This is a genomic window from Alistipes senegalensis JC50 (genome assembly GCF_025145645.1).
Classification (GTDB): domain Bacteria; phylum Bacteroidota; class Bacteroidia; order Bacteroidales; family Rikenellaceae; genus Alistipes; species Alistipes senegalensis.
In genome coordinates, this window is the sequence record NZ_CP102252.1 from 1210674 (window position 1) to 1268176 (window position 57503).

The 57503-nt window shown below is 57.3% G+C and carries 58 protein-coding genes and 1 pseudogene (2 of these 59 cut by a window edge); 52 read left to right on the forward strand and 7 right to left on the reverse strand.

The features are described from left to right. Positions 1-38, reverse strand: the 5' portion of a protein-coding gene (locus NQ519_RS04700; protein WP_019152318.1) for a site-specific integrase. The gene continues 1366 nt to the left of window position 1, outside the view; 38 of the gene's 1404 nt are visible here — the first part of the coding sequence; its start codon is at positions 36-38; the stop codon falls past the left edge of the window. A 269-nt stretch (positions 39-307) separates the two neighbouring features. Here NQ519_RS04700 and NQ519_RS04705 point away from each other — a divergent pair, with 269 nt between their 5' ends. From NQ519_RS04705 to NQ519_RS04740, 8 genes are all read left to right on the forward strand, one after another. Beyond that, positions 308-1099: an SDR family NAD(P)-dependent oxidoreductase gene (locus NQ519_RS04705; RefSeq protein WP_019152317.1), complete on the forward strand. Its 792-nt coding sequence runs from the start codon at positions 308-310 to the stop codon at positions 1097-1099. A 117-nt stretch (positions 1100-1216) separates the two neighbouring features. Continuing rightward, positions 1217-1804 (forward strand): RNA polymerase sigma-70 factor, encoded by a 588-nt coding sequence (locus NQ519_RS04710; protein WP_019152316.1) that lies wholly within the window; start codon positions 1217-1219, stop codon positions 1802-1804. Positions 1805-1873: 69 nt separating this feature from the next. Further along, complete coding sequence (locus tag NQ519_RS04715) at positions 1874-2818, forward strand: FecR family protein (RefSeq protein ID WP_019152315.1); 945 nt, start codon at positions 1874-1876, stop codon at positions 2816-2818. A gap of 161 nt (positions 2819-2979) precedes the next feature. Next, on the forward strand, positions 2980-6546 hold the full coding sequence (locus tag NQ519_RS04720; RefSeq protein WP_019152314.1) for a SusC/RagA family TonB-linked outer membrane protein: 3567 nt from the start codon (positions 2980-2982) through the stop codon (positions 6544-6546). A 16-nt stretch (positions 6547-6562) separates the two neighbouring features. Beyond that, positions 6563-8038 (forward strand): SusD/RagB family nutrient-binding outer membrane lipoprotein, encoded by a 1476-nt coding sequence (locus tag NQ519_RS04725; protein WP_019152313.1) that lies wholly within the window; start codon positions 6563-6565, stop codon positions 8036-8038. A gap of 19 nt (positions 8039-8057) precedes the next feature. Then, positions 8058-10193, forward strand: coding sequence for a DUF5689 domain-containing protein (locus tag NQ519_RS04730; protein ID WP_019152312.1), 2136 nt, complete (start codon positions 8058-8060; stop codon positions 10191-10193). 25 nt (positions 10194-10218) lie between these two features. Next, positions 10219-12183 (forward strand): calcineurin-like phosphoesterase C-terminal domain-containing protein, encoded by a 1965-nt coding sequence (locus NQ519_RS04735; protein WP_019152311.1) that lies wholly within the window; start codon positions 10219-10221, stop codon positions 12181-12183. 13 nt (positions 12184-12196) lie between these two features. Further along, the gene (locus NQ519_RS04740; protein ID WP_019152310.1) at positions 12197-15454 is read left to right on the forward strand and encodes a BACON domain-containing protein; all 3258 of its coding nucleotides are present in this window, start codon (positions 12197-12199) and stop codon (positions 15452-15454) included. Positions 15455-15525: 71 nt separating this feature from the next. On the opposite strand, the gene NQ519_RS04745 is transcribed toward NQ519_RS04740, so the two are convergent. Both NQ519_RS04745 and NQ519_RS04750 read right to left on the reverse strand, forming a co-directional pair. Beyond that, positions 15526-17298, reverse strand: coding sequence for a RagB/SusD family nutrient uptake outer membrane protein (locus NQ519_RS04745; RefSeq protein ID WP_019152309.1), 1773 nt, complete (start codon positions 17296-17298; stop codon positions 15526-15528). A gap of 13 nt (positions 17299-17311) precedes the next feature. Further along, positions 17312-20608, reverse strand: a complete 3297-nt coding sequence (locus NQ519_RS04750) for a SusC/RagA family TonB-linked outer membrane protein (protein ID WP_019152308.1) — start codon at positions 20606-20608, stop codon at positions 17312-17314. Between the two features lie 419 nt (positions 20609-21027). Between NQ519_RS04750 and NQ519_RS04755 the strand changes: the two genes are divergently transcribed. Further along, on the forward strand, positions 21028-23583 hold the full coding sequence (locus tag NQ519_RS04755) for a fibronectin type III domain-containing protein (RefSeq protein ID WP_019152307.1): 2556 nt from the start codon (positions 21028-21030) through the stop codon (positions 23581-23583). Positions 23584-23593: 10 nt separating this feature from the next. After that, positions 23594-24967 (forward strand): Ig-like domain-containing protein, encoded by a 1374-nt coding sequence (locus tag NQ519_RS04760; protein ID WP_019152306.1) that lies wholly within the window; start codon positions 23594-23596, stop codon positions 24965-24967. A 121-nt stretch (positions 24968-25088) separates the two neighbouring features. Here NQ519_RS04760 and NQ519_RS04765 read toward each other — a convergent pair whose 3' ends face one another. Together NQ519_RS04765 and NQ519_RS04770 are read right to left on the reverse strand one after the other, a co-directional pair. Further along, a complete protein-coding gene (locus NQ519_RS04765) occupies positions 25089-26282 on the reverse strand; it encodes an FN3 domain-containing metallophosphoesterase family protein (protein ID WP_019152305.1) in 1194 nt (397 codons plus the stop codon). 246 nt (positions 26283-26528) lie between these two features. Further along, positions 26529-27113: a flavin reductase family protein gene (locus NQ519_RS04770; RefSeq protein ID WP_010262688.1), complete on the reverse strand. Its 585-nt coding sequence runs from the start codon at positions 27111-27113 to the stop codon at positions 26529-26531. Between the two features lie 114 nt (positions 27114-27227). On the opposite strand from NQ519_RS04770, the gene NQ519_RS04775 reads away from it, so the two are divergent. Together NQ519_RS04775 and hpf are read left to right on the forward strand one after the other, a co-directional pair. Beyond that, positions 27228-28130, forward strand: coding sequence for a tyrosine-type recombinase/integrase (locus NQ519_RS04775; RefSeq protein ID WP_019152304.1), 903 nt, complete (start codon positions 27228-27230; stop codon positions 28128-28130). Positions 28131-28152: 22 nt separating this feature from the next. After that, complete coding sequence (gene hpf, locus NQ519_RS04780) at positions 28153-28449, forward strand: ribosome hibernation-promoting factor, HPF/YfiA family (protein ID WP_010262683.1); 297 nt, start codon at positions 28153-28155, stop codon at positions 28447-28449. A 194-nt stretch (positions 28450-28643) separates the two neighbouring features. Here the strand turns inward: hpf and NQ519_RS04785 are convergent, their stop codons facing one another. Together NQ519_RS04785 and NQ519_RS04790 are read right to left on the reverse strand one after the other, a co-directional pair. Beyond that, positions 28644-29159 (reverse strand): hypothetical protein, encoded by a 516-nt coding sequence (locus tag NQ519_RS04785; RefSeq protein ID WP_227901017.1) that lies wholly within the window; start codon positions 29157-29159, stop codon positions 28644-28646. A 433-nt stretch (positions 29160-29592) separates the two neighbouring features. Beyond that, positions 29593-30039: a helix-turn-helix domain-containing protein gene (locus tag NQ519_RS04790; protein ID WP_019152302.1), complete on the reverse strand. Its 447-nt coding sequence runs from the start codon at positions 30037-30039 to the stop codon at positions 29593-29595. Positions 30040-30181: 142 nt separating this feature from the next. Here NQ519_RS04790 and NQ519_RS04795 point away from each other — a divergent pair, with 142 nt between their 5' ends. The 40 genes and pseudogenes from NQ519_RS04795 to NQ519_RS04990 all read left to right on the forward strand — a co-directional run. Further along, complete coding sequence (locus NQ519_RS04795; protein ID WP_019152301.1) at positions 30182-30484, forward strand: hypothetical protein; 303 nt, start codon at positions 30182-30184, stop codon at positions 30482-30484. A 135-nt stretch (positions 30485-30619) separates the two neighbouring features. Next, positions 30620-30829, forward strand: coding sequence for a hypothetical protein (locus NQ519_RS04800; RefSeq protein WP_019152300.1), 210 nt, complete (start codon positions 30620-30622; stop codon positions 30827-30829). A 2-nt stretch (positions 30830-30831) separates the two neighbouring features. Then, positions 30832-31023: a hypothetical protein gene (locus tag NQ519_RS04805; RefSeq protein WP_019152299.1), complete on the forward strand. Its 192-nt coding sequence runs from the start codon at positions 30832-30834 to the stop codon at positions 31021-31023. Beyond that, entirely contained in the window at positions 31014-31217 is a 204-nt protein-coding gene (locus NQ519_RS04810; RefSeq protein ID WP_019152298.1) for a hypothetical protein, read from the forward strand. The genes NQ519_RS04805 and NQ519_RS04810 overlap by 10 nt, the downstream gene beginning before the upstream one ends. A 38-nt stretch (positions 31218-31255) precedes the next feature. Further along, positions 31256-34192 carry a hypothetical protein gene (locus tag NQ519_RS04815; RefSeq protein ID WP_019152297.1) on the forward strand — a complete coding sequence of 979 codons (2937 nt, stop codon included), beginning with the start codon at positions 31256-31258 and terminating at the stop codon, positions 34190-34192. A gap of 382 nt (positions 34193-34574) precedes the next feature. Further along, positions 34575-35108 (forward strand): hypothetical protein, encoded by a 534-nt coding sequence (locus NQ519_RS04820; RefSeq protein ID WP_019152295.1) that lies wholly within the window; start codon positions 34575-34577, stop codon positions 35106-35108. Then, a complete protein-coding gene (locus NQ519_RS04825; protein WP_019152294.1) occupies positions 35105-35767 on the forward strand; it encodes a hypothetical protein in 663 nt (220 codons plus the stop codon). The genes NQ519_RS04820 and NQ519_RS04825 overlap by 4 nt, the downstream gene beginning before the upstream one ends. Positions 35768-35792: 25 nt before the next feature. Beyond that, entirely contained in the window at positions 35793-37727 is a 1935-nt protein-coding gene (locus tag NQ519_RS04830) for a DNA cytosine methyltransferase (protein ID WP_019152293.1), read from the forward strand. Next, a complete protein-coding gene (locus NQ519_RS04835) occupies positions 37724-38308 on the forward strand; it encodes a hypothetical protein (protein WP_019152292.1) in 585 nt (194 codons plus the stop codon). The genes NQ519_RS04830 and NQ519_RS04835 overlap by 4 nt, the downstream gene beginning before the upstream one ends. Further along, entirely contained in the window at positions 38295-38606 is a 312-nt protein-coding gene (locus NQ519_RS04840) for a hypothetical protein (protein WP_019152291.1), read from the forward strand. Before NQ519_RS04835 ends, NQ519_RS04840 begins: the two co-directional genes overlap by 14 nt. Next, positions 38566-39090 carry a hypothetical protein gene (locus NQ519_RS04845; protein ID WP_218915862.1) on the forward strand — a complete coding sequence of 175 codons (525 nt, stop codon included), beginning with the start codon at positions 38566-38568 and terminating at the stop codon, positions 39088-39090. The genes NQ519_RS04840 and NQ519_RS04845 overlap by 41 nt, the downstream gene beginning before the upstream one ends. 57 nt (positions 39091-39147) lie before the next feature. Then, the gene (locus NQ519_RS04850) at positions 39148-39513 is read left to right on the forward strand and encodes a hypothetical protein (RefSeq protein ID WP_019152289.1); all 366 of its coding nucleotides are present in this window, start codon (positions 39148-39150) and stop codon (positions 39511-39513) included. Positions 39514-39541: 28 nt separating this feature from the next. Continuing rightward, the gene (locus tag NQ519_RS04855; RefSeq protein WP_083871185.1) at positions 39542-40411 is read left to right on the forward strand and encodes a S49 family peptidase; all 870 of its coding nucleotides are present in this window, start codon (positions 39542-39544) and stop codon (positions 40409-40411) included. 4 nt (positions 40412-40415) lie between these two features. Next, positions 40416-41978 carry a hypothetical protein gene (locus NQ519_RS04860; protein WP_019152287.1) on the forward strand — a complete coding sequence of 521 codons (1563 nt, stop codon included), beginning with the start codon at positions 40416-40418 and terminating at the stop codon, positions 41976-41978. A gap of 13 nt (positions 41979-41991) precedes the next feature. Beyond that, on the forward strand, positions 41992-42549 hold the full coding sequence (locus NQ519_RS04865; protein ID WP_019152286.1) for a hypothetical protein: 558 nt from the start codon (positions 41992-41994) through the stop codon (positions 42547-42549). Positions 42550-42560: 11 nt separating this feature from the next. After that, positions 42561-43310: a hypothetical protein gene (locus NQ519_RS04870; protein WP_019152285.1), complete on the forward strand. Its 750-nt coding sequence runs from the start codon at positions 42561-42563 to the stop codon at positions 43308-43310. Then, complete coding sequence (locus NQ519_RS04875) at positions 43297-43998, forward strand: hypothetical protein (protein WP_147513248.1); 702 nt, start codon at positions 43297-43299, stop codon at positions 43996-43998. The genes NQ519_RS04870 and NQ519_RS04875 overlap by 14 nt, the downstream gene beginning before the upstream one ends. Continuing rightward, on the forward strand, positions 43982-44932 hold the full coding sequence (locus NQ519_RS04880) for a hypothetical protein (RefSeq protein ID WP_019152283.1): 951 nt from the start codon (positions 43982-43984) through the stop codon (positions 44930-44932). The genes NQ519_RS04875 and NQ519_RS04880 overlap by 17 nt, the downstream gene beginning before the upstream one ends. Then, positions 44910-46670: a hypothetical protein gene (locus NQ519_RS04885; RefSeq protein ID WP_019152282.1), complete on the forward strand. Its 1761-nt coding sequence runs from the start codon at positions 44910-44912 to the stop codon at positions 46668-46670. The genes NQ519_RS04880 and NQ519_RS04885 overlap by 23 nt, the downstream gene beginning before the upstream one ends. 355 nt (positions 46671-47025) lie before the next feature. Continuing rightward, a pseudogene (locus tag NQ519_RS04890) lies at positions 47026-47255 on the forward strand (DUF4160 domain-containing protein). A gap of 5 nt (positions 47256-47260) precedes the next feature. Beyond that, entirely contained in the window at positions 47261-47668 is a 408-nt protein-coding gene (locus tag NQ519_RS04895; protein WP_019152280.1) for a DUF2442 domain-containing protein, read from the forward strand. Then, positions 47668-48078 (forward strand): hypothetical protein, encoded by a 411-nt coding sequence (locus tag NQ519_RS04900; protein WP_019152279.1) that lies wholly within the window; start codon positions 47668-47670, stop codon positions 48076-48078. Before NQ519_RS04895 ends, NQ519_RS04900 begins: the two co-directional genes overlap by 1 nt. Further along, a complete protein-coding gene (locus NQ519_RS04905; protein WP_019152278.1) occupies positions 48075-48221 on the forward strand; it encodes a DUF5053 domain-containing protein in 147 nt (48 codons plus the stop codon). The genes NQ519_RS04900 and NQ519_RS04905 overlap by 4 nt, the downstream gene beginning before the upstream one ends. Positions 48222-48417: 196 nt before the next feature. Continuing rightward, positions 48418-48573, forward strand: coding sequence for a hypothetical protein (locus NQ519_RS04910; protein WP_154651044.1), 156 nt, complete (start codon positions 48418-48420; stop codon positions 48571-48573). Positions 48574-48620: 47 nt separating this feature from the next. Next, entirely contained in the window at positions 48621-48836 is a 216-nt protein-coding gene (locus NQ519_RS04915) for a DUF5053 domain-containing protein (protein ID WP_019152276.1), read from the forward strand. Positions 48837-48986: 150 nt separating this feature from the next. Beyond that, the gene (locus NQ519_RS04920; protein ID WP_019152275.1) at positions 48987-49337 is read left to right on the forward strand and encodes a type II toxin-antitoxin system RelE/ParE family toxin; all 351 of its coding nucleotides are present in this window, start codon (positions 48987-48989) and stop codon (positions 49335-49337) included. Then, entirely contained in the window at positions 49334-49639 is a 306-nt protein-coding gene (locus NQ519_RS04925) for a helix-turn-helix domain-containing protein (RefSeq protein ID WP_019152274.1), read from the forward strand. The genes NQ519_RS04920 and NQ519_RS04925 overlap by 4 nt, the downstream gene beginning before the upstream one ends. A gap of 264 nt (positions 49640-49903) precedes the next feature. Beyond that, positions 49904-50179: a hypothetical protein gene (locus NQ519_RS04930; RefSeq protein ID WP_147513247.1), complete on the forward strand. Its 276-nt coding sequence runs from the start codon at positions 49904-49906 to the stop codon at positions 50177-50179. A 507-nt stretch (positions 50180-50686) separates the two neighbouring features. Continuing rightward, complete coding sequence (locus NQ519_RS04935; RefSeq protein ID WP_019152272.1) at positions 50687-51268, forward strand: ORF6N domain-containing protein; 582 nt, start codon at positions 50687-50689, stop codon at positions 51266-51268. Between the two features lie 111 nt (positions 51269-51379). Continuing rightward, positions 51380-51652, forward strand: coding sequence for a hypothetical protein (locus tag NQ519_RS04940; RefSeq protein WP_019152271.1), 273 nt, complete (start codon positions 51380-51382; stop codon positions 51650-51652). Continuing rightward, on the forward strand, positions 51649-53037 hold the full coding sequence (locus NQ519_RS04945; protein ID WP_019152270.1) for a hypothetical protein: 1389 nt from the start codon (positions 51649-51651) through the stop codon (positions 53035-53037). The genes NQ519_RS04940 and NQ519_RS04945 overlap by 4 nt, the downstream gene beginning before the upstream one ends. Positions 53038-53041: 4 nt before the next feature. After that, on the forward strand, positions 53042-54004 hold the full coding sequence (locus NQ519_RS04950; RefSeq protein WP_019152269.1) for a DUF6712 family protein: 963 nt from the start codon (positions 53042-53044) through the stop codon (positions 54002-54004). Further along, positions 54001-54885, forward strand: coding sequence for a hypothetical protein (locus NQ519_RS04955; RefSeq protein WP_019152268.1), 885 nt, complete (start codon positions 54001-54003; stop codon positions 54883-54885). The genes NQ519_RS04950 and NQ519_RS04955 overlap by 4 nt, the downstream gene beginning before the upstream one ends. Further along, positions 54860-55318: a hypothetical protein gene (locus tag NQ519_RS04960; protein ID WP_019152267.1), complete on the forward strand. Its 459-nt coding sequence runs from the start codon at positions 54860-54862 to the stop codon at positions 55316-55318. The genes NQ519_RS04955 and NQ519_RS04960 overlap by 26 nt, the downstream gene beginning before the upstream one ends. 100 nt (positions 55319-55418) lie before the next feature. After that, the gene (locus NQ519_RS04965) at positions 55419-55775 is read left to right on the forward strand and encodes a type II toxin-antitoxin system RelE/ParE family toxin (RefSeq protein ID WP_019152266.1); all 357 of its coding nucleotides are present in this window, start codon (positions 55419-55421) and stop codon (positions 55773-55775) included. Further along, positions 55772-56062, forward strand: coding sequence for a helix-turn-helix domain-containing protein (locus NQ519_RS04970; protein WP_019152265.1), 291 nt, complete (start codon positions 55772-55774; stop codon positions 56060-56062). Before NQ519_RS04965 ends, NQ519_RS04970 begins: the two co-directional genes overlap by 4 nt. Before the next feature lie 291 nt (positions 56063-56353). Then, on the forward strand, positions 56354-56638 hold the full coding sequence (locus NQ519_RS04975; protein WP_019152264.1) for a hypothetical protein: 285 nt from the start codon (positions 56354-56356) through the stop codon (positions 56636-56638). Then, entirely contained in the window at positions 56635-56847 is a 213-nt protein-coding gene (locus NQ519_RS04980) for a hypothetical protein (protein WP_019152263.1), read from the forward strand. Before NQ519_RS04975 ends, NQ519_RS04980 begins: the two co-directional genes overlap by 4 nt. 120 nt (positions 56848-56967) lie before the next feature. Next, positions 56968-57345, forward strand: a complete 378-nt coding sequence (locus NQ519_RS04985) for a hypothetical protein (protein WP_019152262.1) — start codon at positions 56968-56970, stop codon at positions 57343-57345. Continuing rightward, positions 57345-57503 carry the 5' end (the start) of a phage tail tape measure protein gene (locus tag NQ519_RS04990; RefSeq protein ID WP_019152261.1) on the forward strand. 3714 nt of this gene lie beyond the right edge of the window, so 159 of the gene's 3873 nt are visible here — the first part of the coding sequence; the start codon lies at positions 57345-57347; the stop codon falls past the right edge of the window. The genes NQ519_RS04985 and NQ519_RS04990 overlap by 1 nt, the downstream gene beginning before the upstream one ends.

The window sequence follows — 57503 nt, forward strand, 5'->3', positions numbered from 1 at the left end:
TTCTCCCCTTGCGCCAAAACATATGTAACTTTTGCCATACATCCTCATTTTATACTCACAAAGATATGATTTATATTCGAATATAGCAATACTTTCGCGTCCGCACTGTGTCCGCATTTTTGCAAAACAGCTAAAAACAGACAAAATACATTTCACAGCATATAATTTTAATATACTATATTTCAATACATTATAAATATATTCAAACTTTAGTTGTTTGTATATGTTTTCATAAATCAATCCTTGTCCTGGGCACTGGTTAATCCTCGTGATCGGTTGATTACGGGGATTTTTTTCTTTTTCAGACATGGAACGCATGTGGGCATTGATTACCGGAGCCAGTTCCGGCATCGGATACTGCTACGCCGAAGAACTGGCTTCGCGCGGCTATCCGCTGGTCATCGTCAGCAACGAAGAGGCGGCGCTGTGCAAAGCCGCCGACAGACTGACCCGGCAATACGGCGTGGAAATATGTCCGATCCCGATGGATCTGGCGACGGCAGATGCCGCCGACAGGCTTTATGAGGCATGCCGCGAACGGAACATCCGGATCGACGTGCTGGTCAACAACGCCGGCATGTATCGTTTCGGCGAAACGCTCGACATCGACAGCGGCTTCACGACGAAGATGCTCGCCCTGCACGTCCTCACTCCGACGCGTCTCTGCCTCCTTTTCGGGCAGGATATGCGCCGGCAGCGGCACGGATATATCCTGAACATGTCCTCCGTGACGGCATGGCTGGCCTATCCGGGAATCAATGTCTACGGGGCGACGAAACGCTATCTGAAAAATTTCTCGCGGGGCCTGCACACGGAACTGCGCGACTACGGCGTGTACGTGACGGCGGTCTGTCCGGGTGCGGTGGATACCGACCTCTACAATCTGAACGAAAAACTGCGGCGGCGCCTGGTGCGGTCGGGCATTATGCTGCCGCCCGGGAAACTCGCCCGCAAGGCGGTGCGTGCGTTGTTCCGCGGCAAAGCCGTGCTGGTTCCCGGTCTGCTGAACCGCCTGGCATTGCCGCTCATCGGGCTGATCCCGCACGGCCTGATCCGCCGTGCGGCACGCCGGTCGGGCATCCTGCCGTTGCAATCGTAACATCCGGATTCATCGTTCCGTAAAGGTTCCGTAACAGAGGGTTTTTATCTTCGCACTTTGCAAAATGATTTTTTTCATGCGGATAAAAATTATATCTTTGGATAATCATACCTCTCCATGAACCGCCCGAACGGACATATCTCCCGCGAATCTTTCGACGCCTTGTACGCCGATTACAAGCCGCGTTTCGTCCGGATCGCACAGTCGTACGTCCGCAACGGCATGGTCGCCGAGGACATCGTGACCGACAGTTTCCTCTACCTCTGGGAGCACCGCGCGGAGCTGACGATCACCGCGAGCCTCCCCGCCTACGTGCTGGGCGCCGTGAAACACGGCTGTCTGGAATGGCTGCGCAACGAGAAGAATCGGCTGAATATCCGGCAGCAAATCCACACCACGGCCTATCACAGCATTCAGGCCCGCATCACGGCGTTGGAAGCCTGCGACCCCGGCCAGCTCTTCGCCTCGGAGGTCGCCGCGATCGTGCAGGAGGAGATCGCCCGCATGCCCGAGCCGATGCGGAGCATATTCGTCGCCAGCCGCTTCGACGGCAAGACCTATCAGGAGATCGCCGACACAACGGGCATCAGCGTCCGCAATGTGAAAGCCGCCATCCAGCGGGCGCTGGGCATCATGCGCGAAGCGCTGAAAGACTATCTTCCGGCCTGGATGATTTCGCTGCTGCTCAGCGAGATGCGTTTTTAATAAAATTTATTTAGCCCGATCCGCCCTTTTTCCGTGTCCATCCGCCGCGCCCACGCACCTTATGGATGTATGGAAAAAGAATTGTTGTACAAATACATCGACGGCCGGACCTCGGAAGCGGAGGAGCAGGCCGTCGTGGATTGGCTGCGGGCCGATCCCGAACACCAGCAGGAGCTGAACGCCCTGTGGTTCGTCCACAATACCACCCTCGTCAACGCACCCCGTCCCGCCGGCCGGCCGATGCCCGCCGCACGTCCGCAATGGCTCCGCCTGCCGGCCGTGCGCCGCTGCATGCAGGCCGCTGCCGCCCTGCTGCTGCTCGCGGGAACGTGGTACGCCTCCCGGAGCGTCGTCATCGAGAAGACGGCCAACCAGTATCTCTCGATCGCCGCCCCCGCGGGACAGCGCGTGGACATCACGTTGCAGGACGGCACGACCGTCTGCCTGAACGCCGGGGCACGGCTGGAATACCCGCTGCGGTTCGGCAAGACCCGGCGGGTGAAACTCTCCGGCGAAGCGATGTTCGACGTGGACCACGACGCGGCGCGCCCGTTCGTCGTGGAGACCTTCGCCTGCAACGTCGAGGTGCTGGGAACGAAATTCAACGTCGCGACCGACGAAGCCGCCCGCGAATTCTCCACGGCCCTGCTGCGGGGCCGGCTCCGCGTAACGAACAAGCTCACCCGGGACGACGAGATCGTGATGAATACGAACGATTTCGTCAGCCTCAGCGGCGACCGCCTCGCCCTGCGGAGCATCGAGAACACCGACGACTACCTCTGGCCGGAGGGCATATTCAACCTGGCGGGGCATAACTTCGGAGAGATCATCGCGCGGCTCGAAAGCCTCTACGGCGTGACGATCGCCATCGAAAAGACGGCGAGTCCCGAGCTGAACATCATCCGCGGCAAGATTCCCGTCGCCATGGGGCTGGACTACGCCCTGCGGGCGCTCCAAAAGATCACCCCATTCGAATACGAATCGGCGGACAACGGCACGATCACCATCCGGTGAACCGAAACGATCCCGAACAAAACCTTAAAACAAGATAGCCCATGAACGACAGCTGACCCACGGTATGCCGCATAAAAAAGCCCGCAGGCGTTGCAACCACCCGCAGGCACCGCGGCCAATAGAATTCGAACCAATCCTAACAACCACTAACTGACAAATTTATGAATAAAAATTTTATTCAGCAAATTAAATGCCTGTTTATAATTTTATTCATAAGCTGCTTCTGTCTTTCCACCTGGGGGGGGGAACTGCACGCCCAGAACCCCAAGCTGACGCTGAAGTTCCGCGATGCCGGCATGGAGCAGATTATGAATGAGATCGAGAAACAGATCAATTACTATTTCATCGTAGACAAAGGGGTCGATATCAAACGCACCCTCACGATCAATGTCACCGACAAACCGCTGACCGCGGTGCTGGACCAGCTGGTCGCCGGGACGGACACCCGTTACAGGGTCTATCAGCAGAACATCTACCTTTCGGTCGTCAAGCGCGACGCCTCCAAACCGGTGCGGATCAGCGGCAAGGTGATCGACGCGCGGGGCGAACCCGTCGTCGGGGCCTCGGTGGTCGTCCGGGGCACGACGCTCGGCACCAGCACGGGCATCGACGGCGCCTTCTCGCTGCAAATCCCCGCGCCCGCCGAGACGGACGAACTGCTCGTCAACTTCATCGGCTACGAACCGGCCTCCGTCAAGATCGGTTCGCGGACGACCTTCGACATCACGCTCCGCGAATCCGCCGAGCAGATCGACGAAGTGGTCGTCACGGCCCTCGGCCTCACCCGCAAGGAAAAGTCGCTGGGCTACGCCGTCACCAAGCTCGGCAGCGACGCCCTGAACAACACCGTTTCGAGCAACTGGCTCAACGGCATGGCGGGCAAGGTCGCCGGACTGAATTTCGACCAGGCGGGACAGGGTCCCGGCGGTTCGATCCGCGTGACGCTGCGCGGCGAGTCGTCGCTCACGCACGACAACAACACGGCGCTGTTCGTCATCGACGGCGTGCCCATTTCGAGCGACATGGAGTCGTCGAACTCGGGTTCGCAAGCCTTCAACACCACGGCCCCGATCGACTACGGCAACGGCGCCAGCGACCTCAACCCCGAGGACATCGAGTCGGTCTCGGTGCTCAAAGGCCCCGCGGCGACGGCCCTCTACGGCTCGCGCGCGGCCAACGGCGCCATCGTCATCACCACCAAGTCGGGACGCCAGACCCCGGGACTGGGCATCTCGTTCAACTCGTCGGTGACTTTCGAAAAGGCCGGCTTCTGGCCCGACTTCCAGAGCGAATACGGCGCCGGCAACGGCAACAGCTCGAACCTCGACCAGCAGCGCAACTACAACTACTGGAGCGTTCCGGCGGCCAATGCCGAGGACGGCATCGCCAGCACCGGACGCATTTATTCGCGCGTGGCCTTCGGCGCCAAATTCGACGGACAGCAGTTCTACCAGTACGAGTCGCGCAACTGGGACACCGACATGTACCGGCGCCTGCCGTGGGTCTACCGCGACTGGTACAAAGGCTTCTTCGACACGGGCGTGACCTGGAACAACAGCATCGCTTTCTCCTACAACAACGGCAAAGGCACCTCGGCGCGCTTCTCGGTGAAGGATTCGCGCAACGACTGGATCGTCCCCAACACGGGCTACGACAGCCAGAATTTCAACATGTCGATCACCAGCCAGCTCAACAAGTGGCTGCGCATGACGGGCAAGGTGACCTACTACCGCAAGAATTCGGACAACATGCCCATGTCGGGTTACAGCGCCGCATCGCCGCTCTACACCCTGATCTGGAACCCCAACGTGGTGGATGTCTCGTCCTACTACCGCGAATACGCCTACGGCCGCATCGACCGGATGTACGAGGAGGGCACGCCCCAGCTGCTCATCAACTCGACCTATGCGGACAACGTCTACATGCAGGTCTACGAGCAGCTCAACACCCTCGACCGCGACCGCGTGTTCGGCAACATGGCCCTGAACATCAACCTTGCGAAGGGGCTGACGCTCGACCTGCGGACCGGCATGGACTTCAACAACGAATTCCGCACGCAGAGCAAGCCGTGGTATTCGAACGGCTACCCCTACGGCTACTACAAGGAGCAGACGGTCACGTCGCTCGAAGTCAACAGCGATTTCCTGCTCTCCTACACGCGCAAAATAGGCGACTTCGACATGCGGGCCTCGTTCGGCGGCAACAACATGCTATGGAAACGCCGCAACATCTACTCCCAGACGGCCGACGGACTGCTGGAAAAGAACGTCTACAAGATGGCCAACTCGATCAGTTCGCCCGTCTACCGCTCCTACCGCTACACCAAGTCGATCAACTCGTTCTACGGCTTCCTGTCGCTGGGGTGGCGCGACATGGTCTACCTCGACATCACGGGCCGCAACGACTGGTCATCGACACTCGCCCCGGGCAACAACTCCTATTTCTACCCCTCGGTCTCGGCCAGCGTGCTGCTCGACCAGGTGTTCAATTTCAAAGAACACGCTCCGTGGGTCGATCTGCTGAAAGTCCGCGGCTCGTGGGCCAACGTGGGTAACGACACCTCGCCCAACAAACTGGTGTCGGTCTACTCCAACGGCGGTTTCCCCAGCTCGTACTACCTGAGCAGCGAGATCCAGAACTACTACCTCAAACCCGAGAACGTCGAGAGCTGGGAGGTGGGCCTCGAAGGCAAGCTCTTCAAGAGCCGCCTCAATTTCGACGTGGCCTACTACCACAGCGAAACCACCGACCAGATCATCACCGTGCCGATCGACCAGGCCGTCGGCGCCACGTCGGTCGTCGTCAACGCCGGCTGCGTCCGCAACCGCGGCGTGGAGATTTCGGCACGCTTCCAGCCCGTCAAGACCAAGGAGTTCGAATGGACGATCAGCGCCAACTGGTCCAAAAACTGGAACAAGCTGGTCGAGCTGGCCGACGGCGTGGCGATGTGGAACCTCAACCCCAACATCACCGTCGGCGGCAATATCTACATCCGCGCCTACCCCGGCACCGAGCTGGGACGCCTCTACGGCCGCGGCTACGAACGGGCTCCCGAAGGGGCGTTCTACGTCGATGCCGACGGCTCCTACGTCGATTGCTCGAACCAGATCGTCGTGGACGCCGAGACCGGCAGCGCCCGGCTCACCTCGACCGAAGACGAACTGCTCGACCTGGGGAGCATCTACCCCGACTGGACGGCCGGCATGAGCCACTCGCTGTCGTACAAGGGTTTCCGGCTGGGGCTGTCGTTCAGCGCCCAATGGGGCGGCAAGACCTATTCGATGACCCACTTCGCGCTGGCCTATCAGGGCAAACTGAAGAACTCGCTCAAAGGGCGTTACGCCGGCATGATCGTCCCGGGCGTGAACCTCAACGAGAACGGCACCTACTCGAAGAACACCACCATCACGACCGACATCGTCGATCACTACACCAACTACGTCTACGCCCGCGAGAACGCCGAAGAGAACGTCTTCGACACCTCGTTCCTCAAGCTCAAGGAGCTGCGTCTGGAATATTCGCTGCCGCGGCACCTCTGCTCCAAAACGCGGGTTTTCCAGGGCATCACCGTCGGCGTCTACGCCACCAACCTCTTCTGCTGGACGAACTTCCCGCTCTACGACCCCGAGGCGGGCTACGCCGTGGGATCGTCCATTTCGCGCGGTATCGAAGCCGGTGCCTACCCGATGACCCGGACCTACGGCATAAACCTGAAACTGGACTTCTAAAAACCGACTCCGCACTATGAAAAACATACTACGATACACGCTGGCGATCTGCACGGCAGGCCTTCTCCCGGTCGCCTGCACCTCGAATTTCGACGAGTACAACACCAACCAGAACCAGATGGAGATGGGCGACGTACACCCGCTGAACCTGCTGGAGCACATTCTCTTCACGGGAGCCGACGGCATGGTCTACCGCACGTGGCTGCTCAACAACGAGCTGATCCAGTACACCGTGCAGATGTACACCGAGAACGTCCACCGCTACATGATCCGCGACAGCTACAACAGCGGCACGTGGAACCACCTCGCCCGCTGGGCGGCCAACTCCGACCACATGATCGAGCAGGCCGTGAAGAACGGGGACGCCAACTCGGAGGCCATCGCCCTGACGATGCGGGCGCTGTTCGTCTCGAACTGGACGGACATCTACGGCGACATCCCCTTCAGCGAGGCTTTCCAGGGGCGCAACAACGTCCTCAAACCCAAGTTCGACACCCAGAAGGAGGTCTACACGCAGCTTTTCGCCGACCTCGACCGCGCCAACTCGCTCTACGATCCGTCGCGGGCGCTGCGCTACCCGAACAAGGACCTGATGTACAAGGGCGACATCGCCAAATGGCGCAAGTTCACCAACTCGCTCCACATGCGGCTGCTGATGCGGTTGCAGAACCGCGACGCGGAGATGGGCGTGAGCGAGAAGCTCCGCGAGATCGTCTCGAACCCCGCGCGCTACCCGGTCATGGCGTCGAACGCCGACAACGCGGCGCTCTTCTACACCAACGTCGATCCCTTCATCGGGCATTTCGGCACCACGACGCTGCAAAGTTTCACCTCGAACTCGCACCGCATGGCCGAACACCTGGTCAACCTGATGAACAACACCAACGACCCGCGGCTGGGCATCTACGCCGTGCAGCAGAACAACGAATGGACAGGGCTGGTCAGCGGCTACCCCACCACGGAGACCAACGCCACCAACTGCGCCTACCTGAACAAGGACGTGCTGGGCGACTACACCTCGCCCTATACGTTCATGCGCTACGACGAGGTGCTGTTCATCCTCTCCGAGGCGGCGTTCCGCGGCATGATCCCGGGCGGCAGCGCCGCGGCGCAGCAGTATTACGAGCAGGCGGTGCTGGCGTCGATCGACTACTGGGACGAGATCAACCCCTCGCCCACCTACGAGATCACGCAGGCGCAGAAGAACGCCTTCATGCAGATCGTCGCCTTCGACAACACGCTGGAACAGATTCTCAACCAGAAGTACATCGCCCTTTTCTGGGAGGGCTACGAGGCGTGGCACGAGTACCGCCGGACGGGTTATCCCAACTTCAAGATCGGCAAGGGCACGGCCAACGACGGCGTGCTTCCCACGCGCTTCATCTACCCGGTGACCACGGTGGACACCAACCACGAAAACTACCTCAAGGCGATCGCCAACCAGGGTCCCGACAACATGAAGACCCGACTCTGGTGGGCGCGCAAGCAGTAATCCCGAAAAACACCGAACAATGAATACCGAACGAATCATATCGCATACGAAATACCGTCTTGCCGGGCTTCTGGCGGCCGTTGCGCTGCTGGCCGCGGGATGCACCGCGGACGAGGACACCGACGCCCCGTACCTCTACTTCGGCGAGGAGATCGAATCGCTCTCCTACACGGTCAACGGAGGTTCGCTGACCGTCGAGATGTATTCGAACATGGGCCCGTGGGTCATCGAACCCGCCTACACGGGCGACGAGGAGTGGATCGACATCTGGCCCGACGAAGGCGACGACAGCGGCCGCTTCACGGTCACCGTCGCGGCCAACGACGGAGCCTACACACGTTACAGCACGGTCAACGTCGTCATCGGCGGCCGGGTCGTCAAGTCCTTCGAGGTCATGCAGTCGGGCGTCGATCCGTCGATCGCCCTCGACATGGGCTCCGACCATATCATGACCGCCTCGAAAGGCGGCACGATCACCGTTCCGCTGAAAACCAACGTCGGCTGGAAACCCGTGGCGCTGGAGAGCGCCGCCGGATGGATATCCTTCGGCGAATCGGCCGATGCCGCCCAGGAGCTGATCGTCGCCCCGAACACGGGCAGCGAACGCACGGGCGTCGTGCGCTTCCAGGCCATCGGCACCAACATGGAGAAGCTCTACGCCGACCTGACGATCGTCCAGTTCGACACGGCGCAGGACCCCAACAACGGCGAGAAGCTGACCGTCGCCGAGGCCGTGGCCCGCTACGCCGACGCAGGCAAGATCACCGACAACGTATGGGTCGAAGGCTATGTGACGAGCGACCGCGAGAAACGCAACTTCGACCTCAACGTCATGACGCTTCAGGACGACAGCCGCCGCGGCCTGCTCTTCGAGTTCGCCTCGACGAACGACAACACGTTCCGCATGAACGAGCGTCTGAAAGTTCATCTGCTGGGCCAGCAGCTGGTCACCGACGCGACGACCCGTTCATTGAAGGTGGCGGCCTTTACCTCGAATTCGGTCTTCGAACGCGACGAGGCGGGAACGGGCATCGCCCCCGTCGAACTGGAGAGCATCGCCGAGCTTCCGAACTACGAGAACACGCTCGTGACGCTCAAAAAGGTCGAGTTCGTCCAGCCCGCCGGCACCTACTGCAACATCGACGAACGCTACACGCAATCGACTCCCTCCTACGCGACGATCGCCTACAACGCCACGGCGATGCCCTTCTGCGACGGCAACGACTTCTACGGCCACCTGCTGCGCGACGAGGAGGGCAACACCTGCAAGCTCTACACGACGACGTGGTTCCTCGACCGTTTCGCCGCGCTCGTTCCCGAGGGCTCGGGACCGCTGACGGGCATCGTCACCAAGTATTACAAGCAATCGACAGGCGAGGTCTACATCATCCGCCTGCGCCGGCACGAAGACAACCGGGTGTCGTCCGACGCTTCGACGCGCATGTCGAAGACGCTGATCCAGTTCGGGCCCTTCGACGACACGAACACCTACGACAAACTGACGCCGCGCGTGGGCAGCGGACAGCTCACGACGACCATGTGGTCGGCCGTGCAGGCCGGCGCCGGCGGCATCTCGATGGACTGGGGCTGGAGCTACGCCCGCATGGCCCCGGCCACGGTGACAGTCAAGAGCGACGGTTCGCAGAGCATCTCCCCGGCGCTGTCGAACAGCTACACGAACTTCAACGTCCTCGCCTGCGTCTCGTGCCAGTATTTCTGGGACTGCACCGCCTCGACGATGAACCGCACCGACGCCCCCGAGGGCTACAAGGGCGAGTGCTGGGTCTTCCACGTGAACGACTTCACGCCCGACGCGTCGAAAGACCTCTACCTCACCTTCGCCCTGGCCAGCTCGCAGACCGGCCCGATGTATTTCGACATCGAGTGGGGCGAGGAGGAGAACGGCCCGCTGTCGGCGTACACCAAGATCGGCGAAATCATCTCGCCCGACTGGTACTCGTGCCACCAGTTGCAGCAGTTCATCCTCAAACTCCCCGACGAGATGAAGAGCAAGCAGAAGTTCACGATCCGCTTCCGCGTCACCCGCAACTGGAACGCCGGCAACGGCATGGTGAACGGCAGTTCGACGGAGAGCACGACCGTCGCCAAGGGCGGCGCCCCGCGCATCAGCTTCTGGCAGATCGCCGAGATATAAGAACCTCAAAAAAACGCAATGAACCATGAACAACCGTAAATTCAGATACCGGATCGCAACGCTCCTCTCCGTGCTGGCGCTCCTGACGGCCGGATGCAGCGACGACACGACGGAGAACACCGCCCAAAGGGACCGGCTCGTCACCGATCTGCTGGTCCCCGGATCGACCTTCTACACCTCGACCACCAAGGAGCTGACCATTCAGGGCAAGGGCTTCGCCGAAGGGGATGCACTCGCGCTGGCCGACGTTGCCACGGGAGCGGAGATTCCGCTCACGCTCAAAGCGATCGACCACGCCTACGTCACCTTCGCCGTGCCGCAGGAGATCCCGACGGGCTCCTACCGCCTCGTCGTGCACCGCGGGCGGGAGAGCCAGGTGCTGGGCATCCTCAAATTCCGCCGCAGCCTCGACATCGAAATCCCCGACAAGGAGGGCATGAACGTCAAGGGCGTGGTCTTCTGCGGCTCGCTGCCCGTCGCGGGCGTGGTCGTCTCCGACGGCGAGGTCGTCACCACGACCGACGACGCAGGCTGCTACTACCTCGCCTCGAAGAAACACCACGGCTACGTCTTCATGAGCGTGCCTTCGGGCTACGAACCCCAGTCGGAAAACTCCGTGCCCCTGATCTGGGGTCCGGTGACCCCCGGCGAGGAGGCGTGCGAACAGGTCGATTTCGAGCTGGTCGAGGCCCCGGGACAAGATGATTTCGACCTGCTGGTGCTGGCCGACATCCACCTGGCCAACCGTCTGGGCGACATCGCCCAGTACAAGGAGCTGATGCTTCCCGAGGTGAAGAACTACATCGCCGCTTCGCCGAGAAAGGTCTACATCATGAACGTCGGCGACATGACCTTCGACCTCTACTGGAATTCGAACAAGTACAACCTGGGCGACTACACCAACACGCTCAAGGACTCGGCCATCCCGGCCCTGATCTACCACGTCCCGGGCAACCACGACAACGACGAATACGCCAACGACGACTACACGGCCGAACAGCCCTACAAGGACAACCTCGGGCCGACCTACTATTCGTTCAACATCGGCAAGGCGCACTTCATCATGCTCGACAACACGGTCTACCTCAACGCCGGGGCCGACGCCTCGACCCGGACTCCGGGCGACCACTCCTACAACTCCGCCTTCACGGAGATGGAGCTCGCGTGGCTGAAAGCCGACCTGGCGACCGTCAAGGACAAGAACGCCCCGCTGGTGATCGGCACCCACTGCCAGGTGTTCTACTACAACTCGTCGCTCGACATCACTCCGTCGATGGCCTACGGACACTCGACGGTGCTCGACCAGCTGCTCGCCGACTTCACGGACGTGCACATCATCTCGGGACACACCCACAACAACACGACGATGAAGATCCGCAACGGCCTGATGGAGCACAACACGGGCGGTTCGTGCGCGACGTGGTGGTGGACGGGCTATTACAGCAACGGCCACATCTGCAAGGACGGCGCGCCGGGCGGCATGGGGGTCTACGAGTTCCGGGACACCGACCTCGAATGGTACTACAAGGGCTATGGCGAACCGCGCGATTTCCAGCTGCGGACCTACGACATGAACAACGTCAAGACCTTCTTCGCCAACAACTCGGTCATCCGCAACATGATCCGCTACTACCCCGACCGCAACGACTACGCCAACGTGGGCAACAACGTGGTCTACATCAACGTCTGGGGCTGGGACCCCGAATGGAAGGTCTCGGTGAAGGAGAACGGCGTGGAGCTCAACCCCACGCGCGTCTACATGAAAGACCCGCTGCACACCTACGCTTACGACGCCACGCGCGTCTACAAAAACTCGAACAACACCTACACCGAGGTGCTGACTTCGAGCAACAACTATCACCTCTTCGCAGCGAACGCTTCGAGCGCCACCTCGACGCTCACGATCGAGGTGACCGACCGTTTCGGCAACAAATACACCGAGACGATGTCGCGTCCCAAGGAGTTCGCCGCGCAGATCGAGAACCTGTAAAAGCGAGTAAACGATGAAAAAACTGCAAACATACCTGTCGGGCATCGCCGCCGTGCTGCTGCTGGCGGCACTCGGCGCCTGCACCGACGACGACAAGACGCTCAACGATGTCTATCTGGAAACCGACGCCTCCTATTACAGCGCCAACGCGCGCGGTCTGACCTACAACGGCGAGGAGGTGGTCATCCGCATCAAGTCGAACACCTACTGGATGGTCACCTACGACAAGGGAACCGGGCTCGAAGAGCCCTGGTTCACCCTTGCGCGGGAGGGCGGCAACGGCAGCGCGGACCTCGCGGTGACGGTGCAGCGCAACGACGGCAACGCCCGCTCGGCCGAACTGAAACTCGTCACCAACCGCAACGTCACGACGACCGTGACGCTCTCGCAGGCCGGCATCGGCGAACGGGTCTACTTCTACGGCGACGACTTCGGCGACGGGGGCGCAGGCTCTTCCGTCACGGAGTTCGGGGGCTGGAATCTGAGCGGCATGGGCATCGACGAGACCTACTACGACGGTCAGAACGCCACCCTCGACGCCGGATCGCCCTCGGCGACCTACGACGGGGCGTCGGGCGGCAACAACGTCCTCTTCGGCGAGGGCGGCTGGCTCACGCTGGGCGGCATCGCCACCAAGGGCGACTACAACTTCATCTTCTCGTTCGGCGTAAGCAACGACACGAAAGCGCCTTCCGCCGGCGATCTCAAACTCTGCATCAGCCAGGACCGCGTACAGTGGACCCCCGTGGAATACACGCTGCCCGCCTCGGCGGAGGCCGGCAAATGGAGCACGGTGCGCATCCCGTTCTTCATCAAGGAGGGGTGCCCGGCGGTCTTCTTCCGCTTCGAAAGCGCCTCGGCAGGCTACCGCATCGACGATCCCGCGCTCGAAGAGGGCGACGGAACGGGCGAGACGATCACGTTCCTCGAAGATGTCGTCAACTACATCAAGACGGTGCTCTGGGAGGACGACTTCTCGTGGGCCAATAACGCCGCCTATGTGAAGAGCGACGCCTGGACGGGCTCCGACGGCACGCGCATCGACCGCTGGACGGGCTACCCCGGCACGACCAACGGCTGGACGATCGAATCGGGCCGTGCGACCTCCTATCCACGCTCGGCGGGTTCGGCCAGCAGCACCGGATACCTCAAGAGCGGCTGGGCCGACGGCGGCGCGGGACTCTTCTCGCCCAAACTCGAAGCCATCGGCAGCGAAGCCAAAGACATCACCGTTGAACTGACGCTGGCCGGCTGGACGCTGAACAACAAACCCGACAACGACCAACTGTGCATCCGCGTCGTCGGAGGCGGCACCATCGGCAACGCATCGAACACCGAACAGGTCTTCAGCATCGGCAGCTGGAACGAATGGACCGTCCACGAATTCGAGATTTTCGGGGCCACCGCCGCAACGCAGATCTACATCGGTTCGACGATCGAGGCCAACAACCGCTGGTTCATCGACCGCTTCCGGCTGATCCACGTCACCGAGAAGCCCGGCGACTTCGAACCCGAGCTCACGACCGACCCCGAATCGCTCGGATTCATCACCGCAGGCGAAGACAAGCCGGTGAAAGTGACGGCCAACGCCGCATGGAGCGTCCGCAGCGAAGCCGGCTGGCTGTCGTTCGCGCCCGAAGGCGGCGATGCGGGGACCTCGACGGTGACGATCACCGCCGAACGCAACCAGACGGGAGCCGAACGCCCCGCGACGGTCGAATTCCTCATCGACGGCGAGGTGATCGCAACGCTCGGCGTAACGCAGAGCGGCGAGGAAATCCAATACGCCCCGTCGCCCGTCGGCCTCACGCTGATCGACGCATCGGCCACGGTGCTGACCTTCGGGTGGGACGAACCCGCCGAAGCGACGCACAAATACCGGACGGCGCTGTTCACCGACAAGGAGGGCGAACCCGTCCAGCAGTCGCCGGAATTCACGCTGGATGCGAAATTCCCGACCCCGATCTTCACTTTCGGCGGCCTCGAACCCTCGACGACCTACCAGCTGGCCGTGCAGACGATCAGCACGACCGACGGTGTGGAGGATTCGCCCTACGTCTTCCTCGAAAGCCGCACGACCGCCGCGCAGACCGTCACGCCGGGCGCACTGGTTTCGATGCGCTTCGACCGGCTGAAATGGTGCGGCGACCATATGTTCAAGGCTTACGGCCTGCGCCCGGCGAGCGTCGGCGGCACGGTCGCTCCCGATGCCGCAGCGAACACCCTGACCAATGCCAACACGGGCGGTTCGTCCGATGTCTTCAACACCCACAGCGACGCCTTCCGGGCCGACCGCGGGGTGAGCGGCTGGTACGGACTTCGCGCCTACGAATATCCGGGCTACATCAAACTGGGAACCTCCTCCCAGGCGGGATTCCTCGTGACGCCGAAACTGAGCGGACTGAGCGAAGCCGCTGCCGTGCGCATCTCGTTCCGCCTCGGCAACTGGAACGAACCCAATGCCGACGGTTCGGTCTTCACAATCGACAAGGCGGTCGTCCGGGTCGGCATCGTCCCGGAGGAGGTCACCGACGCCGACCTGAAAAGCTATGCGAACGCCTATACGCTGACGCAGAATCTCGTTTTCACGGCCGACGAAGTTCCCGTATCGGCGACTCCGCAGACATGGACCGACGTATCGTTCGAGGTGCCTGCCGTGAAACCGACCGACCGCCTGATTATCTACGCCACGGTCGACGGCACGGAAAAAGGCGGCAAGGCCCGCTACGAGGTGGACGACATCGAGGTCGTCCCGAGCAGCGTAAAACCCGTTACGGTCGTCTTCGAGGATACGTTCGACTGGGTCAATACCTCCGTAGACTGGGCCAACAAATTGGAGGCTTATAAGGACAACTGGGCCGTATTCGACGGCCGCGTCTATGCCAAGTACTACTGCCTCCAGTTCGGCACCGGTTCCGCCGAAGCGGGCATCACGACGCATGCCCTGACGGAACTGGGCGCGACGCCGACCGACATCACCGTCGAGGCGCAACTCACGGGCAACGCGGCCAACAAGCAGAGCGCCTATTTCAAGATCACGGGTGCCGGTTCCTTCTCGGCAACCGAAAGCGTCACGGAAAAGACCGTCCAACTCGACGGCTTCATGCCCAACGCCAGCTCGGGAGCGACCGGCGAAGGCTTCGAAGGCTGGGAGACCAAGACGCTGACAGTCTATGGCGCCGACCAGACCACGCAAATCCGCCTGGCCTGCGTGAAAGTCGGCGGCGTGACCCAGCAATTCTGGCTCAACAGTTTCCGCGTAACCAAATAACGGAAACCTATCCACGACAAAGGCCCGCACGGAAACCGTGCGGGCCTTTTCGGCAACTATCCGTCGGAGGGTCACTCCTCCCAGCCGTCATTTTGCCCCAGCGCGGGGTTGATGACACAAGCCGTCTTGGGAATGGGATGGAGGTACTTGCGGTCCGCCCACATACGGGTTTCGTTGTAGATCAGACAGTTGTTTTTATCGAGCGTGTACTGGCCCTTGCTCAGGTCGATGTAGAATACGCCCTTTTCCGTACCGGGCTTGCCGTCCGTGACGCAGACGTCGTTGATACCGTCGCCGTTCAGGTCGTAGGCCTTCTCCTTTTCGGGAATGTAAATTCCGGTCCACTCCTTCTCGAGCAGGTTGCCCAGTTTCCAACGCATCAGGTCCTCGTAACGCAGGTTCTCGAGCAGCATCTCGATGGCCCGTTCGCGGCGAATCTCGAGAATCCACTTGTCGGTGGTCTGGTTGGCGTAATAGTCGATCAGATAGGGGTCTGCGGCCAGGGGAACCTTGCTGTTGACACCGGCCCGCTCGCGCAGCAGCTTGATCGTCTGGTTCCACTCCGTCTCCCCGAACTCTCCCAGCTCAGCCTTCGCCTCGGCATAGTTGAGCAGCACCTCGGCAAAACGGAACACCGGCAGCGAATTGGTGCTGTTGTTGGTCCCTTCGTAGCGGTCGTCGTCGAGCGTCCATTTGATGACCTGATAGCCCGTGAGCGTCAGCGAGAAATCGGGAGCCTTCTGGGTATCCACCCCGGCGACCTTCTTCGAATAGCCGGGCGTGATGACCGACTGCATCAGGCGGTAATCGCGGTTCTTGACCTCCTCGGTAAACTCCGTCTTCTCATAGTCGGTACGGTCGGTGAAGCGCGAGCCGTCGAGCATCAGGTAGGTGTTCACGAAAGCCTTCGAAAGCGACCAGCGTGCGCCGTAGGAACCCGACGTGAATTTCCAGGTCGCGGAGTGGAACCGGAGCAGGTCCTCGCTGAATTCATTGGCGAGGATCACCTCCTGGTAATCGATCTCCTGACTGGTGAAAAGTTTGCGGTACTGGGTCTTCAGGCTGGCCGGGCTGTGCACAAGCGAATAGGGACTTTCGTTCATCAGCGTCTCGCAGGCCGAAACTGCCTCCCGGAGCCACTTCCCGGCCGACGCCTCCAGCCCCAGCTCCGTATGGTACTTGCGGTAGGTTCCTTCATAGAGGCAGACACGGGCCTTGAAAGCCAGGGCCACCCAGCGGTTGATCTGCGAATTGTTCACATACGCCTTGTCCGACAGGCAATGGGTCGCGGCGAAATTCAGGTCCTCCAGAATCTTATCCATGACGAACTCCCGGCTGTCACGCCCCTTGTAGAGGGCCTCCTCGTCCTCGGGATCGATGGGTTTGTCGTACCAGGGCACCGGACCGAAGGTCTGCACCTTGCTGTAATAGAGCCAGGCACGCCAGAAACGACCCACACCCTCGTAATGTTTCATCCTGGCGTCGTCACCCACGGCGGAAGCCGCCTCGTAGAGACGCGAAAGGAAATAGTTGACGTTGTAGATATTGGCCCAGTCGCTGGTCTCCCAGCCGGTCTGTTTCTCGGCGCTCCACGCCGTTTTGAGGAAATCCGAGGTGCTGTTGACAGCCATCAGGTCGGAATACTGGTCGCCGTAGGTCAGCGTCGTGTAACCGGGCATATTCTTTTGCAGCAGGCCGTTGACATAGAGCACCACATCCTTCTCCGAACGGAAGAACGTATCGGCTCCCACCTGGGAGAAGGGTTCGCGTTCGAAAAAGTTGGTGCACGATGCGAATCCGAGCGTCAGCAGCGCCAGCAGCGATATGGTCTTATAGTTTTTCATGGTCGTATCCGATTTAGAAAGTGAGGTTGATTCCAAGGGTGAAGCTCCGCATCATGGGATAGCCGTAGCCGTCGCCCTCCTTGCCCGCGGACGACGAGAAGTCCTGGTCGCCGGAACCGATCACCTCCGGGTCGAAATTCTTGGCGTATTTCTTCAGCGGAGAGAAAGTCAGCAGGTTGTCGCCCGAGAAATAGACCTTGAGGGACTCCATGCCGATCTTCCGCGAAATCTTCTTCGGGAAGGTGTAGTCCACCGTCAGGTTCTTCAGGCGGATGTACGAGGCATCCTGGATGTAGCGGTCGTTCGACGAGGACATGATACCCTTGGCCTTCTCGGCGATATAACCGCGCATGCGGGGCCAATAGGCCTTCGAATTCTGATTCTCCTCCGTCCAGCGGTGGCTCTCGTCCTGCCACGGCAGCGCAAAGCCGTAAGAACGTCCGTACTGTCCCCAGAAATAGGAAGACTCCTTGGCCGGGAACCAGTCGCGCTGGCCGACACCCTGCCAGAACATGCTCAGGCCGATCCCGTTCCAGTTGAAACCGACATTGATACCGTAGCAGTAGCGCGGCGTCGTGTTGCCGATCTTGCGCAGGTCGCCGTGGTTGTAGATCGTGCCGTCGCCGTTGTTCACGGCGCCGGAATCGTCGAGGTCGGCGAATTTCAGGTCGCCGGCCTGGTAGACCTCGCTGTTGTTGTTGGTGAAGGTCGCCGTCTGCCGGGGGCCCCAGTCGGCCGCCTCGGCATCCGTGGCGAAAAGACCCAGCACGTGATAACCCCAAATCTCGCCGATGGTCATGCCTTCGTAGTAGTTGTTGTCGTAAAGCGTCGGAAGCAGTCCCTTCTTGCTGGTATACTTGGTGATCTTGCTCAGGTTGTCCCAGACGGAGACCTTGAGGTTGTAGTTGAAATCCTTGCCGCCGGCTTTGAAGCTGTCGCGCCAGCCGACGCTCAGTTCCCAGCCGTCGGTCCGCATGCTGGCATAGTTGCCGCGCGGAGCCGTATAACCGGCAACAGCGGGAATCTCCTTGCCCGGGGTGAACATATCGGTCGTCACACGGCGGTAGATGTCGGCCGTGAAGTTGAAACGCCCGTTGAACATATCCAGGTCGAGGCCCAGGTCATAGGTCGTCGCCGTCTCCCAGGTCAGGCTCTTGGGCTGCATGCCCGGAGCGGCCGTATAGGAGAAATACTGGCCGTCCATCAGCACCGAACTCTTGTTGATCGACATGATCGAGAGGTACTTGTAGGGGTCTACGGCTCCGTTTCCGGCGCTGCCGACCGAGAAGCGCAGCTTCAGGTTGTCGAGCCATGTGCGGGCGCCCTCCATGAAACCCTCCTCCGAGATGCGCCAGCCGGCCGAGGCCGAAGGGAAGAACCCCCACACCTGATTGCTCGGGAATTTCGACGAACCGTCGTAACGCCCGCTCACCTCGACGAGATATTTGCCCTTGTAACCGTAGTTCACGCGGAAGAACGCACCGGCGAAACCCCATTCATAGCTGCCGTTGTCCTTCAGGGTGATGTCTGTACCGTCCATCAGCGAAAAGTTGGGTTTCGAAGAGTCGAGCAGTCCCGTCCGGTAAGCGAGCGTCTTCATATACTGCTTCTCCTCGACGTTCCAGCCGGCAAGCATCGAAAGCGAGTGGTCGTCGCCCAACCGGGGCGAATAGGTCAGCGTGGCGTTGGTCGCGTAATAGTTCGTATTATAGGTGCGGTTCTCGTAATCGCTGTACTCCTCGCGGATGCCCGTCATGCCGGGACCGTTCGAATAGGAGTGCTGGTTGTTGACACGGTCCTGCTCGGAATGGTTGTAGAGGTAGGTGAAATCACCCTTGAACGTAAGCACGTCCTTGATGATGTCCACGGTCAGGGCCGTCGTGTTCTTCATGTCGAACTTGAAATTGTCCTGATAGGTGTCGCCCTCCACGAAACCGGCCCAGCCGATATAAGCCGCCGTGTTGGTCCACGTTCCGTCGGGATTCTTGACCAGGGCCACCGGGTAACCCTGATGCTCGAGCATCCGGTTGATCGTGAGCAGGCGATTCTCGAACGTGGCGCTCACGCGCGGCTGACGGTTGGTGCGGCGGACGAAATCGGTGCTGTTCTCGATACGCATCCATTTGAACAGCTTCAGGCTGCCCTTCGCACGCACGTTATACTGCTTGAACTTGCCGTCGCCGGCGTTGTAAATATCTTTCTGTTCGAAGAAACGGCCCGACAAATAGTAATTCGCCACGTCGGTGCCGCCCGAAACGCTCAGGTTGTGCTGGTGGCCGGTGGTGTAGTCGCGGTAAACGACCTTGTGCCAGTCGGTATTGCCGAAGTATTCATACTCTCCGTCGGAATTCACGCGCCATTTCTCGAACGAAGGATCGGCATCGCGCCGCGCCAGCTCGGCGGCCCACGCCGCGTTGTAGGGGAAAATGTTGTTGATCGAGGAGGGCTCCTTCTCGAAATAACCGACATAGGACTCCATGTAGGAGTTGAACCATCGCAGGCCGTTGGTCTCGGTCTGGGGTTCGACCGTCCGGTTCAGGATCGAGAACGAACCGTTGTAATTGATATGCACCTTGCCTTTCACGGGATCTTTCGTGGTCACGAGCACCACGCCGAAGGCACCGCGGGCTCCGTACACCGCCGTGGAAGAGGCGTCTTTTAGGACCGAAATACTTTTGATGTCGTCGGGATTCACGGCTGTTAGGTCCCCTTCCACACCGTCCACCAGCACCAGTGCGCTGCCTCCGGCACCGATGCTGCTCACTGCGCCGCGGATTTTTATGTCCGCGCCGCGGGAAGCCTTACCGTCGTTCATGGTGATATTCAGACCGGCAACCTGTCCCTGCAGCGACCGCACGGGGCTGGGGTTGGCACGCTGTTCGAAGATTTTGCCCGAGACCTGCTCCACGGCACCCACCACGTCGCGTTTCTTCTGCGTACCGTAACCGACCACCACGACCTCCTCCAACTGGTTGGCCGCCTCTTTCAGCGTCACGTCGAGCGTCGTCTGGTTCCCGATACGGAATTTCTGCGGCACATAGCCGATAAACTGGACAAGAAGCGTCTCGCCGCTGTTTACGGCGATCGTGAAAGCTCCGTTCACATCGGTGGTGACTCCGCGCGGAGTCCCCTCGACGACGACCGTCGCCCCGAGAACGGATTCGCCCGACTCACTGCGCACCACGCCCTTCAGATCATAGGTCCGGGCCAGCGCAGAGAACGAGAACGAGACACACAACAGGAGCAGAAAGAGCCTCCCGCAACCGGTCAGACGCCCGACCGGCTTGTTTTCATAGGAACATTGTTTCATCTCAAAAAGGTTTGTGTTTGTTGGTTGTAATTTTCCCCCGGGCGTCCGTCGGTTTCGAAACGGGTCCGGTCCGGAAGGAAATGCGCAAGTTTCCCAAAACAAACAGCGACAAACCTCAGCTTACATGCTCCGATACATTAATATATAATAAAGTTCATAAAAATGCCGCTTTTCTCTTTTGCAAATATAGATATTAATTCTTAAAAACAAACTTTTTGCTTTCTTTTTTAATCAGAATTTCACATAAAGGAAATAAAAAGTGCATTAAAATAAAAATAAGACCCCGAAAGTTTGCATATACAAAAAGAATGGCTACCTTTGTTGTGCAAGTTTTACCCATCCGACAAACCAGCGACACCCGCAACCGAATACGGCCTTGCGACATGCCGGCTTGTTCCCGACCTTAAAACTTTGAAAACATGAAACTTGCGTCTATTCTGTTCGCGCCCTTAGTCGCGGCAGCGCTCTTAGCCCCCGGCTGTTCCGACGATCCGGACGTCTCCGTGACCCGGGATACGGACGAACTCAATTTCGCTTACAGCGTTTCAACCCAATCGTTCACCGTCCGCACCGACGGCAGCTGGAATCTCTCCACCGAAGACGACTGGATCCATACGGACCCTGCACAAGGGGTCGGCAACGGGCACAATTACCAATATATAAATGTCACCGTCGACCGCAACACGGGTGAAAAGCGGTCGGGCGAGATCACGATCCACGCCGCCGGCCGCGACCTGAAGGTCTACATCCATCAGGACGACGGCATCTTCGCCATGAAGCAGGCCTATGTGCTGGGTACGCTGCTCGAAGGCGAGCAGATATCCGGCATCTACGTCGCCATTCCCTACGAAAAGGCGTTGGGTACCGAGCTGATGGATGTCGAGGTGGAACTCGACGGCGAAGGCGCCCCCGGCATCAAATGCGAACCCGTCGCGGGCGAAAAGCTTCAGGAGGGCGACGGCGAAGTGCTCGTGGCTCTGAGCGGCACGCCGCGCTCGATGGGCGACATCGACATCAGCGTGACCATCCGCCTCTCCACCCAGGAGACGCCGGTGGTTCAGGAGACCCGGAGCTTCGTCTCGTCGGAGAACATCATCTACGAGATGACCTTCGACAAACTGATCTGGGGCGGCGACTATGTGGCCAACAAGACCGGCATGTATCCCGGCCACCAAAACCTCACCGTCACCCCCGACACGCCGGCAACGACCGTCGCAACGGCGGGTCAGGACGGCAGCGGCGACTTTTTCAACGCCGGGATGAACCCCGCGTTCACCGCCGACCGCGGGCTTGCCGAATGGGCCGGATCGAAAGTCTACGAACACCCGGGCTATCCCAAAATGGGTACGGGATCGGCATTGGGCTGGATCATGTCCCCGGCCCTGAATTTCCAGGCCCTCGGACTGACCGAGCCGCAGAATATCTTCGTCCAGTTCGACTACTGCCGCTGGGACGGCGAGCAGGACGACATCGTCGTCACGGCCGAAAACGCCGGTTCGATGCCCGAGACCCAGCTGGTGAAGGACCATCCCAAGCGCACGTGGCAGAGCATCGTGTTCAAGGTGACGGATGCAACCAGCGAGACGCGTATCAAGATCAGCGGCACCAAGGCCGGAAGCAACCGCTTCTTCATCGACAATTTCCGGGTCTATGTCTCACAAGCGGTACCCGTAGAGGTCACCTCCAAACTCGAGACCCCGACGAACCTGAGCTGCACCGAACAAACGCCCTCGTCGCTCAGCTTCACCTGGAAACGGGACTACGACGCATCGTCGTACACCGCCGAGCTCTATCGGGCCGACAATGAATCCGTCGCCGTGAAGAGCGAAGTCGTTTCGGGCAACCAATGCACGTTCGACGAGCTCGACCCGAGCGCCGATTACAAATTCCGCGTGATGGCCAACTGCCAGCCCAAGCCGGAATTCAATTCCGACTACTCGGCCTTCCTCGCCTGCCGCACGCTCGATCCGGTCGCCATTCCTGCGCCGCAGGTATCGCTTTACGAGGCTTCGCGCGGTTTCCTGGTATTCGAATGGCCCCGCGACGACACCTACCCGCGCAAATTCATCCTCGAACTGGCCGAAACAGCCTCGGGCGACGCCATCCGCACCGTCGAGTGCAAGGAACCTGTCAAAGGACAAGGCTTTTATGCCAACTACCCCTACAACCGCTTCGTCTTCGGCAACTTGCAGGCAGACAAGACCTACTACTGCCGGGTGAAAATCCTCGGCGAAGGAGTCTATACCGATTCCGCATTCGGCATCGGCGAAGGCAAGACCTCCCCGATGCCCGCGCCGGGCAGCGAGGTCCTGCTCTACAAGGATTTCGACGATTTCTGGTGGGGCGGTTACTCCATTGCCGCCGCATTCGGCATCTGTCCCTCCTCGGCAGCCCAGAAACTCCCCGCTACGATGAACATCGCCGGCAGCGTCTTCGCCGATGACGACACGACAGTCGTCGGAGAGCCGTCGAAGAATGCCGACGACACCTTTGCCACCGTCGGCAAGAACAATGCGGACTACCTCGCAGCCCGCTGGGGCGACGGCGACTGGGACACGGCCAACAGCAAGAAAATCTACGAAGTCTGCGGCCACCTCAAGTTCGGAACCGGATCGGCCGCCGGAAGTCTCGTACTCCCGCACCTGACCAAACTCGGAGCCGCAACGGCGGATGTCGTACTGACGTTCCGGGCCTGTCCCTATACCGAACCCAAGGCCGTGAACGGCGTCTACACGATCTACGGCAACCAGGACCGCAAGGACTTTACGGTCAGCATCGCGGGGGGGGGTACGTTCGAGGACGGAACGACGAAAATCACCCTCACCAACGACGATTCGGGGCGCGACAACAACGGACGCTTCGCCTGGACCGACCACACGGTAACCGTCAAGAACGTCACCGCCGAAAGCCGGATCACGATCGCCACGATCGAGAAGCGCATGTGGCTGGACGAAATAAAAGTAGTAAAGAAATAAGCAACCGACCATGAACACAAAACAAACATACGGCAAATCGAGAATCCGGCCCCTGCTGTCGGGCCTGCTCCTCCTGGCGGCGACCGCCGCATTTTCCTCCTGTTCCGACGACGGAGAGGAGAACGACGTGCTGAGCATTCTCTTCGAGAAATCGTCGGTCAGCGTCAGCGTCAGCGGCTCGGAGCAACTCCGCATCAAGGTCATCACCCCGGGAAGAGGGGTTTCCCAGACCGACTGGTACGACCAGGCGGCGAACCCGCTGGGCATAGTCTGGAACTCGGGCAATGAAAACGCGGTCCGTGTCGACGCCCAAGGCGTCGTCACCGGAATCGGAACCGGCAACGCGCCGGTGACGGTAACAGCCCCCAACGGCGTATACGCCCGGACATCGGTCTCGGTATCCAACGACGCCATCTTCGAAAAAGTGGCGGCCGGACTGACCGAAGAGATCGTTTACAGCAAGGGTGTACAGCTCGAGCGCAACGCCGTGATGCAGTGTTTCGACGTGGATTCGAAAGGAGAACTCTACTACGTGCAGATCGCCGGTTCGGATGCGCACAAGCTCCATGTACTCCGGGGCGGGGCGAATCAGTCGCCCGCAGATTTCATGACCCTGCGCTGGTTCGGCCACGGCACCAACATGGCCGTCGAGGAGCAGGGCGCAGACCGCTATATCTGGATCAACAGCAACGCCAACAAACTCGACGACAACAGCTACAGCCAGAGCCAGACCGTCTCGCGCATCAAGTACGAAGCGGGCAAGACGCTCGACAAATACAGCGGCGAAACGTTCTACCTTCCGGGCAAACGCAACGTACATCCGGCCATCGATGCCGCCAGCGACCTGCTGGCCATCACGGCCTCGACGACCGGCGTCCGCGACTTTTACGTCTACAAACTGAGCGAAGCCCTGGCGCTCCCCGTCTCCGACGTTTCGCTGACGGTGACCTGGGGCGGCGAGGAGGGCACGCAGAAAACGACGGAAACGCGCGTCGTGCAGGTCCGCAAACTGGACCAGCTCACCCCCGTCGGCCAATTCTCCGTCAGCACCGGGAAAACGGCCGCCGACCTGGGATACTACGATTTCCAGGGATTCGACTGCACGAACGGCATCATCTATTTCTACGAGGGTACCGGCAACAACAACGACGGCAAAACGGCCTCGGTCGCCTATGTCACGCTGCTCGACCTGAAGGGTGCGCAGGTCTATCCCCGCACGAAGGTCGGGGCCATAGCCGACATGCAGGCGCTCACAACAGCCGGCATCACATCCACGGGCTATATGGAGGCCGAGGGCATCAAGATGAAGAACGGCTCGCTGTGGCTGGGCTTCGCCTCGAAGTCGACCGACGACATCCGCCGCGCCAACATATTCCGTTATTAAACAAGATTGGGTTTTTGGTTCGACAGGCTGCACGCAATGCGTGCGGCCTGTTTTTCAGGACAGGCAAAAGAAGCTCCGGAACGACAGGGTGTTCCGGAGCCTCTTCAGGTGAGTACGGTCCCTATTCGGGATCGACGGCCGGACCGTTCAGCGGAAATTCGTGCGTGTGCGTGACCTTGCCCCGGGGACCGACGATCCGCACCCGAATCAGGCTGTCCGTAACGTCACAGCGGGCATAGCTCTTGTTGTCGTTGATCACGATCGGAAACTGCGCACCCCGTTCCCCGGCAGGATGGAACGAATAGCGGTGTTCGTGGCCGCAGAGCATCAGATCGATCCCGGCTTCGTTCAGGACCGGCATGAAAAGTTCGTTGAGATGGACGTTTCCGTGCCATGTACCCGTCGTCGGAGGCACGTGCAGCAGGACGATCCGCGCCGAGGCCGAGAGGAACTCCTCCGACTGCACGGCCTTTTTCAGCCATGCGCACTCCTCCGCGCGGTAGGCGTCGTAATCGGCCAGTCCATAGTATTCGATGTCGCTGTCGGGCTTGTCCTCCCCGCAGTCGAGCACCAGCAGGCAGACATCTCCGTAGCGGTAAATTCCGTAAAACTCCCCGCTGCGAGTCGGGAAATAGTCGATCAGGCGGTCCGACCAGACGCCGCGCGTCTCGTGGTTGCCGCGGTTGAAAAGGATCGGCGTCCCGGAGGCGAACAGCGCGACCGATGCGTCGATATAGTCCGTAAAGAGCTGCTCCTCGTTCTCGACGCTGCTCGACATGTCGCCGTTGAAGACCACGAATCCGATCTCACTGAAATCGACCTTCTTACAGAGGTCCTTCATGTAGTCGGCCCTGCCGTGAATGTCGTTGAGCATAATGAACGAGCAGTCGGCGCCCGAGTCGGGAAAGGTCCGGAACGGATAGGGCTTGCGACGGAAAACGTCACTTGCGACAACACTCCCGTAGGTGGCTTTGCCGCGCTGCGGCCATGCCGTGACCTCCTGCGAAAAAATGCGGTAACAATAGTCGGTGCCGGGTTTCAGCCCTTTGAGCCGCACGGCATGAAGGGTTCTGTCGGCCAGTCTGCGGCCCGCGACGGTCTGGTAATGGCGTGCATGCTCCTGCGCATAGAAGCTCCGCCCGTCGTCGGGCGCGACCTCGACCCACGAGAGGGCCGGTTTGCTGGTGGTCCAGACGACCGTGACACCGTCCCGGGTCATATCGCAGAGATAAGGACCGTGCGTGATTTTGAAATCCTGCGCCACGGCGGCCAGCGAGAAAAGCAGCCCGGCCAGCGAGAAAAGGAGTTTTTTCATTGTCGGAAAGTGTTGATTGTTTCGGGATGCAAGATACGGAATATTCCGCAGAATCCCGTGCCGGAAAACGAAAAAGCGGGCGTATTCCGCGGGGGGGGGCGGGGCTGTCCGGACCGCCGGGCTCCGTCCCGTTGGCCTTGGGCGTTTTAATACATCCCGCCAGCACCACGGCGGCGGCGAAAACGAGCGACAGGGAGCTCTTCGAACGAAACATCATTCGGCGAAGGCAGTAAAAATCCCTGAAAATCACCGCTTTTTTCGCGCTGTTTTCTTTTTGCGGACCGACCATCCGAAATGTCCCAACGCCTCGCCCAGCGCAAAATACTCTCCGTGGGAATAGACGATCGGATCGGCGCGTTCGAGGCAGAAACGGCCCGTCCGGGGATCGATATAGGCCTCGTCGGCCTGCACCCCGACCACCTCGGCCAGAAACATATCGTGGGTCCCGAGCGGCAACACCTGCCGCACGCGGCACTCGATATTCACGGGAGACTCGGCGATGACCGGCGCGGCGACCCTCTCCGACGGAACGGCCGTGAGCCCCATCTCGCGGAACTTGTCGTAATCGCGGCCCGAGCGCACGCCGCACCAGTCCGCGGCTCGCGCCAGCCGGCGCGTCGTGAGGTTGATGACGAACTCGCCCGTGCGGCGGATGATTTCGTAGGAGTGGCGTTCGGGACGCACCGAAATATAGCACATCGGCGGATCGGAACAGACCGTGCCGGTCCATGCCACGGTCAGCAGGTTGTACTCGTCGGGCGTCGCGCCGCAGCTCACCAGCACCGCCGGCAGGGGATAAAGCACCGTTCCCGGTTTCCAGTTCTGTTTCATCTCGATTCGTTTTTCGGGACAAAGGTAACGGTTTTTGCGTATATTTGGCGTCATAACGGCACGAATGCGATCCGGTTTTGCAGCGTGTCCGGCTTTTATGTACCTTTGTTTCGTATGCTCGCCGATTTCACCCGATACCTCGAAGCGGAACGCCGCTACTCGCCGCTCACCGTGCGCAACTACCGCCACGACGTCGAGCAGTTCCTCGCATGGCTGGGGGTCTGCGACGCCGATTTCGACCCGTGCCGGGTGACCACGGAGGATATCCGCGAGTGGATGCTCTTCCGCACCGAGGAGGGACATCTGAGCGCCGCCTCGATGAACCGCGAGATTTCGTCGCTGCGGGCGCTGTTCCGCTGGCTGCTGCGCACGGGAGTCGTCAGCCGCGACGTGACTCAGCCCGTGGCGTCGCTGCGGACCTCGCGCCGCCTGCCCGCGTTCGTCCCCGAAAGCCGCATGAGCGGAATCGTCAGCGATTGCGAGCAGGACAGCGAAGATTTCATCCGCGAACGCAATTCGCTCATCGTGCTGCTCTTCTACGCCTGCGGCCTGCGGCTGGCTGAACTGGTCGGCATCGACCGCGGGGACTTCTCGGCGGACTACACCTCGCTGCGCGTCCGGGGCAAAGGCGACAAGGAGCGCATCGTACCGATTCTGGAATTCGTCCGCGAAAAGATTTTGCACTACATCGGGTTAATTGAGCGGCAAAATATTTGCATTTCACCGGAAAAAGCGCTATTTTTAACACACAAAGGAAAACGCATATCCCGGACGGCGGTTTACCGGACGGTGCAGGAAGAGCTGGACAAGGCGGGTGTACAAGGAAAGAAAAGCCCCCACGTGCTGCGCCACACTTTCGCAACGCACCTGCTGAACGGCGGAGCCGATATGCGCGAGATACAGGAACTCCTGGGACACGCTTCGCTGCAGGCCACGCAGGTCTATACGCACAACAGCATCGCCAAGCTCCGGGAGATTTATGCAAAAGCCCATCCCCGTGAAAAGGGTGGCGAGTGATTAACTTTTATAATATAAGGCTATGAACGTACAGATTCAATCCGTGAAATTCGACGCCGACAAGCGGCTGATCGAATTCGTGAATGCCAAGATGGCGAAGTTGGACCGCTTTGCGGAGCGCTCGACAGGAGCCGAGGTCATTCTCAAACTCGATAAGGACCACGAAAAAGGAAACAAATTCGCAACCATCACGCTGCACATGCCGGGCGAGGACCTGGTGGCCTGCCACCAGTCGAAAGCCTTCGAAGAGTCGGTCGACGAAGCCATCGATGCCCTGAAACGCCAGTTGGAGAAATTCAAAGCGAAAACTGAGAAATAAACCCCACCAACCTTAACCTTAACTAACTGAACGCCGCGACGGCCGCCTTTTGAAAAGGCGGCCGTCGCATTTTTCAGGAACCGGGCAAAAAAATCCCGGGACGAAATTACCTAACCTACTCACCACCCCGCTCCCTGCGGGTCTCGTCCCGGGAATACCCATGCCGACCGGATCACCGGCAATACGGGGGAGGGCTACTGCGCCGGCGTCAGGTGGAATTTCAGCGTCTCGACGCCCTTCTGTTTATCGGCGTCGATGACCGTCAGCACGAAATTGTGGTTCGAATCCTGATTGTAGATCATCGCGATCATCGGCACCAGCTGCGAGATATTGATCGACAGCGAAGTCTTGTTCTTCACCTCGTCTCCCACGGGAAACCCGAGTTCTTTGAGTCCCGCAGCCATCTCCGCCGTGGCCGGATCCACCAGGTTCATCGTCTGCGCAAGCCCCAGTTCACCGAGCACCTCGGCCGTCAGGCAGGGCGATTCGATCTTCACCGTGAGGTCGGAAATGCCGGCGGGCGCCGTCACGTCCACCACGACCGACATGGTCGGTTGAATCTCGTGGACCGCTTTGATGTCGCCGCCTTTGAGCGTAAGCGTCGGCGCGGCATGCTTATCCCCGTTGTCATCGTCATCGTTGCAGCCCGTGAGGAATGCAGCACTCATAGTCATGGCCGCAGCCATGAACAGGCATAATACTCTCTTCATAATCACTTAATTAAAAAAATCCCCAAAATTATAGTCGCCATAAAATTAGGCTCCGGGAACGACGACGGCAAATAAATTCAACGAAACGGCATATTCTGCCAACCAAACAGCGTATTTTATCAACGCAGGAAATCCGGAACAGAAAAACGGCCGCACATGCGTGCGGCCGCCCGACCTGGTCGTGGACAAGGAGAGGCTCATCCCCGCCACCGGATTAAACGAAAAACGGCCGCACTTGCGTGCAGCCGTCCGACTTGGTAGTGGATAGGGGATTTAATAAGCCCTATTTCCCGCAAAAATGCCGCCTGATTTTCAACAACATACAAATCGAAATTCATATTAAAAACAGTATTTTTGTCCCGTATCTGTCCCGGGATGGTAGTGGATAACTTATCCACTACCAAATAGTTATATCGTACATCGCCGGATTTTATCACCCAACTTTCGAAGTGTCTCTACCTCCCTCTGAATCTGCCCCATCCATTGTATCTGCTTTGTGATGGGGGGGGGTAAGTGCCTTATCAACAAGTATTTGCATCTTAGACAGCAAATCCTGCTGTCCGGCTATCGTCCCTTGTTGCCCTGCGATTGTTTCCTGCTGGGCACAAACTGTATCAATCAATCGCGAAATTTTGTCGAATACCTCACGGGGCATTTCAATTTTCGCCAATTCTTGGGTCTCAAAAATCGGTCGTTCCGTTATCTTATAAGGCAACAAAATATCACCATACCGATTATACAACAACCGAAATTGCTCCTCATTCAAAGGGCGAACCCCCCGTTCAATCGCGGAAACATACGGTTGAGAAACCCCAAACAACGTAGCAATATCACATTGCTTAATTTTATGTTCTTTTCTAAACCTCTGTAAATCAATCATAATATAAAAATATAGTCATTTTTAATAACCAAAACTTGCAATATATAATCATTTTGATTATGTTTGCAAAGTAATTGACCGCGTAACGCACCGCGTCAATTACAAAGTTAATAAATTTTTAACCATTCCAAACTCAACCTCTATGTATTTGAGTAACGAAAGGGCTGTCTCGTACCCTGTTCCGGCACGTCCGGATTTTACGGGCATCCGAAAGAAGGCCGCACGCACCGGCCGGAAACTTCTGACCGCCTGCCTCGGGCGGGAGTTCATGGGGCTCTCCGCCAGGCACAAGGTCTACGGACTTTACTTCATCGTGAGCCTGATGGCGCCGATCATGCTTTACAGCGAGAGCCACCCGTGGCTGACAATTCCGCTCGTCGTGAATCTGGGGAACGCTGTAAGGCTGGCGAACAGAATCGTCCGAGAAACGAGTGCCAGAGATTAGTAGGGTATTCCATGCACTCGCCGCCGCGCCGCCCGTGAGGGCCGCCAACGGCAACGGAGAGGGGTTCGGCTCCCCTATCGAGGCCAAACTCCTCTCCGCTTTTTTGAAACTAAAAAACCAAAACAATACGCACAAATGAAAGAGCAGACACTTAACGAATTATGGAGGTCCCTCGACTGGTCGGATCGGACGGAACTGTTGCGGATCGTTTCCTCGGAACTTTTCGTCGGAGCCGATGCCTTCACCACATGGCGTCTCGGCTACCGTAAAATTCCGAAAACAAAACGGCTGCGGCTGACGGCCATCATCAAGAAAAAGTACGGCATCAACCTTAAAACCGCATAACCATGACTGCAATCCTCTCGACTATCTGCATCGCGGCGATCCTCTGGCGGGGCGTCGTCGCCACAGGCGTCGCCTACAACCGCATCAAGACCCGCGGGGCCTCTCCGACACTCAACATCATCTTCTGGGACTCGATCCTCGTGATCGTACTCGCCGTATCGCTGCTGGTCAAAATCTGGGCGCCATGTATGTAGACAAAGACAGCAACGGCCGCATTGCCGTCATGGATCTGAAGCCGGAAGAGTTCGAGACGATCCGCCGGGCGATCAAAGCCTTCAAAACGGGGCTGCTCCAAAACCGCCTGCCTGCCGGATTCTCGCCCCGAAGCGAGATCTACGAGCAATACCACCGCGCAGGGATGATCCTGCGCCAGATAGAGAAACTATAAACCTATCGGGGGGGGGCATTCCCCACGACTCGAACACTATGAACAAAGTAAGCAAAGACGACGTATTGCAGGCCACCGAAGGCGGCAAGACGGTTATCCTCGATTATTACCCCGCGTCCCGGGACGGATTCGAGCGGCGCCGGAATTTCAGGCTCCGGCCGGACGACCGGAACCCTTCGTGCACCGTGTTCAACCGCGACGGCATCTGGTTCCTGCAAGACAAGGGCGGCGGCGATACCAAGGCCCGCACGGCCATCTCGATCGTCATGGAGGAAGAGCGCCTAACATACCCGCAGGCGATCGAGTTCATCGCGTCGAAATACGCTCCTCACCTGCTTGCCGGGGCCTCGGCGGTTTCCGTACAGCCGGAGCCCGGGCGGGCCGAAACGGCCCCGCAGGACGCCATGACCGTACAACGCCGCAAGGGTGGAAAATTCTCCAAATGGGAACTCGATCTGCTCGGACATCAGATCACGCAGGAGGTGTGCAACGAACTCCGCCTGGTACCGCTGGACTCCTACATCACCCGCAAAAACGAAAAGGGGAAGAGCTGGAAGATCTCGGCCACGGAGAACTATCCGATCTTCTACTACGATTACGGGACATGGGGACGGCTCTACCAGCCGCTGTCGGCCCAGCTCCGTTTCATGTTCGTCGGAGAGAAGCCCGCCGACTTCATTTTCGGCGACTCATGGTTCCTCAAAGCGTTCGATGGTTCCAAGCGTCGGACGCCCGACATCTCGGATGTCGGGGAAGAGGAGGAAGAGACGCCGGAACAGGGCGACGACGACGATCCGGAAGATGAGGGCGATATGGACTCCGCAAACGCCTCGCCCCGGCAGGAGCAATGCGACGCAATCATCCTCTGTTCGGGAGGTTCCGACGCCCTGAATGTCCGGAACGCCTGCATCAATACCGGCCGGGCCGGATGGCATGTCGCATGGCTGAACTCCGAAACGGCCGACCTTCCCCGGGCCGACATGTTCCACCTCCGGCAGATAGCCAAAGAGGTCTACATTCTCTACGATCAGGACAGCACGGGAGTCGCCAACGCCTTCCGGCACGCCATGAAATACCTCGACCTCCGGATCATCCGCCTCCCGGACGACCTCAAACGCTTCAAGACCCGCAAAGGAGGAGCCTGCAAGGATGCCAAGGACCTCTTCATGCACTACCGAAAGCCTGCGGCACAAGACCCCTACAAAATCTTCAGCAACCTGCTCCGGGTATCCGGATCGCTGAAATTCTGGGTGCGTTTCAAAGACCGCCGCGGCAAGGAGTGTTTCGACATCAACAACGAGCAGCTCTACTCCTTCCTGCAAGCGAGCGGATACTATCGCATCGAATCCTCGGCCACGAGCAAGGGATTCACCTTCTGCTACATCCGGGACAACATCGTCCGCCTGATCGACGAGCAGGCCATCGCGTCGGAATGCAATGCCGAGTTGATCCGCTATCTCTATGCTCATCCCGAGTACTACTCGCAGGCGCTGGCCAACGCCATCCACCGAAGCAACCAGGTGAAGCTCGGATCGCTGGAGAAGCTGCGGATGATCGCACCGAATTTCCGTTATTTCGGGGCGAATTTCGACCATGTGCTATTCAAGAACAAGATCATCCGCATCGACCGGGACGGCCTGCACGAAATTCGTCCGCAGGACTGGCCCTACTTCGAGTACAGCAACAAGATTCTCGACCACGAAATACAACTGGACAGGAACGGTGTGCTTCCGTTCGACATCGTGGAAACGCCGGCCGCCCTTGCGATACGGAAAGAAATGCAGGGCCTTAATCCCCGGTCCCCTATTTATAAGCAAATGCAAGCTGCGCTTGACACGTTGACAGGGACGGCGAGGTTCAAGCTGCGCATCAACCGCCCCGATTTCTCTTTCCTGCGGTACATCTACAACACCGGGCGCGTGCATTGGCGCAAGGAGGAGATGGGACAGCCCCTCACCGACGAAGAGCGCGCCGAGCAGGATCTGCACTTCATGTCAAAGGTCATGGCACTCGGATACCTGCTGACCAAATACAAATCGGCAGCCGAGGCAAAGGCGGTCTACGCCATGGAGACGGAGATCTCCGACGAGGGCCAGCACAAGGGAGGAACCGGAAAGTCGCTCTTCCTGGGCAGCATCGAGCAGATGCGCAACCAGCTTTTCATCAATGGGCAGGAGCTCCGCCCCGACAAGATGGAGTTCCTATTCCAGGGGGTTGTCAAGGGGGTGACGGACACGATCTACTTCGACGACGTGAACAAGTCGATCGACCTCCACCGCTTCATGCCGGCGATCACCAACAAGATCACCATCAACGCCAAGTATGCCGCGGCCGTAACGCTCGAATACGCCGAGTCCCCGAAAATATCCTTTTCGAGCAACCATGCCATCCGGGAGTTCGACAACTCCCTCCGGCGACGGATATGGTTCACGGCATTCTCCGACTACTACCACTCGGCAGACCCGGCCGCCAAGCTTTCGCTGCGGAACCCGGCCACGGAGTTCGGGAAGAATCTGATCCAGGACTACACGCCCGAGGAGATGAACGAATTTTACATTTTCATGCTTACATGTATGCACGTATACATCAAGCATCAGGTCGCGCTCCAGCCGCCGATGCACGACATCGAGCAGCGCAACATCCAGCGTCAGATCGGCGACGACTTCATCTACTGGGCCGAAGAGTATTTCGCCGCAGACGGACGCCGAGACACCTTCCTCAATAAAACCGAGGTATTCGAGGCATACAAGGAATCGCTCCCCAAGCGGGCACAGGACAGTGTGAAGATGCAGACCTTCAAAGGCCGCCTCATCCAGTTCTGCGAGTACAAGGGATGGGAGTTCAACCCCGACGAGATGCTGCAAACCGAATCCGACCGGAAGCGGAACGAGATCCACCGAAAAGAGCAGGGTGTCGATGTCTACTACTTCTACATTCGGACGGCCGAAGAGGACGGGGAGGAGAAGATTTTTTAGGGCCCCCTATTACCATTTTTTCAACGCCAAAACAAACTTTCTGATTTTCTTTGACACTTTGACACCAAAGAGAGAAATAAAAATATAAATAGATATAATACAAATAGTTACGCGATTTTTAGCGGTGTCAACTTGGTGTCAAAACGGTGTCAACTTAAAAAATCGGTGACACTTTTCGAAAATTTCGAAAAAACGGCAATTATTATATAAAGCAATGAATATCAACAACATATCGAAAACGGTGTCAACTTGCGTGTCAGCAAAATTTTTCAAGTTGACACCGCATAAAAAGATGATTAACAGCAATTTACGCACGGTGTCAAAGTGTCAAGCAAAAACCGGAAACTAAAAAAATAAAACACAACTTCAAATCTCAACCTCTATGAAGAACGTACAAAACAACACCGCAAACAGCCCCCGGCAGCCGGGGCCGAAGAACCCGGACAACTGGGCGCGGATCGAGGCCGTCATCCGATTCGCACGCATGACGACGAACGCCTTCGCCAAGCACATCGGACTGCCCCGCGGCGAGAACCTCTACCAGATCAAGCGCGGCAACAACGGCATCTCGTTCGACGTGGCCGACCGAATCTGCCACCACTACCCGATGATCAGCAAACTCTGGATACTGACAGGCGAGGGCGATATGCTCCTTCCGAACCATCGCCGCTCCTCCGGCATCAGACTGATTGCCGCCATGCACGACCAGATACTCGGAGAACCCCTCCTGCGTCCCCGTGACGACAGCAGCGGCATCGATTGGATACGATATGCGAAGGAGCGTCTCGACGTAGCCGCAAACCCTAATCTCCCACGGGATATGCGGATCATACAGCTCACGGCGTGCGGCGGGATCATCGCCGCAGAGATCGACAGGCTGATGTCCGAAGCAAGTAAGAAAGGAGGCAAACAATGAAAAGCATCGGTTTTCTCGAAGAATTGCAGCGCGAAGTCGTTGCCCGGTACAAGACGGAAACACGCCGGCTGGCAGATCCGCAGCCGGACGATTATCTGAACAATCCCCGCGGCGATTTCATCCTGCCCGACGGGAGCCGTGCCGATCTGCTGGCCCGTCATCATCTCATCCGGCCCCGATACGAGGTCGGCGAGGTGATCTACATCAAAGAGCCGTATATCGACGACATCGATCCCGACAGAGTGTTCTACAAATACGATCCGGCGGACATCCAGGCCCTGCAAGACTTCGGATACGGGGACTACATCGACAAACCCGGATTCTGGCGGAACAAGCAGTCCATGCCGGCGCGGCTGGCCCGCTACTTCCTCCGGATAACGGCCCGGCATGGCGAACGTTTGCAGGATATTACGGATGAAGGTTGCAGAAAGGAAGGAATATTTTCCGATGCGCTGGAATGCAATTTTGGCCTCCCGAACATTAAATGCACTGCCCTCGAAACAGTTTTAGGTAAAAGCTGGCGCGATGCCTATGCTTCGCTTATCGATTCGACATACCAAGAGGGAACATGGGAAAAGAATCCCTGCGTCTGGGTATATGAATTCGAATTGGTATCCGAACTGACGGCATTCGAGCGCCGGCATTACGGACTCAAATAACATAACGCATGGATTTCGGGAAATAATGGCGATCAAACTACTCTATATCGACCTTTTTTGCGGCGCCGGCGGAACCTCGACGGGCGTTGAGCGGGCGCGGATCGACGGTAGCAAGTGCGCGAAGGTCATCGCATGCGTCAACCACGATGCCAATGCGATCCTCTCGCATGCGGCCAATCACCCGCACACGCGCCACTTCACCGAGGACATCCGCACACTCGATCTCGGACCGATGAAAGTACACGTCGCCCGAGAACGCATGAAGCACCCGGACGCAAAGCTCGTGCTCTGGGCCTCGCTGGAATGCACGAACCACTCCCGGGCCAAAGGCGGCATGTCGCGCGACGCCGACAGCCGCACGCTGGCCGATCACCTTTTCCGCTACATCGAGGAGCTGCGCCCCGACTATATCCAGATCGAAAATGTCGTCGAGTTCATGGAATGGGGGCCGCTCATCGTCAAGGAGAGCGTCGGCCCGGACGGTGCGGCCTTCTGTCCGCTCGACATCAAACACGACCGCAAGCGACGGACAACAACCGTCGCCCCGGTGTGGGTTCCCGACCCAGAGCACAAGGGAATACTCTACCGCCGCTGGGTGGAGGAGGTGTGCGCCCACGGCTACCGGTTCGAACATCGTGTGCTCAATGCGGCCGACTTCGGGGCCTACACATCCCGGGTACGATATTTCGGGCAGTTCGCGCGGCCGGATTTGCCGATGGCGTGGCCGCGGCAGACGCACGCCCGAAATCCGGAGCAGACACGCGACCTTTTCACCGAACCGCTCGCGCCGTGGCGGCCCGTGCGGGAATGCCTCGACTTCGAGGATCGCGGTGAGTCAATCTTCGATCGCCGCCGGCAACTCGTCGGAGCGACACTCGACCGCATCCACGCCGGGCTGGTGAAATTCGTCGCAGGAGGCAAAGACGCTTTCCTCGTCAAATACAACTCCCGAAACCAGTCCGGCAAATACATCGCTCCGGGACTCGACGCTCCATGCCCGACCGTGGCGACACAAAACCGGCTCGGCGTAGTCCGTGTAGATTTCCTGTCCAAGCAGTTCAGCGGACAGCCTGCGGGCAAGAACATCCCCATTGACGGCCCGGCCGGAACCGTTACGACAATCGACCACCACGCCTTCGTATCGGCATACTACGGAAACGGATACAACTCACCCGTCGAACGGCCGGCCCCTACGCTGACAACAAAAGACCGATTCCAGTTGGTGCAGCCATTTATCACCAACTACTATTCCGGCGGCGGGCAACTCTCCGGAGTGGACGAACCAACCGGCGCGCTGCTGACGAACCCCAAGCAGCGTATCGTAAACGCCCACTACCTGCTGAATCCGCAATACCGGTCCGCCGGCGGCTCTGTGGATGCGCCTTGTTTCACGCTGATCGCCCGGATGGACAAACGTCCGCCTTATCTGGTATCCATCGAGCAGGGAGTACCAGCCTGGACAATCAAACCGGACGACATTCCCGAAATGGTGCGCGTGAAAGAGTTCTGCATCCTCTATGGAATTGTAGACGTAACAATGCGTATGCTTCGGATTCCCGAAATGAAGCGCATCCAGGGATTCGGCGACGATTACGTGCTCATCGGATCGCAGGAGGAACAGAAGAAATTCCTCGGCAATGCCGTCGTCACCCAAGTAGCGACCGCATGGAGCAAAGCAACTGCCACAGCTCTCGACGAAATAAAATCACCTGAAAACAACACAAAAAATCCAACTATGAAAATCACAATCGAAAACACCGACAAAATCGTTACCCTGAACGGAGTTCCGGCCCGGATATGGGAGGGAGAAACCGATTCCGGAATCAGAGTTCATTGCTTCATAACCCGGATCGCCGTGAGACGGAACGAAACACGCATCGAAGAGTTTGAACGGGAATTGCAAGAAACGGCATCCCCAAGTCCCGAAATAGCCGCCTACCCTTCACGCCTGATTATATGACGTCCCGGCAAATCAAGGCGGCGCAACTCCGCCGCCGCATGGCCATCCAAGCCATGACCCCGCACCGACTGCCGAAAAGGCCGAGCAAGGTCGAACAGCAGCAGGCCGCCATCGCCGTTGACATGCTCGTGATGGTATTGGCGCTGCCCTATGCAATGCTCGATCTCGAGGACGGACTCAAGGCTGCGGGAAAATTCCGACATGAGATCAAGCGCCGGCATCGTCAGGCCGAAGAGATCGTTTTCTCCGTGACGGAGCCGGCCTATCGAGTCTTCGCCCGCTACTCCGAGGAACTGGCATGGGATTACGTCGAACGGATGGAAAACCTCTATGCCTACATCCGGGAACAGGTTCCCGGCCTCGAAGGTGCAGACGGGGCGGTCGAGTTGATCGAAGCACTCTGCCGACTGATCGAGACCTACAACCGGCGACTCGAATACGTCTACTATTTCAACCGTGCAGAACCGATCTACAAGATTCCACGACTGCTCGAATGTATTCCCGCCCGCAGGTGCGACATCGCCGAACAGATCGAGACGGCATTGCAAAACTACAACCGCGAACGATATGGAAAATCTTGACATCACACCCAAGGAGATCGAAACATACTCCCGGAAGCTGATCCCGAGACTGGCTCGGTATCCGCCGTGGCACTGGGTTAGAATCGCCGACATCGCGCACAATGTCGAACGATTCATCGGTATCTGCCAGTACCTCGCCGACAGAGGCGCTTTCGACGACGAGGACGGTGAAATGCAGATCGACATCTATAAAGATACCTTCGTGAGGCTCAACCCTATGTATTGGGAAAAGAAACGACTCCACAAACAGAATCCTTATGATCGTAAAACTCAACATCAAAAACAAAATCCTTTTTAACTATCTGGATTATCTATTTATCCGCAATCCGGACGGGACTCATCGTGTGACGATGAAAAACGACTTCGGGCGTCTGCTGGTCGCTCTTGTCCGCCGGTCGCCGACCGAGGTTCCCGTCCGGGGCGACGGATTCACAGCACGCCTGAAACTCCCGAAGAACACCTGTTCGCAAAATGCCGAGTTCTACCATCTCTATTTCACCGAACAGGATGCAGCCCGGCTCAACGTACTCCTCGACACGATCTTCAACCTGGATTTGAATGCCTACTACCTGAAGGGCAGCAAGCGCAATATCCAGAAGCGGGAGATCATCGAGGCATTCATCGTCAGCAGGAAACTGTTCGCCGAAGATTTCGCCGAAACACTCGGCAAACGGATCTACCGCGAACAGCTCAAAGACTTCGAGCGTCTGGTATCCTCGCTCTACAACAAGGCACGCTACAACAACGACCGAATCGAAGGGCCCGAAAAGCCTTCGGAATAGCCGTTGGTAAATAAATTTAGTTTCAATAGTGATTTTACACTTTTAACCGATAACAAAATGCCACGCAAAACCATCGTCCGCCTCTCGGTCAAGTCGGCCTTCACCCCGGAGGCCCCATTTCGGGAGCTGCAACTTTCACCCGGGAGCGCTTCCATCGAAATCTCATCCAAAAAAGAGACACCGGGACTCGTCTGGACCACGAAGATCTCCGCAACACTCGTGCGGGACGATCGTCAGCTCTACGAACCCTGCATCTTCCGGGTCCGGACAACCGAGGCTTACTATATCATCGGAACCGAAGATGTCCCGGCGCAACCGACGCATAAAGAGGAGCATTTGGTGGTCATAACCATCGAATACAAGTCCAAGATCAAGCCTGCGGCGCATAAAAAGGTCCTTTCCATAGCCCCTGCCTGCGAGTAAGTTTGCATCGAGTTAAACCATTCGCATTATGCCCGACATCCGAGTCGCACTCTCCCTATACCGTCATCCATGGCTCGTGGACGACGCGACCCTCGTCGTAGGACAGCGCATCCTCGCCGGCGGGAAGATCGACCTCGAGGAAAAAGCAGCGGCCTATCCCGTCCGACTTGTCCGGGACGACCCCGAGAATCCCGAGGCCCCCGACACCGAAAAGAAGGTGGACGGGGCCGTCGCGGTATTTCCGCTCAAAGGGATGCTCCTCAAAGAGGATACACGGTGCAGTTACGGTACCGAGACCGTCGCCCGGGCAATACACAACGCCGCACATGACGACCAAGTCATAGCGGGGGTATTGGCCGTAAACTCCGGAGGTGGTTGTGTCGATGCCATACCCTGCATGCTGAAAGCCATCGACGAGTTCAGGAGCTGCGGAAAACCGATCTTCGTGCACTCGGATTACTGCTGTTCGGCGGCATACTGGATCGCATCCGCGGCCGAGCGCATCTATATGGACAACACGATGGCGTCCATGGTCGGCTCGATCGGAGCCCTCGCCCAGGTCATGGAGACCGCACCGGGTGATCTCGAGAAGAACGGATACAAGATCCACATGATCTATGCCGACGAATCGCCCGACAAGAACAAAGCCTACCGTCGTCTTCAGGAAGGGGACGAAAGCGTTTACAAGGAGGATCTCTCGCGCATCGTATCGATCTTCCATACTGACATCAAGGCCAACCGGCCCGACCTCGCGGCAGACGCCCCGGGAGTTCTCACCGGCGACGTTTTCTACGCAGATCAGGCTGTCGCCAACGGCCTCGCCGACGGCGTGATGACACTCGAGGAAGTCATCGCGCTGGCGGCCATCGATTCCACGAAACCGAATCAATCCATTTGATACCATGTCTTTTCTCAAAACTATTTCCAAGGCCATTCTGAAGACAGTAGGAGCGGCCGAATTCGCAAAAGACGAGAGCGGCAGGCCGATCCTCACCGCCGAACAGCGGGCCGTCGCCGTCGAGAAATTCGGCGAAGGCGCCATCGCAGCTTTCGAGCAGGCGCTCGCAGGCGATGACGACGACGCACAGAAAGGCGTCAATTTCCTCACGGCGCTCAAAGAGGCGCATGATCTCGACGCAAAAGATCTCAACGACCGTCTCACTGCCGCGATGGCGGCGCAGAAGAGCGCCGAGGCGGAGCGCGACCGTCTGGCCAAGCTCCCCGAACCCCATCCCGCACCGACCGGAGCCGCAGCGGTTCCCGCACCGGCCATCCTGGTCGATATGAAAGCCCTGCACAACGTGCAGGTTGCGGCAATGCTCAAGGAGGGACGCATCTACGGGGCCGCCGACACCCCCACCCTCGACGTTGCGGAACTCAACAAGGAGTTTTCGATGGCGATGCCGCCCAAACAGCGTATCGACATCCTCACCAAGGAGATCTACCTCGGATTTCCCGACCATGTCCACATGACGATGGTGCAGTCCGACACCGACTACATCGCATCGGCAGCCCTGATCGACTCCGTAGTCCAGGAGTTCACCGACGTATGGACGCCGAAGGGACAGGCCAAGTTCACCCCGATCCGCATCCCCTACCGCCGCCACAAGATCAACGTGCGCATCAAGCCCACGCAGATTCTCAAAAGCTGGCTCCTGTATCTCTACCAGCAGAACACCACTTTCGCGCAGATGCCCATCACCAAGTACATCGTCGAGCAGCACATCCTGCCCAAGATCCAGGATGACCTCACGCGCAAGATGGTCGGCAAGGGCAAGTACGAAGCCGCTCCCGCCGGGCAGAACGACGGGGACGCCGGACGCGACGCCGCACAGGCCATGGACGGATTCGAAACCATCATCTGCGAGGATCTCAAGACCGGCAAGGCCAAGATGAACTTCTTCAAGGGCGCCGTGAACCTCTTCACGCTCGAAGGCAAAGAGTTCCTCGACGCATTCCATGCCTACGTGGACGGCATCAGCAAGTATTTCGTAGGCAACCTGCCGATCCACTGCTCCGAGCAGATGGTGCTGCACTACCAGCGGCAGGATTTCGCCGTAAACGGCAAGTACACGGGCCAAACGATCGGGAACTCGGTGCGCTTCACCAAGTTCACGCTCGTCCCGCTGCTCTCCATGTACAACTCGCCGATGCTCTTCGCCACTCCCAAGGAGAACTTCGTGGAACTCGTGGACATCAACAAGGCCCCGAACATCATCCAGAAGATCGAAGAGCACCACTACGACGTGGACATCATCGGCGAGTTCTCGCTCTCGGTCGGCTTCCGCATCGGCGAGGCCATGTACGTATATGTCCCGGCGGACTACGACCCGACGAAAGCCATCATCGCAGACTCTTCGAACATCGTGGCCGAAGGCAGCGTGTGGACGCACGGAGGATCTGCCGGAACCGAGACGACAGACCCCGCGAACCCCGACGCCGGAGGTAACGAGGAAACCGCTTAATTTCGAATAGACTATGGCACAGCAAATCAAATCAGTCCCCCGCCCCGAACCGGGCGCGGGGGTTCCGACCCCCAAAGGTGAATTCCTGTATCTGTACTTCACCGATGACATCGAGAAAGAACCCGACATCCAGCTGGGGAAGACAGCCTACACGGCCGAGGAGTTCGCGCTCAAAACCGGCGCCAAAGGCATCAAGTTCTACGCCACATCCGGAACCATCGAACCCGCCATCGAGAAAACCGGGGAGACCGATTCCATCGGATTCACGCACGGAATCAAATGGGCGTATCCCGGAGCCGCGGCCGACGGCGTGATCTCCCTGCTGGCGAACCGCTCGGTCGTAGCGTTCCACCAGACCTGCGAGGGAGGAATCTCCCGGAAGTATGGCTCCAAGTGCTGCCCCCTCTGTTTCTCGGAGATCACCTACACCGACAACAAGGAGGCCAACAAGCGAGAGATCACCTTCAAAGGTGCATCCCCCGAAAAATACCTCCCGATCGACATCTCCGGAGAGCTCCCCGCTGTCGAGGAGTTCGAGGTCAAGTCCGACGCCGGAGGTGAAACCGCCTAACACGCAGTTCCATGACCAAAAAAGCAACGATAATCCAGACCCCGACGGCCCAGACGGCCGCCGGGGATGCGAGCGTCCAGGAGAAAGTGCGGGATATCCAGTCGGAACAGGAAGGCAGCATCACCCCGCCCGAACCTGCAAAACCGGAAGATGTGGATGCCGGGACATCGGCCGCATCCCAGGCGTTCGGAATCTCCGAGCGCACGGTCATCGTAATCGCAGCCGCAGGGGCAATGGCAGAACTCATGCTCCGCATGTGGCAGAAAGCTGCGGCGCCGGCCGACATCCGCATCGTCCCGGTGTTGTCGTTAGCCGAAACGATGGCTAACATCATAGCGGACGACCTGATTCCTGACGAATTCATCTTCGTGCCGCACGGATGTTTCCCAACAGCCAGGATGACGCTCGCGGACCTGAGTCTCTACCGCCGGCGCGTTCTCCCCAAGGGCAAAACGGCCGAACACACCGGACTCCCGATGCTCCTGACCAAAGAGCATCTCGTCGATACGCTCAAAGAGTTCACCGACCCGGTACCGCCTGCCGACGAGGATTTCATCGGGCGTTACAACGAGATCGCGCACGCCGGGGAGATTCCCAATCAGGTTGCATTCTCGTTCGGCAATGCCGTGGGATATGTCACCCGGCCCGACTTCTGCCCCGCGGTGCTGATCGACTTCCTGCGTCTGCGCAAGTTCGTATGCGTGACGCCCGAAGCGTTCCCCACAGCACAGCCTTATCTCGAGGAATATGCCAAACGGTAGGATCGCAGAGGACGTTCGCAAATGGTTAAGAGCCGGAGCCGGGATCAACGCAGGGCTCCGGCTCTTTTCCTCGATAAGCGCCAACCGCCATTTCGCACGGATGGTCGCGGACAACCCGTCGAAATACCGGCCGATGCTTATCGCCAAACTCTGCACCCTCACCGGAATCGACCCCGGCATTGCCAATGAAGAGCGACAGGTACCCCCGCGGCCCAAATTCCGGGAACAGTACCCCTTTCTCCGGGAAACAGGGTGCCCGCCCGAACTCAAAATCCTCGCGGCCGACAAACTGACGGCATGGGAGAACTACACCCGGGCACACGCCGCGCTGTTCGACTGCACATCCCCCGAAGAATGCTACACGACAGCCCGGAAAATTCTCGACAACTATCTGGAGAACCGGCAGATATTCGAAGAACTCGACCATTACCTCCGGCACCGAACGCCTCTCGGCGTGCATCCGATATTCGAACGGCTGCGCAAAATCCGCGCTTTCCGAAAACTCTCCGTCCCCGAATTGTTCAAGGCGCAAAAACGCCTTCAATACCGCGTCTGGTGGCTGCGTAAAGCCATCGAAAAGAACGACAAACCGCATCTTCGGGAAAACCGCGAGGAGTTGCTCGCGGAATACGAAGCGCAGCTCCTCGAAGTAGACAAAATCATTGCCGCCTATGCCCGCAAGAAATAAACCATACGACCGGGACAAGATCGGCGCGACATTCTCCCCGGAGCATCAGGAGGAGATCCGGATGCTGGCAGGACTGAACTATACGCCCCGTGAGATCGCCGACTACTTCAAGGTGGACCGAGAGCAGTTCATCGCCGAAGCCAGTGATGCCGGCAGCATCGTCCGCCAACTGATCGAGCAGGGACAGATCCGTGTCGCGGCCGACATATCGCTCAAACTCTACGCCAACGCCAAAGACGGCGACATCCCGTCCATCCAGCAACTCGGACGGATTCGACGCGAAAAAGCCTTTCAGGTGTCGAAACTCGACCTGTTCGGAGGGTTCGAGGACAAGGAAATCTACGAGAAGCTCAACGAATACATTTCATCGGGGTGTTCCGCAAGCCTTTCGAGGGACGAGCAGACATTCTTCGAGCTCCTCTCGACGATCAGCTCTCTCGACCGGAAATTCGGGAAACGAAACACCGTGCGGCTGCTGGTAGCACAATACGGAATGACCTATGCGAAAGCGGTGGATCTATACGAACAGGCCGATGCGCTTTTCTATTCCAACCGCAACAGCGACCGCGAAGCCCTGCGGAACAAATACGCCGACATGCTCTACGACTGGGCCGTGCAGGTGGCAGACACGGCACAGTCGGCCAAAGATTTCGAGATCGCAGGCGATCTGATGATGAAAAGCCGCGCCGCCCGAGGACTCGACAGGGAAGATGTTCAGAAACTTCCCGCAGCCATGTACCTCCGCCCGATACGTGTATTCTCGCTGACGCCCGAGGTATCGGGACTCCCCAAGGTCAACCGACAGCAACTCGCACAGCATATCGCAGCCCTTCAGATTCCCGAGCGGGAACGGCGGCGCGTCCGCAACGACGCATTCATCGAAGACGTAAACATCGAAGAATTCATCGCATATGCCGAACAGAGCCAAAATTAAAACAGGGGCGAAGCCCTACGTCGCCGAAGTGCTGATGAACTGGCTCGCGCAGTTCCTGGCGATGATCCTTCCGACCAACCTCGCGCTGATCGCAGGACGCGGATCGGCAAAAACCTCGGAAATTCAGGTCGAACGGCTGATCGCAATGATGTACGACATGCCCGGAGCTCCCGCGGCATGGGTAGCGGATACTTTCACCAATCTGCAAGCGAACGTATTGCCCACCGTCCTCGAAGGACTCGAAAGGAAAGGGTACCGGGAAAACACGCACTTCATCATCGAAAAACAGCCCCCCGAATACTCCGACAAGGAATGCGAGGACCTCCCCCAGTGGCTCCGCCCGCATTTCTGGAAGCCGTTCAATAAGATCGTCAGCTACAAGCGCACGATCGTCTTCTTCACGGGATTCAACCTCACATTCGGATCGCTCGACCGCCCAGCCTCCTTGGCGGGCCGCTCCTACGTCCATGTGTTTGGCGACGAAGCCAAATATTTTCCCGAAGAGAAGATCGCAAACCTCCTGAAAGCCGTGCGGGGATACCGGGTGCAATTCGGCAGATCCCCGTTCTACCGCGGGCGAACCTTCACGACGGACATGCCGAACACCTCCAATGTCGGGGAGTACGACTGGATATTCAAGGACCTCAAGAGCATGGACAAGGAGATGGTGCTCACACTCTACAAAACGGCCCTTGTGGTGAACGAGGCGACGCAGGAATATATCGCGGCAAAAGAGCGGTTCATGCAGACACGCACGGACGAAGACCGGAAAGAATACTGCAACAAGCTCCGCACGCTCAACAGGTGGTATGCGGACTGGTACGAACTGCGCAAGCACCCGAAGGCCCGCACCGTATTTCTGCTGGCATCCTCGTATGTCAACGTGGACATCCTGTCGCTCGAATATCTCGAAGATGCGATGTCCACGCAGCTCGCGGATGTGAACGCCGCGATCCTCTCCATGCGCCCCAGACTCGAAGCAGGAATGCGCTTCTATGCCAACCTCGGAGAGCGGCATTTCTTCGACGACGGGAATATCCTGTCGGTACAAAACGCATTCGGCCTGCGGGATCGGGAAGATTGCAGCGTCCTCCGTTATCTCGATCCCAAGCGCGCCCTCGACGTGGGAATGGATTTCGGGAATATGCAGTCGATGGTCGTGGCACAGGACGACGGACACATCCTCCGATGCCTCAAAACCTTCTACGTACTCCCGCCGGCGTTCCTGCGGGAATTGGCGGATGATTTCCTCGCCTATTTCGCACAACACAAAGAGAAAACCATAAACCTCTACTACGATCGAGCCGGAAACAACTACCGGCGCCAGAAAGAAGATTTGGCCACCAAAATCAAGGAAGCCATCGAATGCAATGCCGATGGCAGGAGAACCGGATGGAAAGTGATTCTCAAATCCAGGAACCAAGGCAACATCGGCCAGGCTGACGAGTACGTCTACATGCAGGAACTCCTATCCGGACGGAATCCCCACCTTCCGGCCATTCTGATCGACACGTACAACTGCCGACCCCTCAAAGCGTCGCTCGAAGGCGCCAAGACCCGGAAAACAGACAAGGATCAGATTGCAAAGGATAAACGAAGCGAAAAACTCCCGCCGGAGAGGCTGCCGATGGAATCGACCAACATGTCCGACGCGTTCAAATACCTCGTGATGCGCAAGACATGGGTGGCTCTGACCCGCAAAGGCACGCGGCCGATCCGCGTCGATGCTGCAATCTAAAACCGGCTGATAAACACTTATGCGGTTCCCGCCCCGAAAAAAATCGGGGCGCTTTTTGTTGATTTTTTTCGGTGAAATATTTGCTCGTCGCAGAAATGCGAACTACATTTGCGGAAAATGATGGGATCTCCAAAGAGTAGGCATAAAGCATAACCCGGGTTGGGGTATAGTCTCGGCAGGCTTTGCAGTTAATGGCAACCTATTGCTGCATGTTAGTCCAGTTTTCCTCAAAGCGAAATTTATGTCAGATCCCATGCCGCCCTGCTTGCCCGGGGCGGCTTTTCGATTTTTACGGCAATAGATTTGCAGGTAATAAATTTATTACCTATATTTGCATAACGAAAACATGAAAAACATGCCTACCATCTTTATCCTATTCGGATTCCGGTTCCTCTTTTACGCCAATGATCACGAGCCGATACATGTCCATGTCGTAAAAGGCAATATCAGCGCAAAATTCCTGCTCGACCCAGTAGAAACCACGGATTAAAACCATCCGAAATAAAAATGGCAGAATCGGTAATCGAAGAAAACAAAGAGGTGATTGCCGAACACTGGAACAAATTTTTCAACAAAAGCAAGTAGCAGCTATGGAACAAATCGAAAAAATATGGCTTACCGACACTGCGGTATGGATACGAACTGCCGACGGACGGGAATCTCACGAGAATTTCGACGAGTATCCCCGGCTGAAATACGCAACACCCGCACAACGGGGAAATTATGAAACCGACGCTTTCGGCATCCACTGGCCGGAGATCGACGAGGATTTGAACTTCGACGGATTCTTCCGGAAGCGGAACGAGCCTGCCCTATACAGGCTGTTCATCGCGCATCCCGAGTTGAATGCGTCGGCCGTAGCGCGTCGGTTGGGAATCGCTCAAAGTCTCCTTGCGCAATATATCAGCGGGTCAAAAAAGCCGTCTCCGGAAAGAGAAAGGATGATTTTGGCCGAAATTCATAAAATCGGAGAAGAACTCGCAACAGTCTCTTTGTAATGAACGCACAAGTAATTATCGAACGTGGCGCCGACGGCACCTTTGACGCCAACATGGAATTTATCAAAGAAATCCCGTTCGGATTGATGGGACAGGGTAAAACTGTCGCGGAAACCATTGCGGATTTTTACAACTCCTATGCAGAGATGCAGGCTATGTGCCGGGCCGAAGGGAAAGAATATCCCGCATTGGAGTTTGAATTCAAATGCGACGTACTGACAACCAAAGATAAAATGGATATTCTCAAGAGCCGGTATATGGAGGCCAAAACAGACTCAGAGCGCGAGGCTGTTTTCGACGAAATACGCGCCGAAATCGATGCGGATGCCAAAGCGGTAGTGCAGGCCACATTAGAGCAGTTAAGAGAGACCAACGCACGGATAGACGGGGAGATGACAAGGAAAAGATGAAAGATATCCTGCCCATTATCTCTCTTTTATATATTGCGAAGACCTACTTCGGCAAAACCAAAGAGTGGCTCTACCAGCGCGTAAACGGAAATATTGCCAATGGCAAACCTGCGAAATTTACCGACGAAAAAAGCAAACTCTAAACTTCGCACTCAAAGACATCGCTAAAAAGCTGATGAAGATAAGCGTTTCATAACTTTGTTTTGTTTGGCGATTGAACAGATTCCGAAACGCCCGCCCCGATTTTTTCGGGGCGTTTTTTTGTTGATTTTTTCGGCGAAAAACTTGCACAATCGACAAAAGATTATTATATTTGTATTGTCAAAAAATAAGAGCTATATGAAAACAGTAATTAAAAAATTATCCGAAAAAGAATGGGAATTGATCGAAATGCTCCGAAATTTCCGCAATGCCAAACACAATCCATCAATCGAAATTAATCTCTATCTTGATTACCTGTTTGAATCTCTGAAAGAAAACGATCTCGAAGATTAACCAATACTCCCTCCCGTCAAGGGAGGGGGTTCTCAAATATGACTTCAATGAAAAACAAACTCAAAGACATTCTGTTGCTGGTAAAATGGAGCACCGTCTCGACTGACTATTTCGGCAAGACCCGCACGTGGATATACCAACGCATATCCGGATATGACGTAAACGGCAAGGCAGCGGAGTTCAGTCCTGCCGAACGGGAACGGCTGCGCGAAGCCCTGCATGACATTGCCGCGCGCATCAATGCGGCCGCTGATAATATTTAGGCCCAAGCAACTCTTATTTTTTGACACCGCTCTCGTCTGGGCCTACGAGAGCAGCGCCCCGATTTTTTCGGGGCGTTTTTTGTTTTTCCTGCTGAATACTTGCAAAGCAATAACTAATTAGTTATATTTGTGGCATGAAATGTGACTGTAATGGCAGATAAGAAAGTAAGAACGGTTTACTACTCAAAGGAATTCAAACAATTTTTCGACGGTCTCGACACCCGAATCCGCGAAAAATACATTTGGACGATCCAGATGACCGAAACCGTGCTGGTACTCCCGACCAAGTACGTAAAGAAACTGGAAGGAACCGAGTTCTACGAAATGCGTGTATCGGTAGGATATAATGAATACCGAACCGTACTTTTTGCCATCGACAGCGATAATTTCGTAAAGGCAACCGGAATATATCTGCTGAACAGCTTTTTGAAAAAGTCCGTCAAGGACTATAAGAAACAAATCGAAATTGCCAAAAAGATAATGAAGGAGGTAGAATTATGAGAGTAGACCCCGAAAAACTGAGAAAGAATTTCCGCCCGGCCGAAGAGCTGATGACCGAATATGTCGGCCCGGCCGGAAGCCCCGAGCGCGAGAAAATGGAAACCAGGGCGAAAGCCTGGTTCTACGGCGAAATCCTCCGTGAACGCCGCAAGGAACTGAAAATGTCGCAGGCGGCTCTGGCCGAAAAAGTCGGCGCAAAACAGAGTTATATAGCCCGTATCGAAAAAGGAGAAGTAGACGTGCAACTCTCGTCCCTGTTGCGGATCGCCGGAGCACTTGGATTGCAGATGCGATTACAATAGGCTCCACTCTATATTATACCACGAAGCGTGACATTTTTGTCGCGTTTTTTTGCATTATTCCAAAAGTTCCCTATATTTGCATCGTTCAACAATTACGACGGCGGCTGATGTCCGCCAAGCATGCGGGCATTTTTTATGCATGCAGTTATAGTGGTTTCGTACCCCCGTGCCGGATGGTTAATGCCCCGGCAAGCCGTCGTGGTGTTGAACAGCGGGAAAGACGGAACCACTTTTTTGTTTTACGGTTTAATGTTCAATACCACGATGAAAAACACCACAACCTCCGCGGCCACGATGCCGCAGCTCTTCATCGACCGAGAACTGGGCGAGATGCTTCTCCAGCTCCAGGAGATCCGCAAACGCTTCGACGCCTATCTCGACACACACGACGATCCGAAGAAATTCACGCCCTGCGAAGCTGCTTTCGAGGTAGAGGGCGATCTGGCCAACGCCATGATCGGCGTCACAAAGATGATCGCCTGCCGCATGGCCGACGAACTATTCGACGGGCAGCACGAAGCCGACGCCCCGGCCTGCTGATCCCCGGACACGATCCCGACCTCTATGTACCGGCCCCGCTTGCCCGCGGGGCTTTTTCGTGCCTGTTCTATCCGGGGCGAAGTGTCATATTTCACCTTTCCGGGAGGCGTGCAATTGCACAAGGAGGAGAGAGCGGCTCGGGCTCAACTCGCACACGAAACAATCGTTTTCTCGAACATTCAGCCCTTTTCGGTTAATTTCCAGCGTATTACGCCGAATCAACTCTGAAAAACCATACAAAAACCGCCTTTTTCCGAACGGAAATCGCCCCATTTCTCTCCCGTAAACGCATAAAAAGAGGGAGTTTGACGCACCCAAACTCCCCGAAACAGGAGAAATTCATCGTTTTTCTCCGATGGATCTCAACCCCTATGTAGGGGCAAAGATAAGGAATTTTCCCGACAACCTCGGTTTGATGTCACAATTTGTGACATCAAATTTTGTCTCAATTTGCAAAAACATGGTTTGTAAATTACATTTGTGTTATTAAACCCCATAATCGGTACGATGGAGCGATTACAACCCATTCAGAGCAAAATTTACGAAATCCGGGGCCAGCGGGTCATGCTGGGCTTCGATCTGGCAGAACTATACCAAGTGGAGACGAAAGCCTTAAATAGAGCGGTAAAGCGCAATATCGAACGCTTCCCCGAACGCTATATGTTTCAACTCAATAAAACAGAGTTCGAGAACTTGAGGTTCCAAATTGGCACCTCAAGAGCACATGGCGGAACCCGTTATCTTCCATACGCATTTACCGAGCAAGGGGTATCAATGTTATCCGCCGTATTGCGAAGTCCTACCGCGATACAAGTGAGTATCTTAATTATAGATGCTTTCGTAGCAATGCGCAACTACATCACCACAACAACCCAAATCACAGCGGAACTGGCTGAAATGCGGGCGAAACTTGCATTGTTGGAACAGACGGGCAGGGACAATGCCGAAGCGGTCAGCGACCTGTCGGAAGATATGCGCCAAGAACTCGACAACATCTACCAAGCCATCGCGGCCCTTTCGATTAAAATTCCGCAGAGCAGCAAACCGGCCCGACCGATAGGATTCAAACACCCGAAAATGGATAAATAAGAATCCTGCTCATGAATTTATACCCCGAAGCGTGACAATTAGTCGCGCTTTTTTACTTTTCCGGTCGTCTTTTGTCCTTTCACCCCACCGAACAGCGGGTATTTTTGCGTCATGGATCTGTATGCAGCCATCAAACAGATGCGGGAACTCTCGGATCGCCGGGAACCGTTCTCCTTCTCCTTCATGTCGTGTTCCACATCGGCACAGGAGAGCCACGGGATCGTGGACGTGCGGCATGCCCGGCTCCGCCCGCGGCCCCATGCCGACGGGAATCGCTTCGCCGAACTGCTCGAGGAGTACGTGGACCTCGACACCGGAGAGGCCCGCCGGTTTTACCGCCCGCTCCTGATGATTTTCAACGGACAGAAAGTAGTTTTACAATGAAGAAACAGACAACCGGCAAGAAACCGAAAATCCGGCATCTCTCCGATTCGGCCGCCATCCTCGACTTCGGAGGCCATGCCATCTCGCTCTCGACCAGCCCCCGCAGCAGTCTCGACAGCTACATCTTCGACATGGCAGCCGACGGCGGAGGCAACTGGGAGCAAACCTACCAGACCGTGCGCGGTTACAAGATCGTCCCCTACGGCATCAACAATGACTTTCCCGTGATGATCCGTGACATCATGGCCCGTAACAACCTCGCTCCGGGGGTACTCCACCGCAAGCAGAACCTGCTGACCGGGCAGGGCGCGTTTCTCTACGAAAACGCCTTCGACGGCGGCAGGATCACACGCCGCTGGGTCGATGACCCGAACATCTCCGCATGGCTCCGATCCTGGGACTACGATCGTTTCATCGACCAGGCCGCGACGGACTATCTCCACACGGGCGGGTTCTTCGCCATACATCCCCTCGAACGCGGATACCGCCTGCCGGGACACGGCCGCCGCATCGCCCGACTGGAGTTCGTCAGCGCCAAAGACGCCCGCCTCGAATGGGCCGACTCCCGCAATATCGACGACGTGCGGCACATCCTCGTCGGGGATTTCGAAACGGCATGTGTGAATTCCGGACTGCAGAGCTATCCTGTATTCGATCCGACCGATCCGGGCCGCTACCCGATTTCGGCATCCTACAACTACACCTATGCTTTCGGACGCAATTTCTACGCTACGCCCGGATTCATGGGTGCCATCCGCTGGATTCTCCGCGGTTCGGACATCCCGATGATCTTCCGGCATGTAACCGAAAACGGGCTGAATCTGGCTTATCACGTACACTCCCCGCAGGGATACTGGGACCGGATCGAAGAAAAACTTCGGGAAAAGTATCCCGAAGAGCAGCCCGAGGAGATCGAAGCCCGCTACAAACAGGCCAAAAAGAAGATCCTCGACGCTCTGACCGAGACCCTCTCCGGGAAACAGAACGCCGGGAAATTCTTCGAGTCCATCGACTCCTATGATGACGACCACAATCTCATCACATGGAAGATCGAGCCCGTAGACCAGAAGATCAAAGACTTCGTGGAGGCGCAACTCAAGATCAGCGAGGCAGCATCCTCGGCGATTACTTCAGGCATGGCACTCCACCCCTCGCTGACGAACATCATGGTGAACGGCAAACTCGCCAGCGGCTCCGAAATGCTCTACGCCCTCAAGGTGTTCCTGCATTTCGACACGCGCATCCCCGAGCGGGTAATCCTCGGTCCCATCAACCAGGCTATCGCCTACAACTTCCCCGGAACCCGCTACCAACTCGGGTTTTACCATGCAGTAGTCATGTCCGAGGAAGGAATCTCCGAATCCGAACGTATGAAAAACAACTGATGCCATGCTTTTCAACAAAGACAACGACGGTCCGGCCGAACTTCAGGAATTGCTGGGCATTTATTACCAGACAAACCGTTACTCCGTAATCGCCACGGAGATCGCGCTGGCAGAGGCGGACATCCACCGCATGATCGGCAACGAACTCTTCACACGGACCGAAACCTACTACAACTCTCCGGCTTTCGAAACCTCCGGCTCCGATCTCGAAGCCCGGATAACCCGTGCGGTCCGCCTTCCGGTCGCAGCGCTGGCCGTCTACCGCTTCTACCAGCAGAACACCGTAGGACATGAGGACGAGGGGCGCAAAGTGAAACTCGACAAGGAAAACGAGTCCATCCCGTGGCGCTGGCAGATCGAAATGGACGACCGCGCCCTGCTCGACCGTTACCACCGGCTGCTGGATGCCATGTACCGCCTCTTCGAGGAGAACGACATCCCGGAATGGCGGCAGGCTCCGGTGCTCAAACGGCTCGAGGCGTCCCTCGTGCGTTCGCTGGACGAGTTTCAGGAGGTATTCCCGATCGAGAACTCCTACCACACGTTCTATCTGCTCGTTCCCTTTATGGTCGAATGCCAGGAGCGAAAAATCGTGCGGGTCGTCGGGGAGGAAAACTTCCGGAAGATTCTCGCAGGGGATACTGCTGAGGACAACCTCGAGGAGATCGCCGCAGCCGCAAAGAAGTGCATACCGCTCTATGCCGTGCAGACCGCCGTAAAGCGGATGTCGGTACAGATTCTTCCGGATGCCGTCGTGCGCCGATTCTCGGCATCCTTCCAGGGTGGAAAAGCGAATGAACCGGCCGACATCGCAACGACCCGATACCTGCTGCGCACGCTCGAAGAGGAAACCACGGACGCCCTCACCGAACTCCAAAAGGCCGTGACCAAGCGGCGCAACGTCGCAGCCCGATACGACCCGCTGCCAGAGAACGATCCCCGAAACAAATACTTCACTGCCGGATGAACACGCTCGAAATTCCCGGCCGGGGTATCAGGATCGACATCCCGGCGACATACGACGAGATGACCGGCCGTCAGGTCGTTCACATCATGCAATGCCTGGCGAAACATCGCGCGGGGCTTATGTCCATCGACGAGTTCCGGGTGAGGGTTCTGTACAAACTGTGCGGAATCCGCCGGACACTCCGGAGTGCGATCCGAACAGCATGGCATCCCGAGACGCCGGCGCAGCGCGAACGACGGGCCGAACAGGTCGCTCTCCTCTGCGATCAACTTCTCGGCGGCATTCTGGAAAAAACATCCGACGGTTATCAGATCCGGTTCGACTCCGTGCGCAACTTCTGGCCTTCGGTGCGCATCGGCTGGCGAAGGCTCTTCGGCCCGGCAGAGGCCCTGCTGGATATTTCGTTCGCAGAGTTCCGCGGGGCATCGGACGAAATGCAGCTCTATCTGCAAACCAACGACGAGCACCATCTCGACCGGATGCTCGCATGTCTCTACCGGCCGGCCGGGCCGCTCCAGCCCTCCGGCCGCCGCGTCGTCCCCTACTCGCCCGATACGCTCGACCGGTACGCCGGCCTCTGCCACCGCTTCAAGCCATGGCAGAAACAGCTCATGCTGCTCTGGTTCTCCGCATGCGTGAGGTACATGCAGACCGGGCGCTTCATCATCGGCAGTCAGGAGATCTCCTTCGCCGAACTGTTCAGCTCCGAAACACCCGAAGACGGGGAATCGCTCGGATGGATCACCCTGCTCTACGATCTGGCCGAGAAACGAATCTTCGGAAGTATCGAAGAGGCCGACCGGCAGGGGTTGGTCGAAATTCTTTCCCTATTGTATCACTACAAAAAACGAAACGATGCTGCTGCTCGCAAAAAACGCTAAACTCATCCGGTTCCTCGCCGCACTCCGGATTCCCGGAATCCGGGAGGCAAATGCCGTCGTAGACGAAAGTTCGGCGACCAAGATTCTCGGGAACGCCGCCATAACGGAAGCACAGATGATCATGACGCTCCCGGGGGCGAAGATCGACATGGAGAATGTGGACGTTCACCACGAGGAGAACGCCGTCATCGTCTGGATACTCTCGAAAGGCGCCGGGATGGTCTCCGGTAAAATCGTGGATACAGACGAATATCTGCGGCTACACGCCCTGATGACAGAGACACTCGAAGCATTTCGCAGGGCGATACGCGAATCCGACAACGGGGCATGTCCCTATCTGGCGGGAATGCAAATCGAACAGGTCGTCGTGACGCCCGAATACAACGTCTTCGGAGGCTGGAACGGGTGGTGCGCGACCATAACGATCCGGTAGACTCTCCCGCATTTTCACATCCGCCCCGATTTTTCGGGGCGTTTTTTGTTTTTCCGGCGGAATATTTGCACAAATGTAATTTATAAATTACCTTTGTAATATGAAAAAAGCAAGGGAAGTCGTTACCTATAAAGATTATTTCGAAGAGTTCTTCGAAAAACAATCGCAGAAGGTGCGGGACAAAATCATCAAGGTACTCGACATCATCGAGCAGATCGAGCGAGTTCCCGTTACATATTTGAAATATATCGAAGGCACTAATGGGTTATTTGAGATACGGGTACAACTCGGAAGCGACATATTCCGTATTTTCTGCTTTTTCGATGGCAACAAAATGGTAGTATTATTGTGCGGCTTCCAGAAGAAGACACAGAAAACCCCACCGGGAGAGATCAAAAAAGCCGAAAAAATCATGTCGGAATACTACGACGAAAAAAGAAAGGAGACAAAAAAATGAAAACGAAAACTTTAGACCAGATCAAGACGAAATATTACGGCGAAATAGGCACGCCGGAACGCGACCGTATCGAACGCGATCTCGACGCATTGCGGATCGGTCTGAAAATCCGAACGGCACGGGAACAGAAAGAAATGACTCAGGCGCAACTGGCCGACCGAATCGACAAAAAGCGCACGTTTATTTCCAAAGTTGAAAACGATGGCGGGAACATCACTCTCAAAACGCTGTTCGATATTGTAGAGCGCGGATTAGGCGGGAAATTGAATATTGAAGTCCGATTATAGCAATCAACGTGATTGACAAGACGAAACCGAACTTTTCGATGGTAATTAACCCACAGAGCGACAAAAAGTCGCTCTTTTTTTGCATCTTCACAAAAGTTTCCTATATTTGTGATGTCTAACATTCAAACTGGCGGATGATGTCCGTCGAACGTGCGGGCATTTTTTATGCTTGTAGTTATAGTGGTTTCGTACCCCCGTGCCGGATGGTTAATGCCCCGGCAAGCCAGTTTGGTGTTAGACAGCGGGAAAGGCGAACCACTTTTGTTTAATTGTTTAATGTCTAAACCAAACATGAAAAACACCACCCCAACGGATCGCCGGGTGCTCGTCGATCCGGCGCTGATCCAGGCGCACAGCAGCGTCTACCGCGCAATGGCGGACATCCGCCTCGCCGCAAAGATTATCCGAAAACAACACAACCGGCAGCAGGAACCGAACCGTCCGGACGAGTACAACCGGATCGAAGGTCTGATGCAGGCCATGCTGTTCGACATACAGCGGATGATCGGATGTGAGACAATGCGACAGTTCCAGAACTTCACACACGACAACTCAACCAGGGAGGGCAGGCTATGAAGATCGACGAGAAAACTGTAAGCATGACCGGCGACGAGTTCGAAGTTTTCAGCCGCCTGATCGACACGGTCACCAGCCAGAGCGAAATGATCCGCAAACTCACGCGCGAAAACCTGGGATACATCTTGCAAGACAACTCCTCCCGGACGCAGCAGGAGAGTTTCACACAGGCGATCTACCTGAATCCATCGGGAAAACTCCCCTCGTGATCCCCGGACACGATCCCGACCTCTATGTATCGGCCCCGCTCCCCGCGGGGCTTTTTCGTGCCCTGTTCTGTCCTTTCCGCCGCGGGCACGGCCGGCTACATTTGCATCAAAACAACCGTCATGCCGTCACTCGTCGAACAACACTTCGTCCGGGAGGTCCTCGCCAAGCAGGGGGACCGCCTGCTGTATTATCAGGGCAACGCCATCCGCGAAAAAACGAATGCGCATTCCGGGAACCTTTTCGCACAACGAAGGATCGACGTATCCTCCGGCGACGAGTTCTCCGGCAAGCTGGCCTTCACGCATAAAATCTACGAGCGGTTCCTCGACATGAAGGCCCTGCGACGGGGCCGCCGGACGGTTCGCCAGAACCGCAAGATACACAACCGGTTCATCGAATACACCCTCGCCAACATCGAATACAAACTCCTGTACGGTTTCACCGACGAAGTGGCCCAGCGTATCAAAGTACAGTTTAACGAACAAAACCCGCAGTAATGGCTTCGAAAATCAGAGAGGAAGACCTCCGGCTGAATATCATCGTAAACGGCGACGACGGCCGCAAAAAGATCAAGGAGGCCGAAGACGCCTTCAACGACTGGCAGGAGAGCATCAGGAAGACGCGCGCCGAGATGGCGGAGTTGGAGCGCCAGGGC

Excerpts from the sequence above, each read along its gene's own strand:
- NQ519_RS04705 (WP_019152317.1), top strand. The coding sequence starts at position 308 with ATGGAACGCATGTGGGCATTGATTACCGGAGCCAGTTCCGGCATCGGA.
- NQ519_RS04710 (WP_019152316.1), top strand. The coding sequence starts at position 1,217 with ATGAACCGCCCGAACGGACATATCTCCCGCGAATCTTTCGACGCCTTG.
- NQ519_RS04715 (WP_019152315.1), top strand. The coding sequence starts at position 1,874 with ATGGAAAAAGAATTGTTGTACAAATACATCGACGGCCGGACCTCGGAA.
- NQ519_RS04720 (WP_019152314.1), top strand. The coding sequence starts at position 2,980 with ATGAATAAAAATTTTATTCAGCAAATTAAATGCCTGTTTATAATTTTA.
- NQ519_RS04725 (WP_019152313.1), top strand. The coding sequence starts at position 6,563 with ATGAAAAACATACTACGATACACGCTGGCGATCTGCACGGCAGGCCTT.
- NQ519_RS04730 (WP_019152312.1), top strand. The coding sequence starts at position 8,058 with ATGAATACCGAACGAATCATATCGCATACGAAATACCGTCTTGCCGGG.
- NQ519_RS04735 (WP_019152311.1), top strand. The coding sequence starts at position 10,219 with ATGAACAACCGTAAATTCAGATACCGGATCGCAACGCTCCTCTCCGTG.
- NQ519_RS04740 (WP_019152310.1), top strand. The coding sequence starts at position 12,197 with ATGAAAAAACTGCAAACATACCTGTCGGGCATCGCCGCCGTGCTGCTG.
- NQ519_RS04745 (WP_019152309.1), bottom strand. The coding sequence starts at position 17,298 with ATGAAAAACTATAAGACCATATCGCTGCTGGCGCTGCTGACGCTCGGA.
- NQ519_RS04750 (WP_019152308.1), bottom strand. The coding sequence starts at position 20,608 with ATGAAACAATGTTCCTATGAAAACAAGCCGGTCGGGCGTCTGACCGGT.
- NQ519_RS04755 (WP_019152307.1), top strand. The coding sequence starts at position 21,028 with ATGAAACTTGCGTCTATTCTGTTCGCGCCCTTAGTCGCGGCAGCGCTC.
- NQ519_RS04760 (WP_019152306.1), top strand. The coding sequence starts at position 23,594 with ATGAACACAAAACAAACATACGGCAAATCGAGAATCCGGCCCCTGCTG.
- NQ519_RS04765 (WP_019152305.1), bottom strand. The coding sequence starts at position 26,282 with ATGAAAAAACTCCTTTTCTCGCTGGCCGGGCTGCTTTTCTCGCTGGCC.
- NQ519_RS04770 (WP_010262688.1), bottom strand. The coding sequence starts at position 27,113 with ATGAAACAGAACTGGAAACCGGGAACGGTGCTTTATCCCCTGCCGGCG.
- NQ519_RS04775 (WP_019152304.1), top strand. The coding sequence starts at position 27,228 with ATGCTCGCCGATTTCACCCGATACCTCGAAGCGGAACGCCGCTACTCG.
- hpf (WP_010262683.1), top strand. The coding sequence starts at position 28,153 with ATGAACGTACAGATTCAATCCGTGAAATTCGACGCCGACAAGCGGCTG.
- NQ519_RS04785 (WP_227901017.1), bottom strand. The coding sequence starts at position 29,159 with ATGAAGAGAGTATTATGCCTGTTCATGGCTGCGGCCATGACTATGAGT.
- NQ519_RS04790 (WP_019152302.1), bottom strand. The coding sequence starts at position 30,039 with ATGATTGATTTACAGAGGTTTAGAAAAGAACATAAAATTAAGCAATGT.
- NQ519_RS04795 (WP_019152301.1), top strand. The coding sequence starts at position 30,182 with ATGTATTTGAGTAACGAAAGGGCTGTCTCGTACCCTGTTCCGGCACGT.
- NQ519_RS04800 (WP_019152300.1), top strand. The coding sequence starts at position 30,620 with ATGAAAGAGCAGACACTTAACGAATTATGGAGGTCCCTCGACTGGTCG.
- NQ519_RS04805 (WP_019152299.1), top strand. The coding sequence starts at position 30,832 with ATGACTGCAATCCTCTCGACTATCTGCATCGCGGCGATCCTCTGGCGG.
- NQ519_RS04810 (WP_019152298.1), top strand. The coding sequence starts at position 31,014 with ATGTATGTAGACAAAGACAGCAACGGCCGCATTGCCGTCATGGATCTG.
- NQ519_RS04815 (WP_019152297.1), top strand. The coding sequence starts at position 31,256 with ATGAACAAAGTAAGCAAAGACGACGTATTGCAGGCCACCGAAGGCGGC.
- NQ519_RS04820 (WP_019152295.1), top strand. The coding sequence starts at position 34,575 with ATGAAGAACGTACAAAACAACACCGCAAACAGCCCCCGGCAGCCGGGG.
- NQ519_RS04825 (WP_019152294.1), top strand. The coding sequence starts at position 35,105 with ATGAAAAGCATCGGTTTTCTCGAAGAATTGCAGCGCGAAGTCGTTGCC.
- NQ519_RS04830 (WP_019152293.1), top strand. The coding sequence starts at position 35,793 with ATGGCGATCAAACTACTCTATATCGACCTTTTTTGCGGCGCCGGCGGA.
- NQ519_RS04835 (WP_019152292.1), top strand. The coding sequence starts at position 37,724 with ATGACGTCCCGGCAAATCAAGGCGGCGCAACTCCGCCGCCGCATGGCC.
- NQ519_RS04840 (WP_019152291.1), top strand. The coding sequence starts at position 38,295 with ATGGAAAATCTTGACATCACACCCAAGGAGATCGAAACATACTCCCGG.
- NQ519_RS04845 (WP_218915862.1), top strand. The coding sequence starts at position 38,566 with ATGATCGTAAAACTCAACATCAAAAACAAAATCCTTTTTAACTATCTG.
- NQ519_RS04850 (WP_019152289.1), top strand. The coding sequence starts at position 39,148 with ATGCCACGCAAAACCATCGTCCGCCTCTCGGTCAAGTCGGCCTTCACC.
- NQ519_RS04855 (WP_083871185.1), top strand. The coding sequence starts at position 39,542 with ATGCCCGACATCCGAGTCGCACTCTCCCTATACCGTCATCCATGGCTC.
- NQ519_RS04860 (WP_019152287.1), top strand. The coding sequence starts at position 40,416 with ATGTCTTTTCTCAAAACTATTTCCAAGGCCATTCTGAAGACAGTAGGA.
- NQ519_RS04865 (WP_019152286.1), top strand. The coding sequence starts at position 41,992 with ATGGCACAGCAAATCAAATCAGTCCCCCGCCCCGAACCGGGCGCGGGG.
- NQ519_RS04870 (WP_019152285.1), top strand. The coding sequence starts at position 42,561 with ATGACCAAAAAAGCAACGATAATCCAGACCCCGACGGCCCAGACGGCC.
- NQ519_RS04875 (WP_147513248.1), top strand. The coding sequence starts at position 43,297 with ATGCCAAACGGTAGGATCGCAGAGGACGTTCGCAAATGGTTAAGAGCC.
- NQ519_RS04880 (WP_019152283.1), top strand. The coding sequence starts at position 43,982 with ATGCCCGCAAGAAATAAACCATACGACCGGGACAAGATCGGCGCGACA.
- NQ519_RS04885 (WP_019152282.1), top strand. The coding sequence starts at position 44,910 with ATGCCGAACAGAGCCAAAATTAAAACAGGGGCGAAGCCCTACGTCGCC.
- NQ519_RS04895 (WP_019152280.1), top strand. The coding sequence starts at position 47,261 with ATGGAACAAATCGAAAAAATATGGCTTACCGACACTGCGGTATGGATA.
- NQ519_RS04900 (WP_019152279.1), top strand. The coding sequence starts at position 47,668 with ATGAACGCACAAGTAATTATCGAACGTGGCGCCGACGGCACCTTTGAC.
- NQ519_RS04905 (WP_019152278.1), top strand. The coding sequence starts at position 48,075 with ATGAAAGATATCCTGCCCATTATCTCTCTTTTATATATTGCGAAGACC.
- NQ519_RS04910 (WP_154651044.1), top strand. The coding sequence starts at position 48,418 with ATGAAAACAGTAATTAAAAAATTATCCGAAAAAGAATGGGAATTGATC.
- NQ519_RS04915 (WP_019152276.1), top strand. The coding sequence starts at position 48,621 with ATGAAAAACAAACTCAAAGACATTCTGTTGCTGGTAAAATGGAGCACC.
- NQ519_RS04920 (WP_019152275.1), top strand. The coding sequence starts at position 48,987 with ATGGCAGATAAGAAAGTAAGAACGGTTTACTACTCAAAGGAATTCAAA.
- NQ519_RS04925 (WP_019152274.1), top strand. The coding sequence starts at position 49,334 with ATGAGAGTAGACCCCGAAAAACTGAGAAAGAATTTCCGCCCGGCCGAA.
- NQ519_RS04930 (WP_147513247.1), top strand. The coding sequence starts at position 49,904 with ATGAAAAACACCACAACCTCCGCGGCCACGATGCCGCAGCTCTTCATC.
- NQ519_RS04935 (WP_019152272.1), top strand. The coding sequence starts at position 50,687 with ATGGAGCGATTACAACCCATTCAGAGCAAAATTTACGAAATCCGGGGC.
- NQ519_RS04940 (WP_019152271.1), top strand. The coding sequence starts at position 51,380 with ATGGATCTGTATGCAGCCATCAAACAGATGCGGGAACTCTCGGATCGC.
- NQ519_RS04945 (WP_019152270.1), top strand. The coding sequence starts at position 51,649 with ATGAAGAAACAGACAACCGGCAAGAAACCGAAAATCCGGCATCTCTCC.
- NQ519_RS04950 (WP_019152269.1), top strand. The coding sequence starts at position 53,042 with ATGCTTTTCAACAAAGACAACGACGGTCCGGCCGAACTTCAGGAATTG.
- NQ519_RS04955 (WP_019152268.1), top strand. The coding sequence starts at position 54,001 with ATGAACACGCTCGAAATTCCCGGCCGGGGTATCAGGATCGACATCCCG.
- NQ519_RS04960 (WP_019152267.1), top strand. The coding sequence starts at position 54,860 with ATGCTGCTGCTCGCAAAAAACGCTAAACTCATCCGGTTCCTCGCCGCA.
- NQ519_RS04965 (WP_019152266.1), top strand. The coding sequence starts at position 55,419 with ATGAAAAAAGCAAGGGAAGTCGTTACCTATAAAGATTATTTCGAAGAG.
- NQ519_RS04970 (WP_019152265.1), top strand. The coding sequence starts at position 55,772 with ATGAAAACGAAAACTTTAGACCAGATCAAGACGAAATATTACGGCGAA.
- NQ519_RS04975 (WP_019152264.1), top strand. The coding sequence starts at position 56,354 with ATGAAAAACACCACCCCAACGGATCGCCGGGTGCTCGTCGATCCGGCG.
- NQ519_RS04980 (WP_019152263.1), top strand. The coding sequence starts at position 56,635 with ATGAAGATCGACGAGAAAACTGTAAGCATGACCGGCGACGAGTTCGAA.
- NQ519_RS04985 (WP_019152262.1), top strand. The coding sequence starts at position 56,968 with ATGCCGTCACTCGTCGAACAACACTTCGTCCGGGAGGTCCTCGCCAAG.